Annotated in this window: 51 protein-coding genes (2 of these 51 running past the window's edge); 17 read left to right on the top strand and 34 right to left on the bottom strand. The window is 72.4% G+C overall.

Annotated features, from left to right (window positions below; all coding sequences use genetic code 11):
• The 3 genes from WAB15_RS24500 to WAB15_RS24490 all read left to right on the top strand — a co-directional run.
• Nucleotides 1–917, top strand: partial view of an ABC transporter ATP-binding protein gene (locus WAB15_RS24500; RefSeq protein WP_399148649.1) — the 3' portion only. It extends 220 nt beyond the left edge of the window; 917 of the gene's 1137 nt are visible here — the last part of the coding sequence; its start codon lies beyond the left edge, outside the window; it ends in the stop codon at nucleotides 915–917.
• Between the two features lie 371 nt (nucleotides 918–1288).
• The gene (locus WAB15_RS24495) at nucleotides 1289–1705 is read left to right on the top strand and encodes a hypothetical protein (RefSeq protein ID WP_407287552.1); all 417 of its coding nucleotides are present in this window, start codon (nucleotides 1289–1291) and stop codon (nucleotides 1703–1705) included.
• Between the two features lie 30 nt (nucleotides 1706–1735).
• Nucleotides 1736–2464, top strand: a complete 729-nt coding sequence (locus WAB15_RS24490; RefSeq protein ID WP_399148650.1) for an NDP-sugar synthase — start codon at nucleotides 1736–1738, stop codon at nucleotides 2462–2464.
• Between the two features lie 493 nt (nucleotides 2465–2957).
• Here the strand turns inward: WAB15_RS24490 and WAB15_RS24485 are convergent, their stop codons facing one another.
• From WAB15_RS24485 to WAB15_RS24455, 7 genes are all read right to left on the bottom strand, one after another.
• Nucleotides 2958–4592: a DoxX family membrane protein gene (locus WAB15_RS24485; protein ID WP_407287551.1), complete on the bottom strand. Its 1635-nt coding sequence runs from the start codon at nucleotides 4590–4592 to the stop codon at nucleotides 2958–2960.
• A gap of 193 nt (nucleotides 4593–4785) precedes the next feature.
• The gene (gene rlmB, locus WAB15_RS24480) at nucleotides 4786–5739 is read right to left on the bottom strand and encodes a 23S rRNA (guanosine(2251)-2'-O)-methyltransferase RlmB (protein ID WP_399148652.1); all 954 of its coding nucleotides are present in this window, start codon (nucleotides 5737–5739) and stop codon (nucleotides 4786–4788) included.
• A gap of 128 nt (nucleotides 5740–5867) precedes the next feature.
• A complete protein-coding gene (gene cysS, locus WAB15_RS24475; RefSeq protein ID WP_407287550.1) occupies nucleotides 5868–7262 on the bottom strand; it encodes a cysteine--tRNA ligase in 1395 nt (464 codons plus the stop codon).
• Between the two features lie 112 nt (nucleotides 7263–7374).
• Nucleotides 7375–7779 (bottom strand): PPOX class F420-dependent oxidoreductase, encoded by a 405-nt coding sequence (locus tag WAB15_RS24470; RefSeq protein WP_407287549.1) that lies wholly within the window; start codon nucleotides 7777–7779, stop codon nucleotides 7375–7377.
• A 165-nt stretch (nucleotides 7780–7944) separates the two neighbouring features.
• The gene (ispF, locus tag WAB15_RS24465) at nucleotides 7945–8454 is read right to left on the bottom strand and encodes a 2-C-methyl-D-erythritol 2,4-cyclodiphosphate synthase (RefSeq protein ID WP_399148655.1); all 510 of its coding nucleotides are present in this window, start codon (nucleotides 8452–8454) and stop codon (nucleotides 7945–7947) included.
• The gene (gene ispD / locus WAB15_RS24460; RefSeq protein WP_399148656.1) at nucleotides 8447–9193 is read right to left on the bottom strand and encodes a 2-C-methyl-D-erythritol 4-phosphate cytidylyltransferase; all 747 of its coding nucleotides are present in this window, start codon (nucleotides 9191–9193) and stop codon (nucleotides 8447–8449) included. Before ispD ends, ispF begins: the two co-directional genes overlap by 8 nt.
• Before the next feature lie 396 nt (nucleotides 9194–9589).
• Nucleotides 9590–10072, bottom strand: a complete 483-nt coding sequence (locus WAB15_RS24455; RefSeq protein ID WP_003953493.1) for a CarD family transcriptional regulator — start codon at nucleotides 10070–10072, stop codon at nucleotides 9590–9592.
• 816 nt (nucleotides 10073–10888) lie between these two features.
• On the opposite strand from WAB15_RS24455, the gene WAB15_RS24450 reads away from it, so the two are divergent.
• A complete protein-coding gene (locus WAB15_RS24450; protein ID WP_407287548.1) occupies nucleotides 10889–11545 on the top strand; it encodes a DUF461 domain-containing protein in 657 nt (218 codons plus the stop codon).
• 91 nt (nucleotides 11546–11636) lie between these two features.
• On the opposite strand, the gene WAB15_RS24445 is transcribed toward WAB15_RS24450, so the two are convergent.
• Both WAB15_RS24445 and WAB15_RS24440 read right to left on the bottom strand, forming a co-directional pair.
• Entirely contained in the window at nucleotides 11637–12317 is a 681-nt protein-coding gene (locus WAB15_RS24445; RefSeq protein WP_006603892.1) for a response regulator transcription factor, read from the bottom strand.
• The gene (locus WAB15_RS24440; protein WP_399148658.1) at nucleotides 12314–13582 is read right to left on the bottom strand and encodes a sensor histidine kinase; all 1269 of its coding nucleotides are present in this window, start codon (nucleotides 13580–13582) and stop codon (nucleotides 12314–12316) included. The genes WAB15_RS24445 and WAB15_RS24440 overlap by 4 nt, the downstream gene beginning before the upstream one ends.
• A gap of 516 nt (nucleotides 13583–14098) precedes the next feature.
• Here WAB15_RS24440 and phoU point away from each other — a divergent pair.
• Nucleotides 14099–14776, top strand: a complete 678-nt coding sequence (gene phoU, locus WAB15_RS24435; RefSeq protein WP_399148659.1) for a phosphate signaling complex protein PhoU — start codon at nucleotides 14099–14101, stop codon at nucleotides 14774–14776.
• Nucleotides 14777–15199: 423 nt separating this feature from the next.
• Here phoU and WAB15_RS24430 read toward each other — a convergent pair whose 3' ends face one another.
• The gene (locus tag WAB15_RS24430; RefSeq protein WP_399148660.1) at nucleotides 15200–15448 is read right to left on the bottom strand and encodes an SCO4226 family nickel-binding protein; all 249 of its coding nucleotides are present in this window, start codon (nucleotides 15446–15448) and stop codon (nucleotides 15200–15202) included.
• Between the two features lie 183 nt (nucleotides 15449–15631).
• On the opposite strand from WAB15_RS24430, the gene WAB15_RS24425 reads away from it, so the two are divergent.
• Together WAB15_RS24425 and WAB15_RS24420 are read left to right on the top strand one after the other, a co-directional pair.
• A complete protein-coding gene (locus WAB15_RS24425; RefSeq protein WP_407287547.1) occupies nucleotides 15632–16069 on the top strand; it encodes a hypothetical protein in 438 nt (145 codons plus the stop codon).
• A 347-nt stretch (nucleotides 16070–16416) separates the two neighbouring features.
• Nucleotides 16417–16785: a hypothetical protein gene (locus WAB15_RS24420; RefSeq protein WP_399148662.1), complete on the top strand. Its 369-nt coding sequence runs from the start codon at nucleotides 16417–16419 to the stop codon at nucleotides 16783–16785.
• 196 nt (nucleotides 16786–16981) lie between these two features.
• Here the strand turns inward: WAB15_RS24420 and WAB15_RS24415 are convergent, their stop codons facing one another.
• Nucleotides 16982–17743: a phosphoglyceromutase gene (locus tag WAB15_RS24415; protein WP_399148663.1), complete on the bottom strand. Its 762-nt coding sequence runs from the start codon at nucleotides 17741–17743 to the stop codon at nucleotides 16982–16984.
• Between the two features lie 215 nt (nucleotides 17744–17958).
• Here WAB15_RS24415 and WAB15_RS24410 point away from each other — a divergent pair, with 215 nt between their 5' ends.
• Nucleotides 17959–19266, top strand: a complete 1308-nt coding sequence (locus WAB15_RS24410) for an MDR family MFS transporter (protein ID WP_407287546.1) — start codon at nucleotides 17959–17961, stop codon at nucleotides 19264–19266.
• A 48-nt stretch (nucleotides 19267–19314) separates the two neighbouring features.
• On the opposite strand, the gene WAB15_RS24405 is transcribed toward WAB15_RS24410, so the two are convergent.
• The gene (locus WAB15_RS24405; protein WP_399148665.1) at nucleotides 19315–19728 is read right to left on the bottom strand and encodes a hypothetical protein; all 414 of its coding nucleotides are present in this window, start codon (nucleotides 19726–19728) and stop codon (nucleotides 19315–19317) included.
• Nucleotides 19729–20076: 348 nt separating this feature from the next.
• On the opposite strand from WAB15_RS24405, the gene WAB15_RS24400 reads away from it, so the two are divergent.
• Entirely contained in the window at nucleotides 20077–21294 is a 1218-nt protein-coding gene (locus WAB15_RS24400; RefSeq protein WP_407287545.1) for a helix-turn-helix domain-containing protein, read from the top strand.
• A 123-nt stretch (nucleotides 21295–21417) separates the two neighbouring features.
• A complete protein-coding gene (locus WAB15_RS24395; RefSeq protein WP_407287544.1) occupies nucleotides 21418–21702 on the top strand; it encodes a hypothetical protein in 285 nt (94 codons plus the stop codon).
• A gap of 111 nt (nucleotides 21703–21813) precedes the next feature.
• Here WAB15_RS24395 and WAB15_RS24390 read toward each other — a convergent pair whose 3' ends face one another.
• The 4 genes from WAB15_RS24390 to mshA form a co-directional block, all read right to left on the bottom strand.
• The gene (locus WAB15_RS24390; RefSeq protein WP_407287543.1) at nucleotides 21814–22758 is read right to left on the bottom strand and encodes a class I SAM-dependent methyltransferase; all 945 of its coding nucleotides are present in this window, start codon (nucleotides 22756–22758) and stop codon (nucleotides 21814–21816) included.
• Entirely contained in the window at nucleotides 22755–23729 is a 975-nt protein-coding gene (locus WAB15_RS24385) for an NAD(P)/FAD-dependent oxidoreductase (protein WP_407287542.1), read from the bottom strand. Before WAB15_RS24385 ends, WAB15_RS24390 begins: the two co-directional genes overlap by 4 nt.
• Before the next feature lie 91 nt (nucleotides 23730–23820).
• Nucleotides 23821–24438 carry a YbjN domain-containing protein gene (locus WAB15_RS24380; protein WP_407287541.1) on the bottom strand — a complete coding sequence of 206 codons (618 nt, stop codon included), beginning with the start codon at nucleotides 24436–24438 and terminating at the stop codon, nucleotides 23821–23823.
• Nucleotides 24431–25801 (bottom strand): D-inositol-3-phosphate glycosyltransferase, encoded by a 1371-nt coding sequence (gene mshA / locus WAB15_RS24375; RefSeq protein ID WP_407287540.1) that lies wholly within the window; start codon nucleotides 25799–25801, stop codon nucleotides 24431–24433. Before mshA ends, WAB15_RS24380 begins: the two co-directional genes overlap by 8 nt.
• A 169-nt stretch (nucleotides 25802–25970) precedes the next feature.
• Between mshA and WAB15_RS24370 the strand changes: the two genes are divergently transcribed.
• On the top strand, nucleotides 25971–26816 hold the full coding sequence (locus tag WAB15_RS24370) for a class I SAM-dependent methyltransferase (RefSeq protein WP_407287539.1): 846 nt from the start codon (nucleotides 25971–25973) through the stop codon (nucleotides 26814–26816).
• Between the two features lie 94 nt (nucleotides 26817–26910).
• On the opposite strand, the gene WAB15_RS24365 is transcribed toward WAB15_RS24370, so the two are convergent.
• The gene (locus WAB15_RS24365) at nucleotides 26911–27798 is read right to left on the bottom strand and encodes a helix-turn-helix domain-containing protein (protein WP_407287538.1); all 888 of its coding nucleotides are present in this window, start codon (nucleotides 27796–27798) and stop codon (nucleotides 26911–26913) included.
• A gap of 146 nt (nucleotides 27799–27944) precedes the next feature.
• On the opposite strand from WAB15_RS24365, the gene WAB15_RS24360 reads away from it, so the two are divergent.
• On the top strand, nucleotides 27945–28952 hold the full coding sequence (locus tag WAB15_RS24360; protein WP_407287537.1) for an aldo/keto reductase: 1008 nt from the start codon (nucleotides 27945–27947) through the stop codon (nucleotides 28950–28952).
• A 15-nt stretch (nucleotides 28953–28967) separates the two neighbouring features.
• On the opposite strand, the gene def is transcribed toward WAB15_RS24360, so the two are convergent.
• Nucleotides 28968–29660 (bottom strand): peptide deformylase, encoded by a 693-nt coding sequence (def, locus tag WAB15_RS24355; RefSeq protein WP_399148675.1) that lies wholly within the window; start codon nucleotides 29658–29660, stop codon nucleotides 28968–28970.
• A 104-nt stretch (nucleotides 29661–29764) separates the two neighbouring features.
• Between def and WAB15_RS24350 the strand changes: the two genes are divergently transcribed.
• Nucleotides 29765–30340: a winged helix-turn-helix domain-containing protein gene (locus WAB15_RS24350; protein ID WP_407287536.1), complete on the top strand. Its 576-nt coding sequence runs from the start codon at nucleotides 29765–29767 to the stop codon at nucleotides 30338–30340.
• Between the two features lie 51 nt (nucleotides 30341–30391).
• Here the strand turns inward: WAB15_RS24350 and WAB15_RS24345 are convergent, their stop codons facing one another.
• From WAB15_RS24345 to WAB15_RS24325, 5 genes are all read right to left on the bottom strand, one after another.
• The gene (locus WAB15_RS24345; RefSeq protein ID WP_399148677.1) at nucleotides 30392–30811 is read right to left on the bottom strand and encodes an NUDIX hydrolase; all 420 of its coding nucleotides are present in this window, start codon (nucleotides 30809–30811) and stop codon (nucleotides 30392–30394) included.
• A gap of 12 nt (nucleotides 30812–30823) precedes the next feature.
• Complete coding sequence (locus WAB15_RS24340) at nucleotides 30824–32068, bottom strand: CHAD domain-containing protein (protein ID WP_407287535.1); 1245 nt, start codon at nucleotides 32066–32068, stop codon at nucleotides 30824–30826.
• Nucleotides 32052–34325, bottom strand: coding sequence for an RNA degradosome polyphosphate kinase (locus WAB15_RS24335; RefSeq protein ID WP_399148679.1), 2274 nt, complete (start codon nucleotides 34323–34325; stop codon nucleotides 32052–32054). Before WAB15_RS24335 ends, WAB15_RS24340 begins: the two co-directional genes overlap by 17 nt.
• Before the next feature lie 317 nt (nucleotides 34326–34642).
• The gene (locus tag WAB15_RS24330; protein WP_407287534.1) at nucleotides 34643–35725 is read right to left on the bottom strand and encodes an ABC transporter permease; all 1083 of its coding nucleotides are present in this window, start codon (nucleotides 35723–35725) and stop codon (nucleotides 34643–34645) included.
• Nucleotides 35722–36819, bottom strand: a complete 1098-nt coding sequence (locus tag WAB15_RS24325) for an ATP-binding cassette domain-containing protein (RefSeq protein ID WP_407287533.1) — start codon at nucleotides 36817–36819, stop codon at nucleotides 35722–35724. The genes WAB15_RS24330 and WAB15_RS24325 overlap by 4 nt, the downstream gene beginning before the upstream one ends.
• A 104-nt stretch (nucleotides 36820–36923) precedes the next feature.
• Between WAB15_RS24325 and WAB15_RS24320 the strand changes: the two genes are divergently transcribed.
• A complete protein-coding gene (locus tag WAB15_RS24320) occupies nucleotides 36924–37523 on the top strand; it encodes a GNAT family N-acetyltransferase (protein ID WP_407287532.1) in 600 nt (199 codons plus the stop codon).
• A gap of 75 nt (nucleotides 37524–37598) precedes the next feature.
• Here WAB15_RS24320 and mshD read toward each other — a convergent pair whose 3' ends face one another.
• On the bottom strand, nucleotides 37599–38516 hold the full coding sequence (mshD, locus tag WAB15_RS24315) for a mycothiol synthase (protein ID WP_407289286.1): 918 nt from the start codon (nucleotides 38514–38516) through the stop codon (nucleotides 37599–37601).
• Nucleotides 38517–38691: 175 nt separating this feature from the next.
• Between mshD and WAB15_RS24310 the strand changes: the two genes are divergently transcribed.
• Both WAB15_RS24310 and WAB15_RS24305 read left to right on the top strand, forming a co-directional pair.
• Nucleotides 38692–40503 (top strand): bifunctional metallophosphatase/5'-nucleotidase, encoded by a 1812-nt coding sequence (locus WAB15_RS24310; protein WP_407287531.1) that lies wholly within the window; start codon nucleotides 38692–38694, stop codon nucleotides 40501–40503.
• Nucleotides 40504–40609: 106 nt separating this feature from the next.
• Nucleotides 40610–41077, top strand: coding sequence for a DUF3574 domain-containing protein (locus WAB15_RS24305; RefSeq protein WP_407289285.1), 468 nt, complete (start codon nucleotides 40610–40612; stop codon nucleotides 41075–41077).
• A gap of 28 nt (nucleotides 41078–41105) precedes the next feature.
• On the opposite strand, the gene WAB15_RS24300 is transcribed toward WAB15_RS24305, so the two are convergent.
• Nucleotides 41106–42032 (bottom strand): phosphotransferase family protein, encoded by a 927-nt coding sequence (locus tag WAB15_RS24300; protein ID WP_407287530.1) that lies wholly within the window; start codon nucleotides 42030–42032, stop codon nucleotides 41106–41108.
• 75 nt (nucleotides 42033–42107) lie between these two features.
• Nucleotides 42108–42965, bottom strand: a complete 858-nt coding sequence (locus WAB15_RS24295) for an SDR family oxidoreductase (protein ID WP_407287529.1) — start codon at nucleotides 42963–42965, stop codon at nucleotides 42108–42110.
• 200 nt (nucleotides 42966–43165) lie between these two features.
• Here WAB15_RS24295 and WAB15_RS24290 point away from each other — a divergent pair, with 200 nt between their 5' ends.
• Nucleotides 43166–44548 carry a DUF2993 domain-containing protein gene (locus WAB15_RS24290; RefSeq protein ID WP_399148687.1) on the top strand — a complete coding sequence of 461 codons (1383 nt, stop codon included), beginning with the start codon at nucleotides 43166–43168 and terminating at the stop codon, nucleotides 44546–44548.
• Nucleotides 44549–44581: 33 nt separating this feature from the next.
• On the opposite strand, the gene WAB15_RS24285 is transcribed toward WAB15_RS24290, so the two are convergent.
• From WAB15_RS24285 to WAB15_RS24250, 8 genes are all read right to left on the bottom strand, one after another.
• The gene (locus tag WAB15_RS24285) at nucleotides 44582–46048 is read right to left on the bottom strand and encodes an ATP-binding protein (protein ID WP_399148688.1); all 1467 of its coding nucleotides are present in this window, start codon (nucleotides 46046–46048) and stop codon (nucleotides 44582–44584) included.
• The gene (locus tag WAB15_RS24280; RefSeq protein WP_399148689.1) at nucleotides 46045–46782 is read right to left on the bottom strand and encodes a response regulator transcription factor; all 738 of its coding nucleotides are present in this window, start codon (nucleotides 46780–46782) and stop codon (nucleotides 46045–46047) included. Before WAB15_RS24280 ends, WAB15_RS24285 begins: the two co-directional genes overlap by 4 nt.
• A 129-nt stretch (nucleotides 46783–46911) precedes the next feature.
• Complete coding sequence (locus WAB15_RS24275) at nucleotides 46912–47940, bottom strand: S1C family serine protease (protein WP_407287528.1); 1029 nt, start codon at nucleotides 47938–47940, stop codon at nucleotides 46912–46914.
• A gap of 191 nt (nucleotides 47941–48131) precedes the next feature.
• Nucleotides 48132–49157: a LacI family DNA-binding transcriptional regulator gene (locus tag WAB15_RS24270; RefSeq protein ID WP_407287527.1), complete on the bottom strand. Its 1026-nt coding sequence runs from the start codon at nucleotides 49155–49157 to the stop codon at nucleotides 48132–48134.
• Between the two features lie 24 nt (nucleotides 49158–49181).
• On the bottom strand, nucleotides 49182–50039 hold the full coding sequence (locus tag WAB15_RS24265) for a response regulator transcription factor (RefSeq protein WP_399148692.1): 858 nt from the start codon (nucleotides 50037–50039) through the stop codon (nucleotides 49182–49184).
• Nucleotides 50040–50801: 762 nt separating this feature from the next.
• Complete coding sequence (locus tag WAB15_RS24260) at nucleotides 50802–53036, bottom strand: hypothetical protein (RefSeq protein WP_407287526.1); 2235 nt, start codon at nucleotides 53034–53036, stop codon at nucleotides 50802–50804.
• A gap of 44 nt (nucleotides 53037–53080) precedes the next feature.
• On the bottom strand, nucleotides 53081–53779 hold the full coding sequence (locus tag WAB15_RS24255; RefSeq protein ID WP_399148694.1) for a DUF3800 domain-containing protein: 699 nt from the start codon (nucleotides 53777–53779) through the stop codon (nucleotides 53081–53083).
• 371 nt (nucleotides 53780–54150) lie between these two features.
• Nucleotides 54151–55486: the 3' portion of an ABC transporter ATP-binding protein gene (locus WAB15_RS24250; protein WP_407289284.1), read on the bottom strand. It continues 566 nt past the right edge of the window; 1336 of the gene's 1902 nt are visible here — the last part of the coding sequence; its start codon lies beyond the right edge, outside the window; it ends in the stop codon at nucleotides 54151–54153.

The raw sequence follows: 55486 nt of genomic DNA, 5'->3' as shown, positions 1-55486 counted from the left end.
CCAAGGACCGGGACATCGCCATGGTGTTCCAGAACTACGCGCTCTACCCGCACATGACGGTCGCCGACAACATGGGCTTCGCGCTCAAGATCGCCGGCGTCCCGAAGGCCGAGATCCGGCAGAAGGTCGAGGACGCGGCCAAGATCCTGGACCTCACGGAGTACCTGGGGCGCAAGCCCAAGGCGCTGTCCGGCGGCCAGCGCCAGCGCGTCGCGATGGGCCGGGCGATCGTCCGTGAGCCGCAGGTGTTCCTGATGGACGAGCCGCTGTCCAACCTGGACGCGAAGCTGCGCGTGCAGACGCGTACGCAGATCGCCGGTCTGCAGCGCCGGCTCGGGATCACGACGGTGTACGTCACCCACGACCAGGTCGAGGCCATGACGATGGGCGACCGGGTCGCCGTCCTCAAGGACGGCCTGCTCCAGCAGGTCGACTCGCCGCGCAACATGTACGACCGCCCGGCGAACCTCTTCGTCGCGGGCTTCATCGGGTCTCCCGCCATGAACCTGGTCGAGGTGCCGATCACCGACGGCGGGGTGAAGTTCGGCAACAGCGTGGTGCCGGTCAACCGGGAGGCGCTGAGCGCGGCCGCCGACAAGGGGGACCGCACGGTGACGGTGGGCGTGCGTCCCGAGCACTTCGAGATCGTCGAGCAGAACGGCGCCGCGGCGAAGTCGCTGTCCAAGGAGTCCGCGGACGCGCCGGCCGGCCTGGCCGTCACGGTCAACGTCGTCGAGGAGCTGGGCGCCGACGGCTATGTGTACGGCACCGCGGAGGTCGGCGGTGAGATCAAGGACCTGGTCGTACGGGTCGACGGCCGCCAGGTCCCGGACAAGGGCAGCCGGCTGCACGTCGTGCCGCGGCCCGGTGAGACGCACGTGTTCTCGACGTCGTCGGGCGAGCGCCTCAGCGACTGACACGGGACGAGGACGGGCGCGCCGGGCCCCGTCGACGGCAACGGAGGCCGCATGGCCGACGTAACCGGCTTAACCGGCTTAAGAAGTCCGGTGTAACCGGCGCAGACGGCAGGCGCGTTGGAGCGGCGGTGGTTCGGGGTAGCCCCTGGATCGCCGCCGCTGACGCGTTTCCGGTGCGGCCGTGCAGGGCTCCATCCCGCAGGGGTCGTCCGGCAAGGATCGGGGAAGGATCCGACAGAGCCGTCCATCGGGACATAACGGGGCTTTTCGTACCAGTGCGTCAACATCACAACCGCACCGACGGGCCATTGCGTCCCCCGATACGGTGACCAAATGTCGCCAAATCATCACTCCTCGCTACCATCTCGACCGTGAACTCCGCAGCCCGCCGCATCGGCAGAACTCTCGCCCTCGTCCTTCCCGTCGTCCTCGTGCTGTCCGGGACCCTCGCGGTCACCCGCGTCCCCTGGGCGTCGACGGCCACCGACTCGCAGGTGCTGACCGCCTCCTCCGGGACGGCCTCCACCAAGGCCAGCCCCAGCGCCCCCGCGGACGTGCTCCGCAAGCGCCTGCTGGTCGAACTCCAGGAGAAGAACCCCGGCGTCGCCCTGACCCACCTCCAGGAGGCGACCACCAAGCGCCCCTCGCTGGCCAGGGCGTGCGCCTCCATCGCCCGCGACCTCGGCCGCGCCGCGGTGGCCAAGTACGGTGCCGCACACCGTGCCCAGGCCTTCTCCCGCCCGGTCTGCGACACCTCCTTCGCCACCGGCGTCGCCGCCGCCCAGTGACCACCACTCGCACCGCATAAGGTGCGAACCATGACAGGCGCCCAGCATCCTTACCCCACGCAGGCCGTGGTCCTGGCCGGTGGCCAGGGCTCACGTCTCCGCCCGTATACCGATGACCGCCCCAAGCCGATGGTCGAGATTCCCGGCACCGGAACCCCGATCATCGGCCATCAACTGAACTGGCTGGCCGAGGAAGGCGTCACGGACGCGGTCGTCTCCTGCGGCCACCTCGCCGAGGTGCTGCAGGACTGGCTGTCACAGGCCCAACTGCCGCTGCGCGTCACCACCGTTGTCGAGACCGAGCCGCTGGGCCGCGGCGGGGGCCTGAAGCACGCGGCCGCCTCGCTGCCCCGCCCGGACGAGCCCTGGTACGCCACCAACGGCGACATCTGGACCCGCTTCCCGCTCCGCGAGATGGCCGAGTTCCATGACGAACGCGATGCCGACGCCACCCTCGCGCTGGCCCGCCCCCGCATCCCCTGGGGCGTCGTCGAGACCGACGCGTTCGGGCACGTGCTGGACTTCATCGAGTCGCCGCCCTCGCCGTATCTGGTCAACGCCGGCGTCTACGTCTTCTCGGCCGCCTTCACGGACCTGCTCCCCGACCGCGGCGACCACGAGCGCACGACCTTCCCCCGCCTCGCCCGCGAACGCCGGCTGGCGGGTTTCCCGCTCCCCCAGGGCGCCTACTGGCGCGCCATCGACACGGCCAAGGACCTCACCGAGGCGGCCAAGGAGCTGGGCGCACAGGCGCGTTGAGGCCTCGCGGGTCGTCGTCCACGTCCGTCGGGTCGACACCTCTTGAGCCGCCGCCGTCCAGATCGTCGTACTGAGCCTCGTAAGGCGTCATCGGCGTCATCGGTGTCGTTGCCGAGTCCGTCCGGCGGCGGGGGCGGGTGCTGCGGCGGCGTCTGAGGGCCTGTACGCGCCTCAGCGACCCTGTCCTCGCCTTCCCCGGCCTTTCCACGGCCTCCATCGCCCCCGTACGCCATGGAGGCCGTCCCAGCGGCCGTACGCGCCCCCTCCGGCCGCAGACGCCGCTGCGCTCACGGCTGGGGGCGCAGGCGACCGGGCCGCGCGCACAAGGCGCCACCCGCAAGGCCCGCGCACCCGCCCACCCGCGCACAAGGACCCGCCCACCCCCCTTTGGGGGGTGGGCGGAGGGGAAAAAGCGGGAGGGAAAAAGCGAGAGGGAAGAGCGGAGCGGAAAAATCGGAGCGGCGGAACGGCCGAACGGCACCGCTCGCCCGCTTCACCCCAGCAGTCCCCCCAACGTGCTTCCCCGGCCCCCGGAGTCGCCGGAGTCACTGGAGCCGCCGTTGCCGGTGCCGGTCGTGCCGCCGCCGGTGCCGCCCGCGGTGCTCGGGGCCCGGGTCGGGGCGGGGGCCCGGGTCGGGACCGTCTGCCGCGGGGCGCTGGTGGTGGCGCCGGGCTGCTGGGAGAGGCCGCTGGTGCTGCCCGCGGAGCGTCCGGTGCCGGGCGCCGACGCGGAGGGCGCGCCGGGCCTGCGGGCCTTGTGCGAGGCGCCCGCGGAGGGGGTGCCGGGGCGCAGGGCGCCGCCGGGGTGGCGCTGGTCGGGGCGGGTGGCGCTCTTGCCGGGGCGGGGCAGCGGCGAGCCGGGCAGGTTGTTGATCGCGGGCTCGCCGGGCCGCGGCACGGTCGCGACCGTCGCGGACCGTACGGCGCCGCCGAGCAGCGAGCCGATCAGCAGGGTCAGTCCGGCCACCACCGTGGTCATCATCGCGCCGCGGCGCAGTACCCGGCGCCGCAGGTCGGCGACCTCGACACGGGGGCCGAGCCGCCGCCAGGCCTCGCCGGCCAGCCGGGCGTCCATGGAGTAGACGGGGGCGCCCGCGATGATCAGCGGGCTCCACGCGGCGAGGTAGATGATGTCGGGGGCGTCGTAGGCGGGGAGGGTGCGCCAGCTGACCGTCATCAGCAGCGCGGCGGAGAGCAGCGCGCCGATCGACGCGGCCACCCGCTGCCACAGTCCGCAGATGGTCAGGACGCCGACGACGACCTGGAGGAAGGCGACGGTCAGACCGGCGCCGACGGGGTGCGAGACGGCGAAGTCGCGCAGCGGTACGGCCAGCGCCCACGGGTCGAGCGACAGCAGCCACTTGACCATCGAGCCCCGCTCGCCGCCGTCGAAGTAGACGGGGTCGCAGAGCTTGCCCATGCCGGCGTAGACGGAGATCAGTCCGAGGAAGATCCGCAGCGGCAGCAGGACGACGCCGAGGTTCATCCGCCGGCCCGGGTAGTACGCGTGCCGCACGGTTTCGGTGCCGCGCCGCCTGCCCCCGGTGTCGTACGGTTCGCGGGCCTCGAAGCGGTCGTCGCCGTAGCGGTCGTCGCCGTAGCGGTCGTCGTCGTAGCCGTCGTGACCGCGGTCGCCGTAGGTGTCGCGAGGGGGGTAGTTGCCGTAGTTGTCGCCGTATGCGCTGCCTACGGGGCGTACGCCGCGCAGCAGGGCGGTGTCGGATTCGGCGGGGCCGCGCTGGCCGATCACGGTCTGGGCGGGGGGCGGGTCGTCGAGGCGGACCCGGGGCAGGACCTGGGTCGTGCCGACGTCCTCGCTCTGGCCGGCGTCGAGGCCGATGCCCGCGTTGCGCACCGCGTGCAGGAGTTGGGTGGTGGCGCCGGCCGCGCCACCCGGTTCGGTGCGGCCGCTCCACACCACCGGCGCGCGGCGTCTGCCGCCCGTGGCCGGGCCCCGGGTGGCGGGGATGCGCGCGGCGTCGGCCGTGACGTGGCCCGCCGTGGGCGCGCCGAGCTGTACGCGGAAGCTGGCGTGGTTGACGATGACCTGCGCGGGATCGCACGGCACCTTGACCGAGCTCAGGCCCGGCTCGTCATCGAAGCCCGGCGAGCGTCCCCCCGTAGGCATGCGGGGTGTTCTGGTGTCCACGCTCATCTAACCGAGTGACCCGCGTTTAAGACACTGCCTTGACCGGGCCGATCTGTCCGAGACCCGTCAAAAGATCACGGGATACGGGCAGTGCGTACGGAGGGTCAGGTTTTGCCCCGAGGTGCGGCGCGGGTGCGGCGCACCCGTACCGGCCGCCCCGGGGCACCGCCGCTCAGGCGCGCCGCCGCGCCGCCTCCCACAGCACGACACCGGCCGCGACACCGGCGTTCAGCGACTCCGCGCCGCCCGGCATCGGGATCCGTACGCGCAGATCGCAGGTCTCGCCGACCAGCCGCGACAGGCCCTTGCCCTCGCTGCCGACGACGATGACGACCGGGCCGTCCAGCGCCTCGACGTCCTGCAGCTCCAGCTCGCCGTCGGCGGCCAGGCCGACGACCGTCAGACCGGCCTTCTGGTACGACTCCAGGGCGCGGGTGAGGTTGGTGGCGCGGGCGACCGGCGTACGGGCCGCGGTGCCCGCCGAGGTCTTCCAGGCGCCGGCCGTCATTCCGGCGGCGCGGCGCTCGGGCACGACCACGCCGTGGCCGCCGAAGGCGGAGACGGAGCGGACGACGGCGCCCAGGTTGCGCGGGTCGGTGACCCCGTCCAGGGCGACGATCAGCGGGTCCTCGCCGGCGTCGAAGGCGGCGGCCGCCAGGTCCTCGGGGTGGGCGTACTCGTACGGGGGGATCTGCGCGACCAGGCCCTGGTGGTTGAGGCCGTTGGTCATGCGGTCCAGCTCGGGGCGGGGCGCCTCCATGAGGTTCAGCCCGCGCTCGGTGGCGAGCTGGATCGCCTCGCGCACCCGCTCGTCGCTGTCGATGAACTGCTGGACGTACAGGGTCGTGGCGGGCACGCCCTCGCGCAGCGCCTCGACGACCGGGTTGCGGCCGACGACCAGCTCCGCGGTGCCCTTGGCGCCACCGCGCCGCGGGGCCGGGCGGCGCGCCGCGGCCTGCTTCGCCTGGGCGTTGGCGACCCGGTTCTTGACGTGTCCCTTACGCGCGGAGGCGGGCGGGGTGGGGCCCTTGCCCTCCAGGCCCCGGCGCCGCTTGCCGCCGCTGCCGACCTGCGCGCCCTTCTTGTTGGACGTGCGGCGGTTCCTGCGCTGGCTGTTGCCGGCCATGGGTCACCTGTTTCTTCACTGCTCTCGACGTCTCGCGACGTGGAGTGGGTACGTACGTATGGAATGAGTGTCGCCCGCGGCCACCGGGAAGGGCGAATCCGGGTGGCCGCCCACGGGCGCGACGGGGGTCAGGACAGCGACCAGCGCGGGCCCGACGGGGTGTCCTCGATCGACAGTCCCGACTGCTGGAGCTGGTCGCGGATGGCGTCCGCGGTGGCGTAGTCCTTGCGGGAGCGGGCGGCCTGGCGCTGTTCGAGGACGAGGCGTACGAGGGAGTCCACGACGCCGTGCAGGTCCTCGCCGCGGTCCGTGCCGCCGCCGGCCCAGCGCTCGTCGAGCGGGTCCAGGCCCAGTACGCCGAGCATCGCCCGCAGCTCGGCCAGCCGGGCCACCGCGGACTCCTTGTCGTCGGCGGTCAGCGCGGCGTTGCCCTGCCGGACGGTGGTGTGCACGATCGCCAGGGCCTGCGGGACGCCCAGATCGTCGTCCATCGCCTCGGCGAAGGCGAGCGGCACCTCGGGCGCGGGCTCGACGACGCCGGCCTTCTCGACGACGCGCTGGACGAAGCCCTCGATCCGCGCGAACGCGGACTCGGCCTCGCGCAGCGCGTCCTCGCTGTACTCGATCATCGAGCGGTAGTGCGGGGTGCCCAGGTAGTAGCGCAGGACGATCGGGCGCCAGCGCCGGACCATCTCGGAGACGAGCACGGAGTTGCCCAGCGACTTGGACATCTTCTCGCCGCTCATGGTCACCCAGGCGTTGTGCGCCCAGTACGCGGCGAAGTCGTCGCCGAAGGCCTTGGCCTGGGCGATCTCGTTCTCGTGGTGCGGGAAGACCAGGTCGACGCCGCCGCCGTGGATGTCGAAGGCGGAGCCCAGGTACTTGTGGGCCATCGCCGAGCACTCCAGGTGCCAGCCGGGGCGGCCGCGGCCCCAGGGGGTCTCCCAGCTGGGCTCGCCCTCCTTGGCGGCCTTCCACATGGCGAAGTCGCGCGGGTCCCGCTTGCCGGTCTCGCCCTCGCCGGACGGCTGGCGCAGGTTGTCCAACTCCTGGTTGGACAGCTGGAGATAGCCGGGGAAGGACCGGACGTCGAAGTAGACGTTGCCGTCGGCGGCGTAGGCGTGGCCGCGCTCGATCAGGCCGCGCATCATCTCGATCATCTCGGGGATGTGGCCGGTGGCGCGCGGTTCGCAGGTCGGGCGCAGGCAGCCGAGGGAGTCGTACGCCGTGTTGAAGGCGACCTCGTTCTCGTAGCCGATCGACCACCAGGGGCGGCCCTGCTCCTCCGACTTCGCGATGATCTTGTCGTCGATATCGGTGACGTTGCGCACGAACGTCACGTCGTAGCCGCGGTACTCGAACCAGCGGCGCATGATGTCGAAGTTCAGTCCCGACCTGATATGCCCGATGTGCGGGGCGGCCTGCACGGTCGCACCACAGAGGTAGATCGAGACACAGCCCGGCGTGAGCGGGGTGAAGTCGCGAATCTGCCGGGCGCTGGTGTCGTACAGGCGAATCGTCACGGAACCAGGGTAGTCGGAACCGGGCAGTGCCCCGCGACGCATCGGCCACGGGGACGCGGATCCGCCAAAACCGTCCGATTTGCCGGATCCCACTGCCCGGATGGCGGTTCCGTCAGATACTGCCGACCACCTTGTGCGGGGTGATCCGGACGACCACCCGCGGGGCGTCGTCGGCCGCAGCCGGGTTGAAGTCCGCGTAGTCCTTGCCGGTGTACTTCCGGGACAGCTCGTCGATCAGCTCCGGGCCGCCCTCGGTGGTGAGGGTGGCGGTGCCGCGGATCTCCGCGTAGGTGTAGGGGGCGTCGAAGGGCTGGAAGACGACCGAGACGCGCGGGTCGCGGCGGATGTTGGCCTCCTTACGGCGGCCGGCCGTCGTCGAGATCAGCAGATCGTCGCCGTCCCGCTTCACCCACACCGGCGAGACCTGCGGACTGCCGTCGGGCTGGATCGTCGCCAGGGTCACGAACACGGGCGAGTCGAGGAGCATGCGGAGTTCGTCGGACAGGGTGGCGGTCACGAGGGGTCCTTCCTGCGGGCCGTCGGCGGGGGCACGAGTACCGCGATCCTCCCTCAACCAACACCCGTGCCACGCCCGGCATTCCCGCGCCATACGGGTGGGGAAACGCCGGGCGCCGTGCCCGCCGGTGCGGGCCGCGCGGCTCGGCGCCGGGGGCGTACGCGCTCAGGCCGTACGGAAGACGATCGCGGTGGCGACCGCCGCCAGCCCCTCGGCGCGGCCGGTCAGACCCAGCCCGTCCGAGGTCGTCCCGGAGACCGACACCGGTGCGCCGACGGCCGCCGACAGCGCCTTCTGCGCCTCGTCGCGCCGCTTGCCGACCTTCGGGCGTACGCCGATGACCTGCACCGCGACATTGCCGATCGCGTAGCCCTCGGCCCGGACGATCCGCGCGGCCTCGGCCAGCAGCGTCACCCCGGAGGCGCCGGACCACTCGGGGCGGTCGGTGCCGAAGTGCGCGCCCAGGTCGCCGACGCCGGCCGCCGAGAAGAGCGCGTCGCAGGCGGCGTGCGCGGCCACGTCGCCGTCGCTGTGGCCGGCCAGACCGTACTCCTCGCCCTCCCACAGCAGCCCGGCGCACCACAGCTCGCGGCCCCGCTCGAAGGCGTGCACGTCGGTGCCGATGCCGACGAGGGGGATGCCGGCGGGGGCCGGCTCGGAAATCGGCTCAGACATAGCCATCGGTGGCCCTCCTACGGGCGAGTACGGCCTCGGCCAGGACCAGGTCCAGCGGCCGGGTCACCTTGAACGCCTCCTCGTGGCCGGGGACGACCACGACGGGTGCACCGAGCCGCTCGACCAGCCCGGCGTCGTCGGTGGCGCCCTCGCCCTCGACGACGGTGTCGTGCGCCTTGAGCAGGGTCGCCGGGTCGAAGCCCTGCGGGGTCTGCACGGCGCGCAGCAGCGCCCGCTCCGGGGTGCCGACGACCGGCTCGGGGGTGCCCTGGGGCCGTGGGTCGATCTGCTTGACGGTGTCGGCGAGCGGCAGCGCGGGCACGACGGCCGGCGCACCGGCGCGGACCGCCGCGATCACCGCGTCGACGGTGTCGACCGGAACCAGCGGGCGGGCGGCGTCGTGCACCAGGACCACGTCGATGTCCTGCGGCAGCGCCGCCAGACCCAGCCGTACGGACTCCTGGCGGGTCCGGCCGCCGGGAACGACCACCAGGTCGGTGCGGTCGGCGAGCGGGTACTCGTGCAGCAGACGGTCGACCTCGGTGGCGCCGTCGGGCGGGGCGACCACGACGATCAGCGAGACGGCGCGGGAGGCGGCCATCGCGCGGACGGCGTGCACCAGCATGGGCGTGCCGCCCAGCGTCCGCAGCGCCTTGGGGGTGCCGGGACCGAGCCGGACGCCGCGGCCGGCGGCGGGGATCACCGCGGCGGTGCGGATCGGGCGGGAGGGATCTGACATCGATGGCTCCGGAGTCCGGGGCGAGCCCGGAATTGGCGCAGACAGGTTTGTTTCCTCGGGCGAGGTGGGTATGGCCTGGGCGTGCCCCTTGCTCGCAGAGCGTGGGGAGTGCCGGGTGCGACGCCTTGACCGGACCCTTCCGTGACATCGGTCGGGGCAGGTGCCCGGGACGCCACAGTGGCTCGGCCCCCAGCGGGTCGTCGGTCTCGCCGACCCCGGCCGATCGCCGCCTCAGAGGCAGATATGCCGCAGCGCCCGGCAACAGACCGCTCCCCATGGGAAACGGTCGTCACTCGGGCACCGCGGCATCGCTACGTCATCACTGCGTGTCGTCACTGGTGGGTGTCGTCGCTGCGTATGTCGTCATTCATTGCGTCGGACGAGCGCCTTACGGCCTCAGGACGCGAGAACCTCGTCGAGCAGGGCCTCGGCCTTGTCCTCGTTGGTGTTCTCGGCGAGGGCGAGTTCGCTCACCAGAATCTGGCGGGCCTTTGCGAGCATCCTCTTCTCACCGGCGGAGAGGCCGCGCTCGCGCTCACGCCGCCACAGGTCGCGCACTACTTCGGCGACCTTGATCACATCGCCGGAAGCGAGCTTCTCGAGATTTGCCTTGTAGCGACGGGACCAGTTCGTCGGCTCTTCGGCATACGGTGCGCGAAGCACCTCGAAGACCCGGTCCAGCCCGTCCTGGCCAACCACGTCGCGTACGCCGACGAACTCCGCATTGTCCGCTGGCACACGAACAGTCAAGTCGCCCTGGGCGACCTTCAGCACCAAGTAGGTCTTGTCCACGCCTTTGATCTGGCGAGTTTCGATGGCCTCGATCAGCGCGGCCCCGTGATGGGGATAGACCACGGTGTCGCCAACCTTGAACGTCATGTGACAGGTACCCCTTCCGTGGCTATCCATGCTAACACGGGAACGGGCCGTTCTGAATGGCGTTTTCGCAGGTCAGGGCATATCTCGGGGCTTGACAACAGAGACCGGAACGTGCTGCGAGGGGCCCTTCGACGCAGGTATTCGCAGGTCGGAGGTGCTTCGCGGGCAAGCGGAAACGCGCTCGCCACGCACCGGGAACACCAAGATCGACGGGCTGAACGTCCCGTTTTGCACGGATCCACATGAGCGAGTTCCGCTACTCCGTTCGGCCGCCCAGGTACCCCAAGGGGTCGATTCTCGAATTGATCACCTTCCGACCGGTGAAGAGTGTGATCAATTCCGCGAGGCCTTCACATTCCCTTCGAATACTTCTTTTCACCTGGGAAACCGGCCGGGGAAACGTGCGCGTGCCCACTCGAACGGCCGCCCGCCGAATATCTCCTCCCTGTTCCCCCGTCCATACTCCGGCGGAGTTCCCCCGGCGCCGTTCCCCGGATGATCTCCGGGAGCGTTCCCGGCGAACTCGGAAGATCTTGAACCGCGGCCGGCTTTCCGTCCGGCTATCGCGCGGCGGGGCCCGGGGCCGCGGGCCGGCGGACCGTGCGCGGACGGCGGCGAGGGGCCCGTGATCGCGCTGGGGGCGGGTCGGGTGCGGCGGCGCGAGGACGGCTCGGTAACCTAGCGGCGCTGACACACCCTTAGGGCGGCTTTACGTACGCGTCGTACCCGACGCCTACGCGGCGCCGCCCCAGCCGTCCATCCGCGACCGGGCACGAACGTTCGGCCGCCGTAGCTCGTCAAGGAGATGCCGCCGCCGTGAGCCGCAGCCTTCGACGCGGCGTCCTCGCCGCCACCGTCCTTTCGCTCTCGATCGCCACGCTGTCCGCGTGCGGGGCCGGGAACGACGCCCAGACGCTGCAGGTCAAGCCGGACAACGCCGCGACCTCCGCCGGCGACATCAAGATCCAGAACGCCTCCGTCATCACCCAGCCCGAGCTGGACGCCAAGGGCCCGGCCGTGGTGACCGCGACGCTGTTCAACAACGGCTCCAAGGACCAGAAGCTGACCGGGATCGCCGTCGACGGCACCGGCCAGTCGGCCAAGCTGACGCCGGCCGGCGGCGGCTCGGGCTCGATCACCGTGCCGGCCGGCGGCTCGGTCGTGATCGGCGGGGCGGACAACGCCTCGGCCGTCCTGGCGAGCGGCCGGGAGGCCGTCCAGGACGGAAACGTCCAGAACCTGACGTTCGACTTCAGCTCCACCGGCAAGGTGAAGATCACCGCCTTCGTCGTCCCGGCGAAGAGCTACTTCGAGGGCTACGGGCCGTCCCAGGTGCCGCAGCCGTCGGGCTCGGCCACCCCGGGCGGCAAGCCCTCGCAGTCGGGCAAGCCGTCCGAGTCCGGCACGCCCACCTCCACGGCCTCGCCGACCGGCACCACCAAGCCCGCGGGCTCGTCGCACAGCGGTCACTGACCCGCTCGTCATACGTCAGGGGCGCCCGTCCGATCCGGAGGGGCGCCCCTGGCGTATGCGGCCGGTCGGCCGGCGACCTTCGGCCTACGGCCTACGGCTCGAACTTGTAGCCCAGGCCGCGGACCGTGACGAGGTAGCGCGGCGCGCCCGGGTCGGGCTCGATCTTGGCGCGCAGCCGCTTGACGTGCACGTCCAGGGTCTTGGTGTCACCGACGTAGTCGGCGCCCCAGACCCGGTCGATGAGCTGCATGCGGGTCAGCACCCGGCCCGCGTTGCGCAGCAGCATCTCCAGGAGGTCGAACTCCTTCAGGGGCAGGTCGACCTTGCCGCCGGAGACCGTGACGACATGGCGGTCCACGTCCATCCGGACCGGGCCGGCCTCCAGGGCCTGCGGGGTGACCTCCTCCGGCTCGCCGCGGCGGCGGAGCACCGCGCGGATGCGGGCCACCAGCTCACGGGAGGAGAAGGGCTTGGTGACGTAGTCGTCGGCTCCTATTTCCAGGCCGACGACCTTGTCGATCTCGCTGTCCTTGGCGGTCACCATGATGACCGGGACGTTGGAGCGGCCGCGCAGCTGGCGGCAGACCTCGGTGCCGGGCAGGCCCGGCAGCATCAGGTCCAGCAGCACGAGGTCGGCGCCGTTGCGCTCGAACTCGTCGAGTCCGTCAGGGCCCGTTGCCGCGATGGCGACCTCGAAACCCTCCTTGCGAAGCATGTACGACAGTGCGTCGCTGAACGATTCCTCGTCCTCGACGACGAGCACTCGGGTCACGGAAGGACCTCCGGGGCTGGGTGAGCAGGGAGCGGATCGTTGAAGGTCTCGTACGGGCGGTCCTCGTCGTCGAGGCCCTCCGCGGAGAGGTCGGCGGGCCGTTCGCGGTCGCGGACGGCTCCGGCTTCCGGGAGACGCAGGGTGAAGGTGGAGCCCTGTCCCTCAGCGCTCCAGACCGTGACCTCCCCGCCGTGCGAGGCGGCCACATGCTTGACGATGGCGAGGCCGAGGCCGGTCCCGCCGGTGGCGCGCGAGCGCGCCGGGTCCACGCGGTAGAACCGCTCGAAGACGCGGTCCCGGTCCTTTTCCGATATCCCGATGCCCTGGTCGGTCACCGCGATCTCGATCAGGTCCCCACCGGGCGCGGAGACCCGGCGCCCGGCGATCCCGACGCGGGTGCGCGCCGGGGAGTAGTTGACGGCGTTCTCGACGAGGTTGCCCAGGGCCGCCGCGAGCTGGCCGCGATTTCCCCAGACGTGCAGCTCGGCGGTGCCGCCGACGGCCATGGTGATCTGCTTCGCGCCGGCCTGCTGGCGGCAGCGGTCGATCGCCTCGGCGACCAGCTCGTCGACCCGGACCGGCTCGGCGTCCTCCAGCGGGTCGTCGTTCTGGACCCGGGAGAGGTCGATGAGCTCCTGGACGAGGTTGGTCAGGCGGGTGGCCTCGTTCTGCATCCGGCCGGCGAAGCGGGTGACGGCCTCGGGGTCGTCGCTGGCGTCCATCACAGCCTCGGAGAGCAGCGACAGCGCGCCGGCGGGGGTCTTGAGCTCATGGCTGACGTTGGCGACGAAGTCACGGCGGACGGCCTCTATGCGGCGGGCCTCCGTCAGGTCCTCGACGAGCAGCAGGACGAGCCGGGAGCCGAGCGGGGCGACTCTGGCCGAGACCGCGAGGGCCTCGCCGCGGCCGGTGCCGCGGCGCGGCAGATCCAGCTCGACCTGGCGTATCTCGCCGTCCCTGCGGGTGTCGCGGGCCATCTGGAGCATCGGCTCGACGGCGAGCTTGCCGCCGCGGACCAGGCCGAGGGCGTACGCGGCCGAGCTGGCCTTGACGACGGCGTCGGCCTCGTCGAGGACCACTGCCGAGGAGCGCAGCACCGACAGCACGGTGTCGACGCCGGGCGGCAGCACGGCGTCGGTGTGCAGGGAGGTACGGGTGGGTTTGGCCTGGTCGCGCTCGCTCCAGCGGAACGCCAGCATGGCGAAGACGCCGGTGCACAGTCCGGCGATCGCTGCCACTGCGGCGACGGCCGCATCCACGTTCATGAGTCCAGAGTATGTGCCGGGTCGGACACCGCCCCAGCCTCGCGAGCCGCTGCACGAACAGCCGTCGCCCAGAGTTCACCGTGGCGTTCGTACGGGTTCACTCCGGAGGCCGGTACGGGGCGGCCGGCGGGCCGGCGGACGCCCCTGGGGTACCGGCGCGAGCGCCCCGTCGCGTCGGCGCGCGGTCGGGTGAACAGCACCGGCGGCCTCGGGGCAGTGGCGGCGTCGCCCAGAGTTCACCTTCACGTCGGCACCGGTTCACCCCGGGTGGCACCGCAGGTCGCGATCCGGCCGCAGGGTGAGGGTGCGGGTGACGGATCGACTCAAAGCGGCCGTGGGGCCAGGGCTCCACCGGAGCACCGGCACTGCGGAGCACCGGCTCCGTGGAGCACCGCCCTTTTTCGGACACGGGCCGCACGGGAACGGACCGTGAGACCGTGGGCGCAGGTCAACCCTGCACCCCGTCCCACCCCCCACACACGCCACACCACCACTCGACGCGAGAGAAGGTCACAGATGCGGGACGCGTACCACGAGGAGCTGGATTCGATCGGCGAGGGCCTGGTCGAGATGGCCCGGCTCGTCGGCTCCGCGATCGGGCGCGCCACCACGGCGATACTCGACGCGGACCTCAAGCTGGCCGAGCACGTCATCGCCGCCGACGAGAAGGTCGACGACCTGCAGCGCGATCTGGAGGCCCGGGCGATCGCCCTGCTGGCGCGGCAGCAGCCGGTCGCCACGGACCTGCGGATCGTCGTCACCTCGCTGCGGATGAGCGCCGACCTGGAGCGCTCCGGCGACCTGGCCCAGCACGTGGCCAAGCTGGCCCGGCTGCGCTTCCCGGAGACGGCCGTACCGCGCGATCTGCACGCCACCATCCTGGAGATGGGGCAGCTGGCGCAGCGGCTGATGGCGAAGGCCGCCGAGGTCATCATCACCAAGGACGTCGATCTCGCGCTCCAGCTGGAGCAGGACGACGACGCGATGGACATGCTGCACCGCACGCTCTTCCAGCACCTGATGGACGACCGCTGGAAGCACGGCATCGAGACGGCCGTGGACGTGACCCTGCTGGGCCGCTACTACGAGCGCTTCGCCGACCACGCGGTCTCCGTGGCCAAGCGGGTCGTCTACCTCGTGACCGGTGAGCACGCCGACGAGATCGCCCCGCCGGCGTCGGTGGACGGCGCGTAGCCGGGAGGGCGTCGTCCAAGGGGGCGGGCCGGCGGCGTGCGTCCGCCCCCTGAGCGACCGAGCGCCATTGACGTGTGCCTCCACGCGCCGTTGACGCGCCGTGCCGGCCGGGCTTGCAATGGGCGACGGTGCCCCACCGGGCACCAGACGACCCCTAGGAGGCAATGCATGGCATCCATTGCGCACTCCCACACCCCCGTCGAGCACCCGCAACCCGCCCAGATGTCCTGCTCGTGCGGCCCCGGGTGCAGTTGCGGCTGCCAGTCGGGCGGACCGTGCCAGTGCGGCGGGGGCTGCTAGCGGCACCGACCGCCCACGGCACAGTGCCATCGCGGCCCCGGTCGGCTGATCAGCCGGTCGGGGCCGCTGCCGTGTCCGAGGACCGGGGCCCCTATTTGGGGCGGCCCCTGCCGCACCGCCGGGTCACAGGCTGAGTGTCAGCGGATGGATCTCGTCCGCTTTGTGGCCGGCGCGCTCGTGTATGCGCTGCACCGCGCCCGCCGAGGGCGCGTCCGACAGGCAGAAGACGTCGCCGGACTCGGTGTCGGCCCAGGCGCGCTCGAAGGTCACGCCCTCCTCGCTCTGTATGGCGAGGTCGGCCTGGTGTGCCTCGTTGAACTTCTCGGGCGTGAGGCCCGTCATGCCGTGATGGACGTCCATGAACTTGGGCATCTGAGTCATCCTTCCGCTCGCAGACGGTGCCGGGCAGGGCTCCCGTCCCCTCCCGCAGCCCCCGCGCCCGGTTCCCCCACAGTTCCTGCACTTCCATGCTGCCTCCGTACGTCCAGGTTCTCGCCCCAATGGCCCGCCTTCCCCCCGTTGCGCCGCCGTGCCGCGCCCGGCGAGATGGGACTCATGCAGCCGAATTCCCCTCCTTCGGACAGCCCGCCCGTACCGCCCGCCGAACGCTCGCACTGGGTGGTCTTCGCCGGCATCCTGCTGATGCTCAGCGGCCTGTTCGACATCCTCAACGGCTTCGTGGCACTGCTGGACCACGGCTACTACGCGACGACCGCCAACCACGGGAACCGCCTGCTGGTCTTCAACTTCGCCGCCTGGGGGTGGGTGTGGATCATCGTCGGGATCGCGCAGATCCTGGCCAGTCTGGGCGTGCTGCCGGGCGTACGGGCCGCGCGGATCACCGGCATCGTGCCGGCCTCCGCCTGCCTGGTCGGCCAGCTGACGTTCCTGTCGACGTTCCCGTACTGGCCGATCTTCGTCATGGTGATGTCGCTGCTGGTCGTCTACGGGCTGGTCGTCGAGCCCCGGCACGTACGGGGAGCGCGGGTCTGAGGCCCGGCCCGCGCGAAGCCCGTCGCGCGGCCGCCACCACAGCGACAAGCCCCCGCCTGCGGGAAATCCGCGGGCAGGGGGCTTGATCCGGCCGCACAGGGAGTTCGGGCACCGCCGGCGGTCGCTATCACTCGGCCTCCGCCCCAGGGCAAGAAGAAGCAATCCACGCCTGAGGGCCCGCCACCTGCACTTTCCACCTGGTGGCGGGCCCTTCTCGCTGCCCGTGGGCCGTCAGCGGCCGGCCGGCTCCGGCCTGACGCGGTCCGCAGCCCGTCTCCCTACTCCATGCGGATGATCATGCTGGTAGCGTCGCGATCTTGTACGACTCACCTGAAGAAAGAGGAAACATGCGTTACGCCCGGACGCTGGGGGCCGTTGCCTTCGCCGCGGCAGCCACCGTGCTCGCGACCTCGCCCGCGCACGCGGCCTCGTACACCGCGCACCCCCACTACATGAACAAGGGGAGCGCTGTGTTCAACAGCTCCACCAACACGCTCAAGGTGTGCGACAACGCCGCTGACGGCCTCAGCGTCATGGTGACGATCGAGGACGACGGCAACTTCTTCGGCTACGACATGACCAAGGGCAACGGCCAGTGCCAGACGTACAAGCCCAAGCTCCACAACGGACAGCGGTTCACGCTCCAGGCCTTCAACGGCAAGAAGGGTAAGGCCGTTTCGGGCTCCCACGGGTCTCTGGTCTACGGGATCGTGTAACAGACCGTACGGACCGTACATGCGCCGCCCGGCGGGGTCCTAAGTCAGTTGGTTGGGGTACCCGCACGCACTGACCAAGGGCAGAAAAGGGCTCAGGCCAGAAGATCACCCGCGCTGACGGCCCACAGACGGCCCGAGAACGGCGACGGCCCCTCATCTGCGGCACATACGCAGGTGAGGGGCGTGATCGCGATTCTTACTTCTTCTTGCCCTGGTTCTTCACGGCCTCGATGGCGGCCTTGGCGGCCTCCGGGTCGAGGTAGGTGCCGCCGGGGGTGACCGGGCGGAAGTCGGCGTCGAGCTCGTAGGAGAGCGGGATGCCGGTGGGGATGTTCAGGCCGGCGATGTCCGCGTCGGAGATGCCGTCGAGGTGCTTGACCAGGGCGCGCAGGCTGTTGCCGTGGGCGGCGACCAGCACCGTGTGGCCCGCGAGGAGGTCCGGGACGATGCCGTCGTACCAGTAGGGCAGCATCCGCGTGACGACGTCCTTGAGGCACTCCGTGCGCGGGCGCAGCTCGCTGGGGATGCCGGCGTAGCGCGGGTCGTCGCTCTGGGAGAACTCGGAGCCGTCCTCAAGGGCGGGCGGCGGGGTGTCGTACGAGCGGCGCCAGAGCATGAACTGCTCCTCGCCGAACTCGGCCAGCGTCTGCGCCTTGTCCTTGCCCTGCAGCGCGCCGTAGTGGCGCTCGTTCAGCCGCCAGGTGCGGTGGACCGGGATCCAGTGCCGGTCGGCGGACTCCAGGGCCAGCTGCGCGGTGCGGATGGCGCGCTTCTGGAGGGAGGTGTGCACTACGTCGGGGAGCAGGCCGGCGTCCTTGAGCAGCTCTCCGCCGCGGACCGCCTCCTTCTCGCCCTTCTCGTTGAGGTTGACGTCCACCCAGCCGGTGAACAGGTTCTTCGCGTTCCACTCGCTCTCGCCGTGACGGAGGAGGATCAGCTTGTACGGTGCGTCGGCCATGCCGTCGAGCGTAATCCAATTCCGGATATGGCCTTGCGCGGGTCCACGACCTGGGCTTCCCGGCGAGGTTTGACGGTTCCCGTCAATTGAGTGGCGACGGGAGCCGACCCGTATGTAGGTTGCGAACGTCGCCTGCGCCACTTACCCACATCCACCGGACAGGCCTCGCACGCGCCCGCGCACCACCGTGCGCCGCACCATCAGGGGGAACTGTCATGTCCGCATCCATCAGCAGACTGAGGCGCGCCGCCGTGGAGAGCGTCTCGGGTCTCCCCCGCCAGTTCTGGTGGCTGTGGACCAGCACCCTGATCAACCGTCTGGGCGCGTTCGTCGCGACGTTCCTGGCGCTCTATCTGACCGTCGAGCGCGGCTACTCCGCCTCCTACGCCGGCCTGGTCGGCGCGCTCTACGGCCTGGGCGGCGTGGTCTCGTCCATCGGCGCCGGCGTGCTGACCGACCGCCTCGGCCGCCGCCCCACCATGCTGATCGCCCAGCTGTCCACGGCGGCATCGGTGGCGCTGCTCGGCTTCATGGAGGACCCCGTCGCCATCGCGGCGGTGGCGGCCGTGGTCGGCATGGCGACCAACGCCTCCCGCCCCGCCGTCCAGGCGATGATGGCCGACATCGTCGCCCCCGAGGACCGCGTCCGCGCCTTCTCCCTCAACTACTGGGCGATCAACCTCGGCTTCGCGATCTCCTCCACCGCCGCCGGACTCATCGCCGAACACGGCTACCTGGCCCTCTTCCTGGGCGAGTCCGGCCTCGTACTCGCCTGCGCCGTCGTCGTCTTCGTCAAGCTGCCGGAATCCCGCCCCGCCACGACCGCGCCGGCCGACCCCCAGGACACCGCCACCTCCTCCCCCGCCCCCGTCTCCATGCTGACCGTGCTGCGCGACGGCCGCTTCATGACCGTCGTCGGCCTCAACCTGCTGCTGGCGATGCTCTTCCAGCAGGCGTACGTCTCCATGCCGGTGTCGATGGGTCAGAACGGCTTCTCCAGCGCCGACTTCGGCACGGTCATCGCGGTCAACGGCGTCCTGATCGTGCTGCTGCAGATCCCCGTGACCCGCTTCATCGAGCACCGCAGCCCCGCGATGCTGCTCATCGGCTCGGCACTGCTGACCGGCTACGGCTTCGGACTGACCGCGCTGGCGGGCTCCGTCGCCATGTACGCGCTCGCCGTGGCCGTCTGGACCCTCGGCGAGATCATCAACTCCCCCACCCAGATGGGCCTGGTGGTACGCCTCTCCCCCCTCCACGGCCGCGGCCGCTACCAGGGCATGTACGCCCTGTCGTGGTCCATCGCCTCCCTGACGGCCCCTCTGCTCGGCGGCACGGTCATCGACCACTACGGCGCGGATGTCCTATGGGCGGGCTGCGCGGCCGTCGGCACGGTGGCGGCACTCGGCTACGGACTGCTGCTGCGGAGCCTGCCGCCCGCGGCGGAGCCGGTCGCGAGGTCGCCGCGCGGGGCGGGCGCGGAAGGGGCGGTTGCCCCGGCAGCGGGCGAGACGGTGGCGTGACAGGCGGTGCGAGGGCGCGGGCGAGCAGCCGTCCGTCCTCGCGCCGCGTCAGGCGATCTCGCCGTCGAGAGCTCCGGTGATCTTGCGGGCCATGTCGGCCATGGCGGGACCGGGCTCGCCCTTGTGGGCCCGGGTGGCCGCCTCGATGGCGACGGTGACGGTGCTGCGGAAGTTGTCGGCCTCCGCCGGGTCCTGCTTCTTGAGCAGGTCTATCGCCGCCGTCAGGGCCGGCAGCACGTGGTCGGCGATCTCGGCCACGGACTTGCCGTTCAGCTTCTCGATCTTCGACTTCTCGGCGAGCACGTAGCCGACCGAACCGGTCGCGGAGGCCAGGGCGATGGAGCCGTGGGTGGCGACCTTGTGGGGCGAGCCGGCGGCGTCGGCGGCGGCCAGCAACGAGACGGCGCCGTACGCGGCGGTCCGGAGGGTGTTCTTGTCCTGGACGGTCAGGGTGACGGACATGGTGGCGTGCTCCTTTGATTCTGCTTCGATTCCTGGTCTTCGCGGCGGTGGTTGACCACCCCCGCTTGCGTGACACCATCATGGCACACACATGGCGCCATAACGAGCCATTCATGGCGCCAGGTACGGTGTCACTGGCGCCACTCCCTGGCTATACCTCATAAATCTGCAGGTCAGAGGCCATGCCCCTCTGGTGCCAACGAGGCCAAATTCTCTGTGGACCCCATGGGGGGGTGGGATCGCGGAGCGGCGTGCGACGTATGCGGAGCAGGCGGTTGCCCGGCGGCGGGCGAGACGGTGGTGTGGCGGGCGTAGCGTGGTCGATACGTCCTTCTCGCGGGGGTGGCCATGGAGTGGAACCACGAGGAACCCGGCATCGGTGAGCGCATCGCCCGGCTGCGCGCACGCCGGAAGCTGACGCAGGAAGGCCTCGCCGAGCGGGCGGGCCTGTGTGTCGACATCGTCCGCAAGCTCGAACAAGGCGTGCGCCGGACGGCTCGGCTGACCACGCTCAACGCGCTGGCCAGGGCTCTGGACGTGGAGACGTCCGTGCTCGTCGGGCAGCCCAACACCTTCGAAGTACGCAGCGAGGGCGAGCAGCCGTCCGTCCTCGCACTGCGTCGGGCGATCTCGCCGGTGTCCGATCTGCTCGGTGACGATCCGGACCCCGAGGATCCGCCGGGTATCGCGGCGTTACAGGCGTCCCTGCGGTCGACCGAACGCATCCGGCGCGAGGGGCGGATGGCGGAGATCGGTGCGCTGCTACCGCAGTTGATCAGGGATGCGAAGGCCGTGGCCCGCGCCTCCTCCGGGAGCGAGGCGGCCGCGGCCCACTCGGTCCTGGCCGAGGCCTACCAGGTCGCGGCGACGACGCTGACGGCCCTGGGCAAGGAGGACGCCGCGTTCACCGCCCTCGAACGTGCCAGGGACGCGGCGGCGAGGGGGGACGACCCCCATCTGGAGACCGTCGGCTTCTCCAGTCTCGCCTGGGTGCTCACCAAGCAGGGGAGACTGGCCGACGCCGAACGTGTCGCGCTCCGTACCGCCGACCGGATCGAGCCCGGATTCCGGTCCGCGCCGGTCGAACTCGCGCTGTGGGGAATCCTGTTGTTGCGCGCGGCGACGGCCGCGGTCCGGCTGGACCGGAAGGACACCGTACGGGAGCTGCTGGCGATGGCCGGCGCGGCAGCCGCCCGCATCGGCACCGACCGCCTCGACTACGCGACGCCGTTCGGTCCGACGAACGTGGGCGTGGCGAAGGTCAACTTCCTGGTGGAGATGGCGGCGGGCGCCGAGGCCCTGCGCGCCGCGCGTACCGTCCCCGAACTGCACACCCTTCCGCCGACCTGGCGCGCGCGGTTCCACGTGGACCGCGCCCTGGCCTTCGCCGACCTCCACAAGGACGACGGCGCGGTACAGGCGCTGCTCACCGCCGAGCGCACCGCACCGGAGTGGATGCGCTACCACTCCACGAGCCGCCGCCTCGTGGCCGACCTCCGCAACCGTGAACGTCGGCGCACGTCCCCCCTGACGGAACTGGTCGACCGGCTGGACCTCGACGGGTAGGACACGGCGTCCCAGCCGCCGGGGAAAGTGGCACAGAGCGTCACTGTCGGACGCGCCAAGCCCTGCCTAGCGTTGCCGGCGCCGTCGAAGGCGACGGCCCACGCGAGCAGAAGGCAGAGAGCCATGACGACGCCCCCCACCCCCCGGCTGCTCCCCTCCACCGATCCGGACGGCAAGCCCAGCTACTTACTCACGGACCGGAACGACAGCTACGTCGCCCAGTACGCCGACAGCGTCGAGGCGTTGCAGCTCGGCATGTGCGTCGGGCTGTTGGCGCACGCGCGGGCGATGATCGGCGATCCGGCGGTGGACGCACGGCAGTTGCAGTTTCTGGCGGAGCAGCTGTGTGCGGCGCTGATGGACGCGGTGCGGATCGCGGAGCTGCGCGGGCGGTGCGGGGCGGGCTGACCGGGTCGCCGGGTCGGTCCGGTCGGCTCAGTTGGCCCGGCTGGCCTGGTCGGCCCGGTCGGCCGGTCGGCCTGGTCGGTGCCGGTCGGCCCGCCCCCGTACGCGCCGTGCTCAGGCCCCCGGCGCCGTGCCGAAGTGGACGGTCTTCGCGGTCAGGAGGAACAGGTCCGTGCGGTGGTCGACGCTCGCCGGGTCGGACGGGTCGAGGAGGCGGTCGAGGGTCGACAGGTCCTCGGTGTCCAGGAGGTCGGCGAGCACCTGGCGGCACCGCTCCAGGGACCCTCGTACGAACCGCCGTGGCCCCTCGGCCAGCGGTGCGGGGTGGTCGATGAGGAAGGTGCGGCTGCGGGCGTCGGTGAGTCCGGCGGCTCGCAGCATGCCGGGCCAGTCCTCGACCACCGCCACCGAACCGGGCAGCTCGGCCCGCATCCGGCCGAAGCGTTCCGCCATCGCGACATCGAGCCGTTCCTGCAGCCCGCAGCGTCCGAAGCCGAGGTCGCGGGGGAGCCAGCGGGGTGGCAGGCCGCCCTCGACGACGGCCAGTACACCGCCGGGTTCGAGCAGTCCGGCCAGCTGGTTCAGTACGCCCTGCTGGTCTCCTACGTGGTGGACGGCCTGCCCGGACCACACCAGGTCCGCCGGGCCCAGGTCGGCGAGCCCCGCGGGGAACTCGGCCACCTGGGTCCGCAGCCGGACGCCGAGCCGCTCGGCGCGCTGTTCGGCGCGGGCCAGCAGCTCCGGAGCGCCGTCCACCGCCGTGACCTCGGCGTCGGGGAAGACCGCCGCCAGTCGGCAGGCCGCGACGCCCGGGCCGCTGCCGATGTCCAGGATCCGGCGCGGAGTCGGCTGCGCCAGTTCGGCGAGGGCCTGCCGGACGTAGGGGCTGTGGGTCTCGCCTTCGAGCTCCAGCAGGTCGGCCATCGCGGCCCAGTCGAAGTCGTCATTGTCGTGGGTGTGGTGGCTGCTGTGGCTGCCGTGGCCGGCGTGGCTTGTGTGGCCGTGGTCGTCGTGGCTCGGGTGGCCGTGGTCGCCGTGGCCGTGGTCGTCGTGGGTCATCGCACCTGCTCCAGTCGCTCGTGATCCGCCAGTTCGTGTTCGGCCAGGTCTTCCTCGATGAGGTCCATGTTCACCGCGAGTGCCGCCTTGGCGCCGCCGGCGGCCGCGGTGACCACATGGGCGCCGAGGTCGACCGCGTTGCCGGCCGCCCAGACGCCGGGCACGCTGGTCAGCCCGCTGGGGTCGGTACGGACCCGGCCGTCCTCGTCGCGTGCGCAGCCCAGGCCGGTGAGCAGCTCGTCGCGGGGTACCGGCCGGGTGGGCACGAAGAGCGCGGACCTCGCCACGACGGTGCCCTCCGCCAGCCGTACGCCGCGCAGTGCGTCGTCTTCAACGACCAGGCCGCCGACCGCGCCGTCCACGATCCGTATGCCGCGGGCGGTCAGCCGGGCGCGGTCGGTGTCGGCGAGGGCCTCGGCGAAGCAGACCACGTCGTCCGACAACTGCCGCACCAGCAGCGCCTGATGCACCGCCGCCGCCTCCCGGCCGGCCACCGCGAGCACACCCAGCGGCTGATCGCAGACCTCCCAGCCGTGGCAGTACGGGCAGTGCAGCACCTCGCGCGCCCAGCGCTCGCGCAGGCCCGGGATGTCGGGGAGCTCGTCGCGCAGGCCGGTCGCCACGATCACCCGGCGGGCGAGCACCGTGCGGTCGGCCAGTTCGGCCTCGAAGGCGAGGCGGCCGGGGCTGCCTTGGCGGTCGGGGCGGCCGTGGGTCCTGCGCAGGGCGCGCACCTCGCCCGCCACGACCCGTCCGCCGTACCGCTCGACCTCCGCCCGGCCGGCGGCCAGCAGTTCCGCCGGCGGTGTGCCGTCCCGGGAGACGAATCCGTGCACCTCCCGGGCGGGCGCGTTCCGTGGGTCGCCGGAGTCGATCACCAGCACACGGCGGCGGGTCCGGGACAGCATCAGCGCGGCGTTCAGCCCGCCGGCGCCGCCCCCGACGATCAGTACATCCAGTACGTCTTCCATGGTGGAGCACCTCCTGGCGCCGACCATGCGCCCGGCGGTGCTCGGCGGGCAAACCTTGTTGCCGTTTCTGCAACAGGGCCGCCCGGGAGGCTCAGGCCTCGGTGGCCTCGGTGGCCTCAGAAGCCTCGGTGGTGTTCTCGCGCGTCAGATGCGCGAACGCCTCCAGGTTGCGGGTGGACTCGCCGCGGGCGACCCGCCAGGCGTACTCCTTGCGGATGGCGGTGGCGAAGCCCATCTCCAGGAGGGTGTTGAAGCTGCCGTCGGCGTTCTCCAGGACCGTGCCGAGGATGCGGTCGAGTTCGTCGGGGGTGACGGCGGCGAGCGGGAGCTTGCCCACCAGGTAGATGTCGCCGAGCCGGTCGATCGCGTAACTCACGCCGTAGAGGCGGGTGTTGCGTTCGAGCAGCCAGCGGTGCACGGCCTCGTGGTTCTCGTCGGGGTGGCGGACGACGAAGGCGTTGATGGACAGCGAGTGCCGGCCGACGATGAGGGAACAGGTCGTGGAGAGCTTGCGGGTGCCGGGGAGCTTGACGACGTAGCTGCCGTCGGAGGGGGATTCCCATTCGAGGCCGGCGTCCGCGAGAGCCGCCTCGATCACTTGTCGTGCCTGTTGCGCCTGTTGCACCGATCCCACCTGCCGCACCCGTCCCGTCTGTTGCGCATGTCGCACCGATCCCACGTCCCGCGCCTGCCGTGCGCGGTCAGCCATGCGCCGATCGTAGGTGACGCCGCCTCTCCTGCATCGCCGCGGTGTAGACCTCGCCGGTCGCCGCGGCGGCGGTGTCCCAGCCGAAGGACTGGGCGTGCCGGGCGGCGTCGGTGCCCATGCGGGTGGCCAGGGCGGGGTCGTCGACGAAACGGCGCAGGGCGCGGGCGTAGTCGGCGGGGTCGTGGCCGGCGACGAGGAAGCCGCTGACGCCGTCGCGTACGGCCACCGGGAGGCCGCCGACCGCGGCCGCGACGACGGGGGTGCCGCAGGCCTGGGCCTCGATCGCGACCAGTCCGAAGGACTCGCTGTAGGAGGGCATGACCAGGACGGATGCGGCGCGGTACCAGTCGGCGAGCTGCTCCTGGCCGACCGGGGGACGGAACTGCACCAGATCCGCGATGCCCAGCCGGGCGGCCAGCTTCTGCAGGCCCTCGGGCTTGGCCAGGCCGCTGCCGCTGGGCCCGCCGACGACGGGCACGACCAGGCGGGAGCGCAGCGAGGGGTCCTCGGCCAGCAGCGCGGCGGTCGCGCGCAGCAGGATGTCGGGGGCCTTCAGCGGCTGTATTCGCCCGGCGAACAGCGGGATGACCGCGTCCTGGGGCAGGCCCAGGCGGGCGCGGGCGGCGGCCCTGCTGCCGGCGACCTGGCCGCCGTCGGGCCGGAAGCGGTCGAGATTGACGCCGGGGTGGACGACGGCGACCTTGCCGCGCTCGGCGTCGTAGTGCCGCACCAGCTCGTCCGCCTCCTCGGCGGTGTTGGCTATCAGGCGGTCCGCGGCCCGGACGATCTGTGTCTCGCCGATCACCCGGGCGGCCGGCTCGGGGGTGTCGCCGACGGCCAGCGCGGCGTTCTTGACCTTGGCCATGGTGTGCATGGCGTGCACCAGCGGGACGCCCCAGCGCTCGGCGGCCAGCCAGCCGACGTGGCCGGAGAGCCAGTAGTGCGAGTGGACCAGGTCGTAGTGGCCGGGGCGCTGGCCGGCCCAGGCCTGCATCACGCCGTGGGTGAAGGCGCACAGCTGGGCGGGCAGGTCCTCCTTGGCCAGGCCCTCGTACGGGCCGGCGTCCACATGCCGTACGAGGACGCCGGGGGCGAGCTCGACGGTGGGCGGGAGGGTGCCGGTGGTGGCGCGGGTGAAGATCTCCACCTCGATGTTGATCGAGGCGAGCTTCCTGGCCAGCTCGACGATGTAGACGTTCATGCCGCCGGCGTCGCCGGTGCCGGGCTGGTGCAGCGGCGAGGTGTGGACGCTGAGCATGGCCACGCGGCGGGGCCGGCGGGGCCCGCCGGGCAGACGCAGTCGTCCCTGGCCCGGGAACGGGCCGTGCGGTCGGCTGCGGAGCCGGGACACGTATTGGCTCACGTCGGGCTACCTCCTAGGCAGGGGCGGGTGGCACGCCTCCGCCCCGGTGCAACAACGGACCCCGGCCATCCCTTCCCGTCCGGCGCCCGGTCTGCGTACTTTGCCAAAGCGTGACCATAGAACGTGGCCGAATTCAGCGGTTCGCCGGGCACCCCATACTCTCGAAGCCATGGCCCGCCGCCCCTCGCCGCCCTCCTTCTCCGCCGCCGCGGCGGCGCCCGCCCCTGCGCGGCCCGTCGGAAACGTCACCCGTGGGACCACCAACCCCAACCGGCTGCGCCGCATGGACCGCTGGATAGCCGCCGAGCACGGCGCCGAGCTGCGCCGCAGCGCCGACCCGGTCGCGGTCGACCTCGGCTACGGCGCCGCGCCCTGGACCGCGGTGGAGCTGCTGGGCCGGCTGCGCACGGTCCGGCCGGACGCCCGGGTCGTCGGCGTCGAGATCGAACCGGCGCGGGTCGAGGCCGCCCGGCCGTACGAGCGGCCGGGGCTGGACTTCGTCCACGGCGGCTTCGAGGTGCCGCTGCCGGGCGCCCGGGGGCGGGCGCCGGTGCTGATCCGGGCGGCGAACGTGCTGCGGCAGTACGACGAGGACGAGGTGGCCGCGGTCTGGCGGCGGCTGTGCGCCCGACTGGCGCCCGGCGGGCTGCTGGTGGAGGGCACCTGCGATGAGATCGGGCGGCGGCACGTGTGGGTGGCGCTGGGTCCCGAGGGGCCCCGCACGGTCACCTTCGCCACCCGGCTCGGCTCCCTTGACACCCCCTCCGACCTGGCAGAACGCCTCCCCAAGGCGCTGATCCACCGGAATGTGCCGGGCGAGCCGGTGCACGCCTTCCTGCGGGACTTCGACCGCGCCTGGGCGAGCGCCGCCCCGCTGGGCGCCCTGGGCGCGCGCCAGCGGTGGCTCTCCGCCGTGGCGGCCCTGGCGGCGGACTGGCCGCTGGCCGGCGACCCGCGGCGGCGGCGCCAGGGCGAGGTCACGGTGCGCTGGGAGGCGCTGGCTCCGCGCGGGTAGCGGAGGCGGAAGCCGAACCGCCGCTCAGGCCGCCCCGGTCCTCCCGGGCCTCCGACCGAGGCTCACGCCTCCCCGGTCCCGCCCCGGCCCCGGCTCAGGCCGCCCCCGCCGAGGCCGCTTCGACCCGTGCCGGAGTCGCGGCCGGCCGCGCTCCCAGTTCCCGCAGCCGCCGCTCGGTCTGCGACCCCCGCGCGGCCGTGTACGTCACCAGCGACTGGTCCTCGTCGGTGCTCAGCCGGAAGCTCTCGAAGGTCACGTCGAGCTCGCCGACCTCCGGGTGCAGGATGCGCTTGGTGCCGCGCAGGCACTCGCGCACCGACTGCGACTCCCAGATCCGCCGGAACTCCGCGCTGTGCGCCAGCAGCTCGTTGACGACCTCGCAGATCCGCACGTCGTCGGGGTGCCGGCCGCTGTCGGCGCGCAGGTTGCCGACCACCTCGACGGCCTTGGCCTCCCAGTCCGGATGCAGGGCGCGCGCCTCGGGGTGGAGGAAGACCAGCAGGGCGCTGTTGCGGCGGTCCGGCGCGAGCTCCTCCAGGTCGAAGGCGACCCGGCCGCCGAGGGTGTTGAAGGCGAGGATGTCCAGGCCGCGGCCGATCACCATGGCCGGGACGGTGGTGTCCATGGCGTCCAGGAGCTGGCGGACCTCGGGCCGTACGGTCTGGCCGACGGGGCCCGCGCAGCAGTCCGCCGTGCGCCGGCGGGGCGCCGCGACATTGCGCAGATACGTCACCTCGCCGCCGGACAGCCGCAGCGCCCGCGCGATGGCGTCCAGGACGGAGTCGGAGATGGCCTGCGCACGGCCCTGCTCGATCCGGGTGTAGTAGTCGACGCTGATGCCGGCGAGCTGGGCGACCTCCTCGCGCCGCAGTCCGCGCACCCGCCGGCGGCCGACCCCGCCGGGCAGGCCGAGGTCGGCCGGGTCGAGCGCGGCGCGGCGCGCCTTGAGGAAGGAGCTGATCTCGATTTCCGCGTGCAGCATCCGTCCAGTATGCGACGCACCGCCGGCCGGGTGGTTCCGCCGGACCCAGGCTGCGACGGGCCTGGTCCGCTCCCCCTAAGCGCACCAAGGTGGTCGGCACACCCCTTCGGAGGGACGTATCCCGGGGGACGGACAAGGAGTGAGTCATGCAGCGCAGGATCCTCGGCGGCACCGGCGTCTCGGTCAGCGAGTACGCACTGGGCACGATGATGCTCGGCGCCTGGGGCAACACCGACCACGACGAGTGCGTGCGCCTGGTGCACCGGGCGCTGGACGCCGGCATCAACTTCGTCGACACCGCGGACGTCTACGCCGCCGGCGAGTCCGAGGAGATCGTCGGCAAGGCGCTCAAGGGCCGTCGCGACGATGTCGTGCTGGCCACGAAGTTCTTCAACTCGATGGGCCCGGACGCCAACCACGGCGGCAATTCCCGCCGTTGGATCGTCCGCGCGGTGGAGGACAGCCTGCGCCGGCTGGGCACCGACCACATCGACCTCTACCAGGTGCACCGCCCCGACCCCACCACCGACATCGACGAGACCCTCTCGGCCCTGTCGGACCTGGTGCGCGCCGGCAAGGTCCGGGCGATCGGCACCTCGACCTTCCCCGCCGAGCAGATCGTGGAGGCCCATTGGGCCGCCGAGCGCCGCGGCCATGTCCGCCCGCGTACCGAGCAGCCGCCGTACTCGATGCTGGCGCGCGGTGCGGAGAACGCGGTGCTGCCGACCGCGCAGCGCTACGGCATGGGCGTGCTGACCTGGGGCCCGCTCAGCGCCGGCTGGCTCTCCGGCCGTGCTCTGTCGGCCAGTTCGCGGGCCGGTCTGGAATCGGGGAAGTTCGACCTCTCGGTCCCGGAGAACGCCCGCAAGGCGGAGGCGGTCGCCGCCCTGTCCGAGGTCGCCGCGGACGCGGGCCTGTCGCTGCCGCACCTGGCGACCGCGTTCGTCCGCAGCCACCCGGCGGTGACGTCCGTCATCATCGGCCCGCGCACCCTCGACCAGCTCGACAGCCTGCTGGAGGGCTCCCAGGTCACCCTGGACGCGGAGGTCCTGGACCGGATCGACGCCATCGTGCCGCCCGGCACCGACCTCAACCGGGCGGACAGCTACTACCTGCCGCCGGCCATCGAGGACGCGTCGCTGCGGCGGCGGTAGGCGAACCGCCGCGTCTCACCGCCCCAGACCGGCGGCCTTCTCGGCACGTCGCGCGAAGACCTCCTCCCGGCGGTCCTCCATCTGCCGCAGCGCGTCCTTGCGGTCGGCCTTGGAGAGCCGGTCGAGGTAGGTGTGACCGACGAGGTGATCGCTCTCATGCTGGAGGCATCGGGCGAAGTAGCCCGTCCCCTCGACGACGAGCGGGTTGCCGTCCTTGTCGAACCCGCGGACGACGGCACGATCGGTACGGGGGACCGACATGGTGGCGCCGGGCACGGACAGGCAGCCCTCGGAGTCGTCGACGAGTCGGCGGCCACCCGCCTCGGGCAGTTCCAGGACCGGGTTGACGAGGTGGCCGACGTGCCGCACCCCCTCGTCGTCCGGGCAGTCGTAGACGAACAGCCGCAGGTCGACGCCCACTTGGTTGGCCGCCAGGCCGGCGCCGGTGGCCACGTACATCGTCACGAACATGTCGTCGATCAGCGCCGACAGCTCCGGCGTCCCGAACTCGGTCACCTCCCGGCACGGGCGGCCGAGGACCTCCTCGCCGACCACCGTGACCCGGCGCACCGCACCCCGTTCCGCCTCCGGTGGCAGCGCCGGATACGAGTCGACGGGACGGCCCTGCAGTCGGACTCGCCGGTCCACGGGACGGGACCGCTCACGACGAAGAGGTAAAGGCACAGCTGTCTCCCCTGTTTCACGCATGCCGCAGAGGCCACGGCGGTCGCCGCGACCCGATTCGCTTCCGTCAGGACAAGATCCAGGACCAGTACTTGCCAGGAACTTTGCAAAGTAGCACTCTTTGCAAAGTGACTGAAGACGACCTCACCACTCCGGACGGCCCGACCGGCGGCACGGGCGCGGGACTGCGCGAGCACGAGGTCCGCGCGGCCCTGCTGGACCTGCTCGCCGAAGTCGGCACCGTCACGGCGACCGAAGCCGCCTCCCGGCTGGGCTACAGCTCCGGCCTCTGCTCCTTCCACCTGCGCCAACTCGCCCGCCACGGCTACCTCGAAGAGGCCCCGCGCAGCGGTGGCCGCGCCCGCCCCTGGCGCCTGAAGCAGCACACCCCCGCCGGCGGTCCCACGGAGGATCAGTTCGGCGACCTGGCCCGCGGACTGGAGGACGAGAGCTGGCGGCGCTGGCTGGCCCGGCGCGACCAGGCACCGCCCGAGTGGCGCCACGACGAGGCCTTCAGCGCCGTCGCCTACCTGACCCCCGACGAGATGAGCCGCGTCGCGGAGACGATCCGCCGGGCACTCGCCCCCTACCGCGACCGCGAACAACGCCCCCTGGCCCGCCCCGACAACGCCCGCCCGGTGGCCCTCATCACCCGGCTGTTCCCGCTGCTTCCGCACACGGAGGGCGAGGGAGAGGGGGGCTGAGGGGGGCGCCGGGTGCTGCGTCCCCCCTGGGGAAGCGCAGCGCCCGCGAACTCAGGCCAGATGCAAAGACGCCAACAGCGCGTCCACCAGGGGGCGGTCGCGTTCGTGGGTCAGGCGGGTGCGGGCCTCGGCGGGTGGGAGCCAGACCAGGAGGTCGACCTCGGGGTTCGGGGTGAAGGCGCCGGCGACGGCCTCGGCGGCCCAGTAGCGGACCTGCTTGGGGCGGCCGCCGGCGAGGTAGACGGCGGTCGGCAGCGGGGAGCCGAGGCGGCAGTCCATGCCCGTCTCCTCCGCCACCTCGCGCACCGCGCCGGCCAGGGGGTTCTCGCCGCGCTTGAGCTTGCCCTTGGGGTGGGACCAGTCGTCGTACTTGGGGCGGTGGACGAGGCCGATCTCCAGCCCGTCCTCGGACGCCGCGCGGCGCCACAGCACACAGCCGGCGGCCCGTACCGGCTTCTGAGGGGCGGTCACCGGCACACCCCCTCAGCCCCTGGGCGCCCTGGACAGCCACACCCGGCCGAAGGCGAACCGGGCCGCCTCCACCTGATGGCGCTGATCGGCGTGCAGCACCCCCAGGGCGTAGGCCGTGGCGGGGGCGATGCGGGGGGTGCGGGCCGCGGCGGCGGCAGCGGCGGCGGCCTCCGCGGCGTCGCGGTGGCGCTCCAGTGCCCGGGCAGCCTCCAGGAGCCGGGAGTCGGCGCGCTCCGGCGCGATCACCTCCTGGGCGTAGCGGCTCAGCCGCACCAGGAGCCGGACCTGGTGCCAGGGCGCGTCCTGGCGGTGGTCGGCGGTCAGCGCCTCGGCGTTGTACGGGTACCCCGCACGCGACAGCGGCAGCGCCGCGACCGCCTCCGTCAGCCGCCGGTGCGCCTGCTCGGCGAGCGGCGGCAGCACCTCGGCGGCCGGCAGCTCCGCGGTCGTACGGGCCGGCGGCGCCTCGGAGGCGAGCACCGCGACGGAGTCGGCGACGGCGTGGAAGCGGGAGGAGCCCAGCGCCTGCAGCGCGGCGGAGTGGGCGCGGGTGCGGGCGAGGGTGAGCTGGCGGTCCAGCAGCGCCCCGGCCCGCGCGGCACCGGCCGACAGCGCGGCGTCGGGATCCGTCTCGGAGGAGGGGGCGGCGGCCGACGGCTCCGGGGAGGTGCCGGAGGGTACGGGGCGTTGTCCCGCGGCCGTCCGGTCGGTGCGCTTGCCTCGTTCGCCCCGGCCGCCCCGTTCGCCGCGTGCGGGCCGCTCGGGCCGTTCCCCCCGGCCCGTCAGCCGCTGCAGCGCCGCCATCAGCCGCTCGCGGCGGGCCTCGCAGACCTGCTCGCGGGCGAGGGCTCCGGACAACCAGCCCAGTTCGGCGGTGAGTTGGTCGGCCCAGGCCTCCTCCGTCAGCGGGCGGAAGGTGTGCAGGGTGGCGCTGATCCGGCGGGCGGCACGGCGCAGCTGGCGGGCGGCCTCGCCGGCGCCTTCGGCGTCCGGGCCGCTCTCGCGGTGCAGCCGCAGACTGCGCAGGAACTCCGCGGACTGCTGGTGCAGATAGCCGGCGAGCACCTCCTCGGCGGTCCCGGCCGGGCCGGCGCCCACAACGGAGTCGGCGCCTGGGGCGGCATCGGTTGCCTCGGCGTCGGCGCCGTACGGCCCGTCCACCACCGCGGCACGGGCTCCGGGCGCCCCGCCGGGCTCGTATCCGACACCGAGGAGACCGGCCGGCCCCCCGATCGGCTGGTCATGTCGCTGGGCCACGCCGGCGCCTCCGGGCGTCAATGAGCATTTCCTGTACGTTGCGCAGCGGCGCGCCGTCCGCGTCCACCGCGCGCCGGTTCCAGTCGCCGTCCGGGCCCAGGTGCCAGGAGGACGTGGAGTCCGCCGTCCCGGTCTCCAGCAGCCGGTTGAGCGAGGCGCGGTGGGCCGGGTCGGCCACCCGCACCAGCGCCTCGATCCGCCGGTCCAGATTCCGGTGCATCATGTCGGCGCTGCCCAGCCACACCTCGGGTTCGCCGCCGTTGCCGAAGACGAAGACCCGGGAGTGCTCCAGGAAGCGGCCGAGGATGCTGCGGACGCGGATGTTCTCGCTCAGGCCGGTGACTCCCGGGCGCAGCGCGCAGATGCCGCGCACCCAGATGTCGACCGGTACACCCGCCTGCGAGGCGCGGTAGAGGGCGTCGATGACGGCCTCGTCGACCATCGAGTTGACCTTGATGCGGACGTAGGCGGGGCGGCCCGCGCGGTGGTGCGCGGCCTCCTTGTTGATGCGCTGGATCAGGCCGTCCCGCAGGGACTTGGGGGCGACCAGGAGCCGGCGGTAGGTCTCGCGGCGGGAGTAGCCGGAGAGCCGGTTGAAGAGGTCGGAGAGGTCCGCGCCGACCTGCGGGTCGGCGGTCAGCAGGCCGAGGTCCTCGTACAGCCGGGCGGTCTTGGGGTGGTAGTTGCCGGTTCCCACGTGGGAGTAGCGGCGCAGCATCTCGCCTTCCTGGCGGACGACCAGGGAGAGCTTGCAGTGGGTCTTGAGGCCCACCAGGCCGTAGACGACGTGGCAGCCGGCCTCCTCCAGCTTCCGCGCCCACTTGATGTTGGCCTGCTCGTCGAACCGGGCCTTGATCTCGACCAGGACGAGGACCTGCTTGCCGGACTCGGCGGCGTCTATCAGGGCGTCGACGATCGGCGAGTCCCCGGAGGTGCGGTAGAGCGTCTGCTTGATCGCCAGGACGTCGGGGTCGGAGGCGGCCTGCTCCAGGAAGGACTGCACGGAGGTGGAGAAGGAGTCGTAGGGGTGGTGCAGCAGGACGTCGCGCACGCGCAGGGCCGCGAAGATGTCGGGGGCGGAGGCGGACTCCACCTCGGCGAGGTCGCGGTGGGTGCCGGCGACGAACTTGGGGTACTTCAGCTCGGGCCGGTCCAGCGCTCCTATGCCGAACAGGCCGGTCAGGTCCAGCGGGCCGGGAAGCGGGTAGACCTCGGCGTCGGAGATCTTCAGCTCCTGGACCAGCAGGTCGAGTACGGCCGGGTCGATGGACTCCTCGACCTCCAGGCGGACCGGCGGTCCGAAGCGCCGCCGCATCAGCTCCTTCTCCAGCGCCTGGAGGAGGTTCTCCGCGTCGTCCTCCTCCACCTCCAGGTCCTCGTTGCGGGTGACCCGGAACATGTGGTGCGCGCGCACCTCCATGCCCGGGAACAGCTCCTCCAGGTGGGCGGCGATGACGTCCTCGATGGGGACGTAGCGCTGCGGGGAGGCCTCCAGGAAGCGGGAGAGCAGCGGCGGCACCTTGACCCGCGCGAAGTGGTCGTGGCCGCTGACGGGGTTGCGGACGACGACGGCGAGGTTCAGCGAGAGGCCGGAGATGTAGGGGAAGGGGTGTGCGGGGTCCACCGCCAGCGGGGTGAGCACCGGGAAGATCTGCTGGCGGAAGAGGGTGAACAGGCGGGCCTGCTCCTTCTCGGTCAGCTCCGGCCAGCGGATCAGATGGATGCCCTGTTCGGCGAGCTCGGGGGCGATGTCCTGCTGATAGCAGGCGGCGTGCCGGGCCATGAGCTCGCGCGAGCGCGTCCAGATCTGCTCCAGCACCTCGCGGGGCTGCAGGCCCGACGCGGAGCGGGTGGCCACGCCCGTGGCTATCCGCCGCTTGAGGCCGGCGACCCGGACCATGAAGAACTCGTCGAGGTTGCTGGCGAAAATCGCCAGGAAGTTAGCCCGTTCGAGGAGGGGGGTGGCCGGATCCTCGGCCAGTTCGAGCACCCGCTCGTTGAAGCCCAGCCAGCTGCGCTCGCGGTCCAGGAAGCGGCCGCCGGGCAGCTCCTCGCCGTCCGCGCCCACCACGCCCTGGTCCTCGTACGCGTCCGGATCGGCGTCCAGGTCCGGCTCCAGGCCCGGCACCGTCCCGCGGACCGCGTTCGGGCGGTGCGCGGCGATGGAGCCCACGGAAGGCTGGGCCGACGGGGCCGGGGGCTTCGTGGTCGGCATCTCGGGCTGGACCTGGGCCTGAGCGCTGGGCTGCTGGTTCATGGCCTTATTCTTCCGCTTCCCCGGGGTTCCAGGCGCGTCAGGAGGAGGCGGCGCGAGACGGAGCCTCGGGTTGGGGACGTTCGGCACAGCGGGCTGCATTCAGTGATGCTCGCAAGCAACATTGAATCACTGGTAACGCGGATATGGCGGACAGGCAATCGGGGTGCCACGGGCGGGGGCGGACGCGGGCCCGGGTGCCGCCTCCCGGTGCCTTCCGGGTGTCCCTCGGGGCCGCCAAGATAGCGGCCGTGACGGCGGGGCGGGAGGGCGCCCGGCCGCCGCCTCGGCCGCCGGGGCGGGAGGAGCCCGGCGGTGTCTCAGCCGTGCCGGCGGCGCATCACCCGGAAGGCGACCGCGGTCAGGGCCGCCGCCACCGCCAGGACGAGCCCGGCCTCGATCCACGCCAGCGGCCAGTGGTGCGCCACCGGGTGCTGGTCCAGGAACCGGCCGGTGACCTCGTGCTCGCGCAGGCAGGCGGCGTAGTCGCCGTCGGGCCGGCAGCCCATGTCCTCCGCGCTCAGCCGGGCGCCGGAGCGGGTGGTGTGGCCCTCCCCCAGGACCCAGCTGTCGTCCGGCGCCCGAGTCGCCGCGTCGCGCCCGAACTCGGTCGTGGTGACCGGCATCAGATACGGCCTGAGCAGGTGGAACGCGGACTGCAGCACGATCATGGCGGCCAGTGTGAGGGCCATCGACGCGACCGTACGGCGCAGCAGCAGACCGGTCAGCGTCCCCACCGCCAGGCCCAGCAGGGCGTAGGCGACGGGTATCGGGCCGAGCGAGCCGAAGCCGAGAGTGGAGTACCAGTAGGAGCCGGAGACCTCGTCGCCGCCGACCTGCCAGAGCCAGGCGAAGACCGCCGAGAGCCCCGAGGTCGCGGCGAGCACGACCAGCGCCGGCAGCGCGAGCTTCGCCGCGAGCCAGCGCAGCGGGCCGACCGACTGGGTCAGTACGAGCTGGTGGGTGCCGGCCTCCAGCTCGCGGGCGATCAGCGGCGCGCCGAGGAACACGCCGATCAGCGCGGGCAGCAGCACCAGCCCCAGCTCGGCGAGCTGGAGGGACGAGTGGTAGGCCGCGCGGAAGGCGCCGACCGCCTCCTGGGTGCCCTCGCAGCGCGGGACCAGGGAGATCAGCGAGCAGCCCGCGAGGTGGTGGGCGTCGATGAACCCGGCCATCCGGCCGCGCAGCACCGCGCCCCAGACCGCGGCGGCGGCCGATCCGGCGAGCAGTACGCCCAGGACCAGGCGGTGCTGCCGCCAGACCAGCCAGGCCAGGCCGCGCGGCGAAAGGCGGCGGCCCGCCGTCCGGCGGCCGGCCGGGTCGCCCGGCCCGTCGCCGTGGCCCGTGCCGCCCGCATCGGGCCCGCTCCCGTTCGCCGTGAGGTGTGCCGTGGTGCCGGTCATGCCGCCGCTCCCTTGCCGCTGTGTTGGTCGTGGCCGATGCGTGGTGCGCCGCCCGGCGGGCCGGGCCGGCCGGGTGCCGCGTTGCGCGGCATACCGGGGATGCCGGGCCGGTGCCCGCGGGTGCCGCCGAGGAGGCGGCGCGGGCGCGGGGCGGCCGGCTCCCCGCCCGGCGCGTTCGGCGCGGGCACGTCGGGGGCCCGCAGATAGGCGAGCAGAAGCTCCTCGACGGACGGCTCCGCCACCTCCCAGGGCCCGGGGGCGATCGCCCCCTCGGGCCGTATGAGCGCGGTGAAGTGACGCCCGGTCAGCTGCGCGTCGACGACCGGGTGGGCGGCGATCCGGGGCGGCAGCCCCTCGCCCCGGCGCTCCCCCATCACCAGGGCGTGCGCCCCGACGGCGTCCTCGGCCGCGCCCGCGAGCCGGATCCGGCCGCCGGCCAGCACCAACAGGTGGTCGCAGAGCCCGTCCAGTTCGGCGAGCGGCGGCGAGGTCAGCACGACGGTCGTGCCGTACTCGGCGGCCTGGGCCAGCAGCAGCGCGGCGACCTGGTGCCGGACGAGCGGGTCGGCGTGCGCCGGCAGGTCGTCGAGCAGCAGGAGTTCGGGCTGCCGGGCGAGGGCCAGGGTGAGCGCGAGGTGGGCGCCCCGTCCGGCGCACAGGGCGCCGACGCGGGCGTTCAGGGGAAGCCGGCCGGCGCGCACGATCTGCTCGGCGCGCCGCTCGCTCCAGTGCCCGGGGGCCAGCTCGCGGCCCAGCCGCAGCGTCTCGGCGACCGTCAACCGGGGGGAGAGCGGCCCGCCTTGGGCCACCCACGCGACCTTGGCGCGGCCGGCCGGGCCGGACCCGTTCGCGCCGCCGATCCGCACCGTGCCCTCGGTGGGGCGCACCAGCCCGGACGCGAGCGAGAGCAGGGTGGTCTTGCCGGCGCCGGCCGGCCCGACCAGTGCGCAGATACGGCCGGCCGGCAGCCGGAAGGTGCAGTCGCGCAGTGCCCAGCGGCGGCGGTGGCGCTTGCCGAGGCCGATCGCCTCGACGGCGGTGCGGTCCGCGGCGCGGCCGGTCGCCTCGTAGCCGCCCACCGGGCGTATCGCCATCCCCCGAGCCCCCTGCCCCATCCCCGCCCCATTCCACTAATGAAGTAGTGGAAGCGTGCGGGAAGTGGGCTGCACCTGTCAACCTCGAGTCCTACGCTGGCCGCGTGCCCATACCTTCCGAACCCCCCGCGCCGCCGCTGCCGTACACCCCCGACTACCCGATCCGCACCGCACGACTGGATCTGCGCCCCGTCACCGCCGACGACTTCGCCGCGATCCACACCTACCAACGGCGCCCCGAGGTCTGCCGGTACCTGTACTGGGGCCCCCTCGACGAGGCCGGGTCCCGTGACTCCGTCGCCGCCAAGACCACCCGCACCACGCTGCGCGACTCCGGCGACGTCCTCCAGCTCGCCGTCGTCGTCCGCGAGACGGGCACGCTGGTCGGCGACGTCACCTTCGTCTACACCAGCCGCGAGCACCGCCAGGGCGGCATCGGCTATGTCTTCAACCCCGAGCACTCCGGGCGGGGTTACGCCACCGAGGCCAGCCGCGCGCTGCTGGAGCTGGGCTTCGAGGAGCTGGGACTGCACCGCGTCCAGGCCGAGTTGGACGGCCGCAACACCGCCTCGGCCCGGCTCCTGGAACGGCTGGGGATGCGCCGCGAGGGCCATCTGCGGGAGAACGAGTTCCTGGACGGCGAATGGACCGACGAGGTGGTCTACGCGATGCTGGCGCGCGAGTGGCGGGCCCAGCGGGGTTGAGGGCGTCGAACGACGAGCGGGGCGGGCCCTTGGTGGCCCGCCCCGCCGTCTCTCACCTCTGCGCGTCCGCGCCCGTCACGTCTCCGAGCGGTACATCAGATCCGTCTCGTGCGTGACGAACCCCATCCGCTCGTACACCGTCACCGCCGCCACGTTGTCCGCGTCGACGTACAGCATCGCCGTCGGCAGCCCCTGCCCCGCCAGATGCCGCAGTCCGATCGAGGTCAGCGCCTTGCCCAGGCCGCCGCCCTGGGCTCCGGGCCGCACCCCGAGCACATAGACCTCGCCCAGGCCCTCGTCGGCGTGCACCTTGGTCCAGTGGAAGCCGACCAGCCGGCCGCCCTGCTCCGCCAGGAAGAAGCCCTTCGGGTCGAACCACGCCTCGCCCTTGCGGTCCTCCAGGTCGCGCTGGGTCAGCGAGCCCTGCTCCGGGTGGTGGGCGAACGCCTCCGCGTTCACCTCCAGCCAGGCCGCGTCGTCCGTGCCCGGCTGGAACGTCCGTACCGACACGCCCTCGGGGAGCACCGGCTCGGCCAGCTCCAGATCCGCCAGCGGGCGCCGCATCTGTCGCAGCTCCCGGAACATCGTCAGCCCCAGGGTCTGGGCCAGGTGCCGGGCGGCCGGATGCCCGCCGTGGGCCCAGACCCGCAGCCGGCGCCCGGACTGCTCCAGCAGCTCGCCGCCCAGCGCCCGGCCGTGCCCGCGACCGCGGAACCCGGGGTGCACCACCAACTCGGCGGCCGGCGCCTCCACCGGGTCGGTGTCCTCCAGCTGCCCGTACGCGACCAGCTCCTCGTCCTCTTCCCCGCGCGCGTACACCAGCACATGCCGCACGCCCTCGCGCGGCCCGCCCCGCAGCTGGAGCCGTCCCTGCTCGGACACGGCCGGCTGCCCGTCCGTGCGCGCGGCCCGCTCGATCAGCTCCAGGACGGCCGCGGCCCCTTCCGGCCCGAGCTCGTCGACCACCTGGATCCGGCGGCCGGTGCGTCCCATCTCCTGTGCAGCGTCAGTCATGTCTGAAGCGTACGACTCGACCGGAGCCGCGCAGGGGTGCCACCCACGCTCCCGCCGTTCCCCGGCAACCAGCCCGTAACCCCGCACCCCCTGTTGCGCTACGCGCGTCAACCGTATGCTGCCGTCCGCTCAGGTACATCCAGGAGGGGAACCCATGCCAGCGACACCGCAACGGCGCCGCACCGTACGAAGATTGACGATCGGCGCCGCCGCCCTGGCCGCCGCGGCGGGCCTCGCCGCCACCGCCCTACCGGCCGGCGCCGACACCGGCCCGGCGGAGCGCTCCGGCCGGACCGTCGACGTACAGCTGCTCTCCTTCAACGACTTCCACGGCAACCTCGAACCGCCGCAGGGCTCCTCCGGCACGGTCGAGGAGCTCCAGCCGGACGGCACCAAGAAGGCCGTCCCGGCCGGCGGCGTCGAGTACCTGGCCCAGTCCCTGCGGACGGCCCGCAAGGGCCACCCCTACTCGGTCACCGCGGCCGCCGGTGACATGGTCGGCGCCAGCCCGCTGCTGTCCGGGCTGTTCCACGACGAGCCGACCATCGAGGCCATGGACAAGCTGGGCCTGGACGTCACCTCCGTCGGCAACCACGAATTCGACGAGGGCCGCGCGGAGTTGACCCGCCTGCAGAAGGGCGGCTGCCACCCGAAGGACGGCTGCTACGAGGACGGCAGGAAGTTCCAGGGCGCCGGCTTCCCGTACCTGACCGCCAACGTCACGGACGAGAAGACCGGCAAGCCGCTGCTCAAGCCGTACACCGTCTGGCAGCACAAGGGCGTCAAGATCGGCTTCATCGGCGTGACGCTGGAGGGCACCCCCGACATCGTCAACGCCGACGGCATCAAGGGCCTGAAGTTCCACGACGAGGTCGCCACGATCAACAAGTACGCCAAGGTGCTGAACAAGCAGGGCGTGAAGGCGATCGTGGCCCTCATCCACGAGGGCGGCATGCCCGCCTCCACCTCCTACAACTACAAGTGCGACAGCCCCGGCCCCGGCGACGGCATCTCCGGCCCGATCACCGAGATCGCCAAGCACGTCACCCCCCGGGTCGACGCCCTGGTCACCGGCCACACCCACCAGGCCTACGCCTGCACCATCCCCGACCCCTCCGGCCGGCCGCGCACCGTCACCTCCGCCGCGTCCTACGGCAAGCTCTACACCGACACCACGCTGACCTACGACCGCCGCACCGGCGACATCGTGCGCACCAGCGTCAAGGCCCCCGGCGCGGTCAACCACGTCGTCGACCGCACCCAGCCCAAGGCCGCGGACATGACGTCGCTGATCGCCCGTTGGAACAAGCTGGCCGCCCCGGTCGCCGACCGCCCGGTGGGGCACATCTCCGCCGACATCGCCGGCCGCGGCGCGAACGCCCCCGAGTCCCCGCTCGGCGACGTCATCGCCGACGCCCAGCTCGAAGCCACCAAGGCGGCCGACAAGGGCGGCGCCCAGCTCGCCCTGATGAACCCCGGCGGCGTCCGCTCCGACCTCGCCTTCCCGGCGTCCGGCTCGGAGGGCGACGGCGTGGTCACCTACGGCGAGGCGTTCACCGTCCAGCCCTTCACCAACATGACGAACGTCGTCGACCTCACCGGCGCCCAGCTGCTGACCGCCCTCCAGCAGCAGGTCAGCGGCCCCAACGAGGCCTCCCCCAAGATCCTCCAGGTCTCCGACGGCCTCACCTACACCCTCGACATGACCAAGAAGGGCGCCGACCGCGTCGTCAAGGACTCGATCAAGCTGAACGGGGCGGCCCTGGACCCCGCCAAGACCTACCGCGTCGCCATGAACGAGTTCCTGGCCGGCGGCGGCGACGGCTTCCCCGCCTTCAAGGACGGCCGGAACAAGTACGTCGGCCCCTCCGACCTCGACGCCTTCACCGGCTACCTGACCGCCCACTCCTCGGCGGAGCGGCCCCTCACCCCGCCCAAGGCGGACCGGATCACCGTGCTGAAGTAGCCGCGGGCGGCCCGCAGTAGCTCCGGGGGCTTCCTCTCGTTATCCGGCCGAGCACCCCGCTCGACCGGTCCCTCGAGAGGAAGCCCCCTTGCGTTCCCTGCGCACGATGTCCCAGCACGCCCGTGGGCGGTTGGCCGTACTGGCCGTGTCCACCGTCCTGCTCGGCGCCGCGTCCTCCGCCGCGGCTCCCGCCGTGGCTCCGGGGCGCGCGCCCGTCTCGCAGCCGCCGCTGCCGGCCCACGGCAGCCCCTATATCGAGACCAGCCTGTTCTTCGGCACCGCCCGCCCCGACGGCGGTCCCGCGGTCACCGACCGGCAGTTCCGTGCCTTCGTCGACGGGTTCGTCACCCCGCGCTTCCCCGACGGCCTGACCGTCCAGGCGGGCCGGGGCCAGTACCGCGACGCGCACGGCACCATCGAACGCGAGCGCTCCTACGAGCTCACCCTCTTCTACCCCACCTCGCAGGCCCGCCGGCACGACCCCGCGATCGAAGGCATCCGCCGCGCCTACGCCCAGCGCTTCGGCCAGGAGTCGGTGGCCCGCGTCGACGACCGGGCGCTGGTGGACTTCTGAGCCCCGCGCCCGCCCGGCTCGCTTGCGTTCACCGCGTCCCGAACCACCGCTCCGCCAGCGACTCCAGGGTCGCCTCGGGCGGGGCGGGCAGTTGGCGCAGGTACCAGGGGAGATTGCTGTGCACGTGCAGCAGCGTGTAGGCCAGCAGCTCGCGGGGCGCGAAGTGTGCGCCGTAGGCGGCGAAAACGCGGGACAGCAGGCGGGGATCGGCGCAGGAGACGAAGAGGCCCACGGCGACGAAGTCGTACGCGCGGTGCCCGATCATGGCGGGCTCGAAGTCGAGGAGTCCGGTCAGCCGCCAGTCGTCGGCCTCCTCGACCGTCAGATGCCGGCGCATGAACTCGGTGTGCAGGAGGGCCGCGGGCGGCTGCGCGGGCAGCGCCACGGAGTCGAGGAAGTCGGGGATCTGCTCCAGCCAGGGCTCCGGGAGCCCGCGGGAGCGCTGCTGTTCGACGGCCGCGGCGCGTCTGCGGCCGAGGAAGACGCCCCAGTCGCCCGGGCCCAGGACGTCGGTGAGCGGTGCGGGGTCCAGGGCGTGCAGCGCGGCGAGGGTCTCGCCGGACTCGGTGGCGATGCGGTCCTGTTCGGCGCGGGGGATGCGGGGCCAGGCGACGGCCAGGTCGGTGCCGCGCAGCCGGGACATCAGCACATAGCGCCATCCGTTGACGTACTCGCCGGAGTCGTGGACGTAGGGCGTGGGAACGGGGAGCCGCCCCTGGAGGTGGGACAGGACCCGGGCCTCGGTGACCGCGTCGTCGGCGCCGGCGGCGGGGAAGAGCTTGAGCACATAGCGGTCCCCGACGGCGTACACCGGCTGCGAGCCGACGGCAAAGCGGTCCAGGGGCGCGTCCGGCAGCCCCAGCCGCTTGCAGAGCTCGGCGGCCCCCGGCCGCATCACCGCTTCATCGGGGACGACCGCGTCCCACTCGTCGTCCGTGTCCACGCGAGGCAGCATGCGCGGACGGTAAGGCGGCAAGAGCCCGCAGAGCAAAGGGTTTTCGCCCGGCGAGAGGCCCTGGCCGCCGGCCGCTCAGGAGAAGTCGGCGGCGTGCTCCCTCGCCCACTGGGCGAAGGTGCGGGCCGGGTGGCCCGTGACGCGTTCGACGGCGTCGGAGAGGGCGAAGGGCGGGGCGTCGACGGTCCCGCCGAACATCCGGACCAGTTCCCGGGCGGCCTCCTTGGGCAGGTGCGGGCCGGACATCGCCTCGACCGCCTCGTCCTCCGAGATCCGCTCGACGCGGGTCTCGCGCCCGATGGCCCGGCCGATCTCGGCGACCTGCTCGGCGACGGTCATCGGCTCGGGGCCGGTGACCAGGTAGGCCCGGCCCAGATGGGCGCCGGTGCGGTCCAGGAGGGCGACGGCGGCGACATCGGCGAGGTCGGCCTCGTGGACGGGGACGCCCCGGGCGCCCGGGTGCGCATCGCGCACCACACCGGACTCACGGATCGACGGGGCCCAGGCGAGGGTGTTGGTGGCGTAGTTGGCGCCGCGGACGAAGGTCCACTCCAGGCCGGAGTCGCGCACCGCGCGCTCCAGGGCTGCGTGCATACGGGAGATGAAGTTGGTCTCGTCGGCGGGGGTGTCGGTCACCCCCATGGAGGAGTTGAGGACGATCCGGCGGACGCCGGCCTTGGCGGCGGCGTCGATCAGTCGGGCCGCCGCCCCGTCACCACCGGCCGCGAGGTTGAGGAAGAGCGCGTCGGCGCCGGCGAGGAGCGGTGCGAGGTCGTCGGCGCCGTTGAGGTCGGCGCGGACCACCTCCGCCTCGGCCGGCAGCGCGGCGCGCGCCGGGTCGCGGGTCAGCGCGCGTACCGCGGCGCCTTCCGCGAGGAGCCGGTCGACGAGGCGGCGGCCGATATTGCCGGTCGCTCCGGTTACCACGATCATGGGGACCACCTTCGGAGAAAGGGGAATGCGGCCTTCCGAGAGGGCCGGTTCCGCGGTCGGGCAAGAGGAGTGACGGTAGTTCAGGTCCGCTCGACGGGCGCGGCAATTTTCTACCAAGGCGGAGTGGACAACCCTCACTTATCCGACTTACCCACAGTTTGAGTTGCGTTCAAGGCCCGTACTCATGGTGGGATGTTCGGATGCGAACCCCCATACGCATACCTTCACCCTCGCCGGCATCCGCTGATCGGCCCCCGTCCGATTCCCCGGTGCCGGGTGCCGCAAACGACCTCACCGGCGACACCAGAAAGCTTGAACCGGTCAATCCGTATGCGGATCTGGCGGCCCTCGCCGACCCCGAGCCGGACCCGGCGGCCGAACTCGACGAGGAATTCGGCACGTTCGACGGCCCCGGATCCGTCCGCCGCCGCACCTACCTCAACGAGCGCGACGACAGCGACGACCCGCTGGGCCTGGGGCTGCGCGCGGACGACGAGGACGAGGCCTGGACGCGGCCCAACCACCGCCGCACCAAGCGCGGCATCAGCCGCTTCGCCGCCGTCCCGATCACCGTGAAACTGCTGGTGGCGGTGCTGGTGTGCACCGCGTTCCTCAGCCTCTTCGACCGGTTCGCCGTCCTGTACGCACAGGACAAGGCCGCGGAGAAGCTGAAGGACGCGATGCATCTGAACGCCACCCCGGAAGTCGACATCCGGGGATTCCCGTTCCTCACCCAGGTCCTGGGCAAGAGCGTCGACCAGGTGCACGTCACCATTCCCGATGTCGCCGCCGACCGGGTATCGCTGGCGAAATTCGAGGCGACCGCGAACGACGTACGCCTCGACGGCGATCTGCCCACCTCCATCAAGGGCGCCACGATCGGCTCCATGCGCGGCACCGTGCTGCTCGCCTTTGACGACATGAATCGCGAACTGGGCGCCTCGCAGGTGAAATTCAGTGAGCTGGGCCACAATTCCATCCGCGCGGACGGGCAACTGCCGATCGCCGGCCACGCATTGCGCGTACAGGCCGAGGCGCGCATTCAGCGGGCCGGCGACCGCGGTATCTCCACCGAGATCAGCCGGATGCGCCTGGACATCGGCGATGTCGCCGTCTACCGCCCCGGCACCGGCAAGGAGGAGGGCCTGCGGCTGACCCGCAAGGCCGCCGCCGACCTCAGCCGGCAGGCCGCCAAGGTCAAGTCGATGCTGTCCGTCCCGGCGATCGCGGACCGGATCGGCATCCCCCGGCCGTACATCGAAGAGGCACTGCGCAACGAGGAGAAGCTGCACGAGCTGACCGGGTCGCCGCGCTTCGTCGAGCAGCTGATGAAGGTCAACCTCGTCGACGTGGTGATCGACCACCCCTGGCTGCTGGAGAAGGTCGGCATCGACCCCAACATCCTCGGCGCCCTCAGCGGGCTGACCAAGCCGCAGCTCGCCGACCGGCTGTCGCTGTCCTTCCGGCTTCCCAAGACGCCCGGCGACGTCCGGCTGCGCAATATCTCCGTCGAGCAGGACGGCATCCGGGCCGAGCTGTCGGGGTCGAACCTCCCGTTCGGGGACGCGGCGAAGAAGAAGTAGCGACGAGGGCGGGGGCGGCCGCCGCCCGGGGCCTCAGCTTCCCGGGCCCGGCGGCACCGGCGGTTCGTCGGGCAGCCGCGGCGGGGGCGTCGGCGCGCCCGGCAGGGTCAGCACCGCCTCGGTGCCGCCGAGGTCGGCGGAGCGCAGCCGTACCGCGCCGCCCGCCTGCTCCGCCGTCCGCGCCACGATCGAGAGCCCCAGACCGCTGCCGGGCAGGCTGCGCGCGGACGGCGAGCGCCAGAACCGCTCGAAGACATGCGGCAGCTCGTCCTGCGGAATGCCCGGCCCGTGGTCGCGTACCGTCAGCTCGCCGCCGGCCAGGGAGACCTCGACGCCGCCGCCGGCCGGGCTGAACTTGACCGCGTTGTCCAGCAGGTTGACCACCGCCCGCTCCAGACCGGCCGGCTCGGCCCGTACGTACCAGGGCGCGATGTCGGCGGTGATGGTCAGCGACGGGCCGCGCAGCCGGGCCCGGCCCAGCGCCGAGTCGACGATGTCGTGCAGCGCCACGACCTCGACGGCGCTCTGCCCGGGCTCGGGGTGCCGCGACAGCTCCTGCAGATCGCCGATCAGCGCCGCCAGCTCCCCCATCTGCGCCTTCACCGAGGACAGCAGCGCCGCCTTGTCGGCCGCCGGGATCTCGCGGCCGGACTGCTCGCTGCGCACCAGCAGATCGATGTTCGTCCGCAGCGAGGTCAGCGGCGTCCGCAGCTCGTGGCCCGCGTCCGCGATCAGCTGCTGCTGCAGATCGCGGGAGGCGGCCAGCGCCGCGGTCATGGAGTTGAAGGAGCGGGACAGGCGGGCGATCTCGTCCTCGCCGTCCGCCGGGATGCGGATGGTCAGGTCCTCGGTGCGGGCGACGTGTTCGACGGCCTCGGTGAGGCGGTCGACGGGCTTGAGGCCGGAGCGCGCGATGACCAGCCCGGCCGTGCCCGCGCCGACCACGCCCAGTCCCGCGACGGCGGCCAGCAGCAGCGCCAGGGTGTTCAGCGCGCTGTCGATCTCCCCCAGCGGACGCGAGATGGACACCGCGAACTGCCCGCCCTGGACGTCCATGTGCTTGGTCAGCACCCGCACGTCCGCGCCGCCGGTGGTGACCGCGTCGTGCAGGGTGTCCCGCACCACGCCCTGCGCCACCGCGAGGTCGGTGCGCTGCACCCGCACCGGCTGGGAGTTGGGCCCCACACAGCGCGAGCCGTCGACCTGGACGATCTGGACGTTGTAGTACGACGGCGGGGCGTTGGTGTTCTCGGTGGGGTCGGTGGGCTGGCAGTTGGCGTAGGTGACCTGCAGATAGTCCGCCGGGACGCTGACGTTCTGCAGCGAGTTGTCCACCTCGTCGCGCAGCTGGGCGCGGGTGAGCAGCCAGCAGGCGAGCGCGGAGACCGCCACCGCCACCGCCACCGCGGCGGCCGTGAGCAGGGTCAGCCGCGAGCGCAGCGGCAGCCGCCCGAAGCGCGCGCCGAGCCGGCCGCCCGCGCCCGTGCGCCCGCGGTTCATTCCGCCCCGCCGTCCGTGCGCAGGACGTACCCGACCCCCCGCACCGTGTGCACCAGCCGCGGCTCGCCGCCCGCCTCGGTCTTGCGGCGCAGGTACATCACATACACGTCGAGGGAGTTGGAGGTGGGTTCGAAGTCGAAGCCCCAGACGGCCTTGAGGATCTGCTCACGGGTCAGGACCTGCCGCGGGTGCGCCAGGAACATCTCCAGCAGGGTGAACTCGGTGCGGGTCAGCTCGACCGGCCGGCCGCCCCGGGTCACCTCGCGGGTCGACAGGTCCATCCGCAGATCGGCGAAGCCGAGCGTCTCGCCCTCCTCGGGCTGCGCGCCGGCCGCCGCCGCGTAGGAGCTGCGGCGCAGCAGCGCGCGGATCCTGGCGAGCAGTTCGTCCAGCTCGAAGGGCTTGACGAGGTAGTCGTCGGCGCCGGCGTCCAGCCCCGTGACGCGGTCGCCGACCGTGTCGCGGGCGGTCAGCATCAGGATCGGTACGGTCACCCCGCTCGCCCGCAGCCGGCGGGCCGCGGTCAGCCCGTCCATCCGCGGCATCAGGACGTCCAGCACGATCAGCTCGGGGTCGTAGGAGGCGACCTTCTCGACCGCGTCCAGTCCGTCGACCGCCTGCTCGGTGCCGTACCCCTCGAAGGCGAGCGAGCGCTGCAGCGCCTCGCGGACCGCTGGCTCGTCGTCGACGATCAGGATGCGGGCGGGCTGATCACCGTGCTCGGCGGGGCTCATGTGGATGGGTTCCTCGGGTGGGACGACGGGACGAAGGGGACGGCCCTCAGCCTCGCACGGCGGCGGCGGTCCGGGGGCGGGGACGCGGAACGTCCCGAGCCGGGGCGGTCGCGGGTGACGGGCGGGCCGTCAGACGCCGCTGTTGTCGCCCCCGCTCCCGCCGCCGCGCAGCGCGTCGAGGTCGGCCTTGACGGTGTTGATCGGGATGGCGAAGCCGAGGCCGACGCTGCCCGCCGTGCTGCTGGTCGCCGAGCTCGGCGAGTAGATCGCGGAGTTGATGCCGACGATCTGCCCCTGCATGTTGATCAGGGCGCCACCGGAGTTGCCCGGGTTGAGCGAGGCATCGGTCTGTATGGCCTTGTAGGAGGTCTTCGACGAGCCGGTGTCGCCGTTGTACTGGTTGCCGCCGAACTCGAACGGCCAGCCGCCACCGCCGTCGGGGTTGCTCTGCCGCTGCCGGCCGTCCTCCTTGGGGACGGTGACGTCCCGGTTGAGGGCGGAGACGATGCCGCTGGTCACGGAGCCGGTGAGGCCCTCGGGGGAGCCGATGGCGACCACCTGGTCGCCGACCGCGAGCTTGTCGGAGTCGCCGAGCGTCGCCGCGGTCAGGCCCTTCGCCCCGCGGACCTTGATCAGCGCCAGGTCCTTGCCGGGGTCGGTGCCCACGACCTCGGCCCGCTTCCGGCTGCCGTCGTCGAAGGTGACGACCACCTCGTCCGCGCCCGCGACCACGTGGTTGTTGGTGACGATCTCGCCGCCACCGGTGAGGACGACGCCGGAGCCGGTGGACTGCCCGCTCGCGGTCCGCGCCTTGATCTCCACTATCGCCGGGCTGACCGCCTTGGCCACGCCCGAGACCCCGCTGCCGTTGCTCTTGCCCGCGTTGACCAGCGGGGTCGAGGCGCCCTCGGCGCTCTGCCGGGCGGTCACACCGGCGATCAGCGCCGCGCTGCCGCCCCCGACGAGACCGGAGACGAGTGCCACCGCCGCGATCAGCGCGACCGGCCGGCGGGCCCGGCGCCGCGGGGCTGCGGGAGCGTACGGCGGAGGCGGCGGAAAGGCCGGCCCGCCCTCGTACTGCTCGCGGTGCTCGGCGCCGTACGCGTACGGCCGGTCCTGTGGCATCTCGTCGCCGCTTCGGCGGTAGCTCTCGGTCATGTGATCACTGTGCTCCCGGTCCATGAGAACCGTCTGAGAACGCCCTGAGAGACCCGACAGAAGGAGGTATGCCCGGTATAAGGGCCCAGGATGGAGGGGAACGGCGCCCGGCGGAGGGACGCCCGGTCACTACGGCGTGTCCCCCGGAGCCCTCCGGTGGATCGAGGTCGGCCGGTGCCGCTACCGGAGTACTAGCCGCCGCAGCCGCACGAGCGCCGCACGACCAGCCGCGACGGGAACTGCCGCAGCCGCTCCCGGCGGGAGCCGACCACCCGCAGCCCGTCGTCCAGCACCAGATCGACCGCCGCCCGCGCCATCGCCTGGCGGTCCGAGGCGACGGTGGTCAGCGGCGGATCCGTCAGCCCGGCCTCCTTGACGTCGTCGAAGCCGGCGACCGCCAGTTCCCCGGGCACATCGATCCGCAGCTCGCGGGCGGCCCGCAGCACACCGATCGCCTGGTCGTCGGTCGCGCACATGATCGCCGGCGGCCGATCCGGCCCGGCCAGCAGCTTCAGCGCGACCTGGTAGGCGTCATAGCGGTTGTACGGCGCCTGGAAGTAGCGGCCGTCCGAGGTCTTGCCCGACTCCAGCATGGCCCGCCGCCAGCCCTCGACGTGGTCGGTGACCGGGTCGCCGGACTTCGGGGTCTCCTCCGTGCCGCCGAGGAAGGCGACGTAGGGGTGGCCGTGCTCCAGCAGATGCCGGGTCGCCAGCTGCGCGCCCCAGATGTCGTCGGTCATCACCGCGACGTCGTCGATGGCGTCCGGCCGGCGGTGCAGCAGCACCACCCGGGCGTCCCAGGCGTCGATCTCGGCGGCGGCGTGCTCGCTGGGGCCCTGGCTGATCAGGATCAGCCCCGACACCCGCATCCCGAGGAAGGCGCGCAGATAGTGCACCTCGCGCTCGTCGAGGTAGTTGGCGTTGCCGACCAGCACCATCTTTCCGCGCTCGGCGGCGGCCTGCTCGACCGCGTGCGCCATCTCCGCGAAGAACGGCTGCCGGGTGTCCGGCACGATCAGGCCTATGAGGTCGGTACGGCGGGACGCCATCGCCTGCGCGACACGGTCCGGCCGGTAGCCGAGCTCCTTGATGGCGGCGAGCACCCGCTCGCGCGTGGCCGGGGCGACCGGCCGTGGTCCGTTGTTGATGACGTAACTGACAACGGCGGTGGACGTACCCGCCAGTCTTGCCACATCATCCCGCGTCACCTTGGCCACGCGCGGCAGTCTACGCGGGTGGTCCTACCGGCGGGCAGGCCGTACGCCGGTGGATTCCGCACCGGTCGCGACCGCCCTCGGGGAAACGCCACCACCGCCGGCGCCCCGGCCGTCCGCGGGCTCGCTCCGGACGGGCCTGGCGGCCGCCTGCTCGGCGTCCTCCTTGTCCTTGGCCTCCGCCTTGGCCTTGGCCTCCGCCGGGCGCTCCGCCTTCTCCGGCGTCACGAAGCGGTAGCCGACGTTGCGGACCGTGCCGATCAGCGACTCGTGCTCGGGGCCGAGCTTGGCGCGCAGCCGCCGGACGTGCACGTCCACGGTCCGCGTACCGCCGAAGTAGTCGTAGCCCCAGACCTCCTGCAGGAGCTGGGCGCGGGTGAAGACCCGGCCCGGGTGCTGCGCCAGGTACTTCAGCAGCTCGAACTCCTTGAAGGTCAGGTCCAGGACCCGGCCCTTGAGCTTGGCGCTGTAGGTTGCCTCGTCCACCGAGAGATCGCCGTTGCGGATCTCCATCGGGCTGTCGTCGGTGGTGATCTGCTGGCGGCCCATCGCCAGTCGCAGCCGCGCCTCCACCTCGGCGGGGCCGGCGGTGTCCAGCAGGACGTCGTCGATGCCCCAGTCGGCGGTGACGGCGGCCAGCCCGCCTTCCGTGACGACCAGCACCAGCGGACAGCCGGGCCCGGTGGACCGCAGCAGCTGGCACAGGGACCGTACGTGCGGAAGGTCCCGGCGGCCGTCGATCAGTATGACGTCGGCCCCGGGGGTGTCGATGAGGGCCGGGCCCTCGGCGGGGGCCACCCGCACACTGTGCAGCAACAGGCCGAGCGCCGGGAGCACCTCCGTCGACGGCTGGAGTGCGTTGGTCAGCAGCAGGAGCGAACTCACCTCCGACCACCTACCCGGTTCCCGGAGCATTTCGCCCTGTCCTGCTCACGGTCCTGCCTGCTTCGCTCGCCCATGACGTCTGGTTCCTCCTCGGTCCCTGCGACGGGGGCACCTCCCGGCCCTGGCCGGGGGAGTCTGCGGCACTGCTTCGTACGGTCCTGACAGCCGCGCGGCTCGCGGCTGAAAGCACAAAAGGACCCGGGGGCTACGCTGCCCGGATCCTTCTTGCCCAGCAGAATAGCCCACCGGGCTCCCGAGTCCGAGGCCGATTTTGCACGTTCTTGTGTTCTCTCGATCACTTCGAGTGGTCGGCGCGTGTCCCCAGTTGACGGAAAAGGGAGCCGGCCCGAGGCCGCCCGCACCCCCGAAAAGCCCGTCCTGAAGCGGATCCGGCGCCCCCGGACCACGGCGTGGCCACCACCGTCGCGCGGCGCCTCGCCGGCGGGCCCGATCTCCCCGCAGCACTTTCCACTGCCGCCGTGTTTTCCCAGCATGCGGACATGATCGCAGTCTGGCGCAGAGGTTCCGCCGCGGTGAACGGCACCGGACGACCGGTGACCGCGGGTCCCGGGCCGGGCCTCCGAGCCCCTCCCCGGGCCACCGCCCGCTCGCCACCGATCGCCGGCCGATCCCACCGCCGACCACCCGGCGGCCGCCCCGCCCTGCGGACGGGCGGGCGGCGCTTTGCGGCCAGGGGGAGCACAGGGAGCGCACGGATGCGCACTCCGTGCGCGCCCCGGGCACGGGTGCGCACGGCACCTGTCAGGCGTCGCCGTCGGGCTCCGCCTCCTCGTCCTCCTCCATCGGCGGGCGGAAGTCCTCCAGCTTCTTCAGTACATGGATGGCGCTCTCCCGCAGCCCGGCCCATTCGTCACGGTCGGTGAACAGCGGCTGCGACCGGCCCTGATCCAGCTCAGCCAGCTTGGCCAGCGCCCCCTGCGCCTGGTCCAGCGACCGGCCCAGCGACTGACGCTGATCGGCGATCCGCTGCCCCACCGGGCGCTCGTCCGCCTCCTCCTGCGCGGGCCCCGCCCCCGGCTCCGACTCCGGCTCGCCCTGCTCGCCCGGCTGCCGCGGCGACGGCCAGAGCACCGGCGCCGCCGGCTGCGCGTCCTTGACGGCCTTCTGCGCCCGTGCCTCGTCCGACGCGTAGACCACGTCCCAGGTCAGCAGCGGCACCTCGGTCCCCTCGACCCGGCGGATCCGGTCCGGTGCCTCCAGGTCCACCGCGACGTGCTGGTAGCCCGCGCTCGCGTCGTCCTCGCCCGGCAGCCCGAACTCCTGCCGGGAGCCGGCGTTGCGGGGCAGCCGGTCGGCCTGGAACCGCTGGGCCGCCAGCGCCAGGGTCCACAGCCCGAGTGCGTTGCCCTCCCGGGCCAGGCCGGCGACCACGATGTTGGCGTCGGCGCGGAAGGGCACCTTGCCGGGCTCGCGCCGGGTGCTCAGGGCGGAACCGACGTTGCTGGTGATCAGCTTGTCCGCGATCAGCGCCGTGCCGCCGGCCAGGGCGAGGGTGCAGCGGGCGTCGTCGTCGCCGTTCAGCGCGGGCTCGACCAGGCTGGTGAAGTCGTCGGCCGGCACCGGGATCCAGCCCTCGCAGAGCACGTCCTTGGACAGCACTCCGCCGTTGCCCCACGCCTTGAGCGCCTGCTTGACGACCGACTTCTTCTGCCCCCGCCAGGGCTTGTCCACCACGGGGCCGAGCAGCCCCGCGTACCCCTTGATGGTCATCCGCCGCTCGTTCTTGATCTCCTTGGCGCGGCCGCGCAGCTCGTCGAAGAGCCGGGGCCGGGTCAGGACGTGCAGCAGATAGACGGCTCGCCACAGCGACGATCCCGGGATCCGGGCGTCCTGGAAGATGTCCGGGGTGTCGGACTCCCCGCGGCGGCCCACGGCGAGCGCGTAGACCTCGCCGAGCAGCTCCTCCATGCCCCACTCGCGGGCCCGGGTCTGGACGACGAGCTTGAGCGCCCGGGTGGCCACCTCCAGGTTCTGGGCCGCCGCGTCCCACGGTTTGAACTCGACGTGCACCGAGGCGAGGATCGAGCGCAGGGCGTCGTCGAAGACGTCGGCGGCGGGCAGCAGACCCGTGTGGTGGGCCTCGGCCCCCACCGCGATATGCGCCGGCACCGCATACGTCTGGGCGATCTGGATCGCCCGCAGCGAGGGCACCTCCCCGGCCGACTCGCGGCCGAACTCCTCCCGCAGCGCGCCGCGCCGCTGCTCCCGGCTCAGCGCCCAGCGCTGCGAGCGCGACTTCGGCGGCTCGTTGGGCGGCTGCTCCCGCTCGGCCGTCAGGGTCTCCACCGCCAGCTCGGCGGCGCGCGCCTGGGTGGCCCCCGGCCCGGCGAGGATCTTCCAGGCGCTGGCGAGCCGGGTGATGCCGTCCCGTGCGACCAGGGCGTGCACCGGCTCCTCCCCCTCGGCCTCGAACTCGAAGACGGCGGGGTGCACGATCAGGGCCCGGGTCACCCGCCGGGCCAGGATCGACTCCTCGTAGGAGTTGAGCGTCAGGGTGCCCTCGACGGTCTGCCAGATGTGCTTGCGCAGATGGGCGCGGTCACGGTAGCGGTAGCGCAGGATCGCCTGCGGCCGCCCGTCCTCGGCCATGCCGAGGACCTGGGGGTCGTCCTCGTCCAGGGCGTTCTGACCGGTGCGCGGCTGGATGCCGGGGAACAGCTCGGTCAGCCACACCCGGGTGTGCACCGAGCGCAGCGTGGCCCCGTCCACATGCTCCTCCAGCAGCAGACTGCCGCCCGCGTCCTCCGACCGGCGCAGCTGCATCGCGACGAGCTCGGGGTTGATCGAGGCGCGGGAGACCGCGTGCCAGGCGTCCTCGGGGAGCGAGGCCAGCCCGCTGGCGGTCCCGGCCCTGACCACCTTCGCCCGGTCGTCGACCTTCGACGCGTCGGGCAGCTCCCGCGCGACGTCGGACACCACGACCTGTTCCTTGCCCCATTCCACGGTGATCGGCTGCGCTGCCGCGGACTTCGACATGAACCCTCCGTCGTTTGCAGGTGGTTGAAGACTTCAGCCATCGGTCACAGCGCGCACGGCCCGTCCGCCCATGGCAGGGCGGCACCGAACCAGTCCCACATGAACTCGCGCTCCGGGCGCTTGGCCACGCTCTGGTACGCGGCGTAGGCGAGCAGGTCGGCGGCCTGCAGGAAGTAGTTGATGCGGGCGGACGCGAAGAGCGGGACGCCCTTGATGCGCCGGTCGCGCTCCGGCAGGTCGTGGTAGGCGTCGATCAGGGAGACCTCGGTCCCGTCGCCGTCCACCATCACCACCCCGTACTCGTCCGACGCGGCGAGTTCGGCGTTGATCCGCGCGAGCCAGGCGCGTTGGAGGGCGGGGCGGTCGCGGCCGTAGTCGTCGGTCTCCCGGTAGACGGCGGTCACCCGCGCCCGGGGGATGCCGGCGACGGCCTCCAGGCCGCGGCGGATCACCCCCCGGCAGTGGGCGAGGTGCGCGTCCCGTGCCCCGCCGAGCAGGCCCGGTCGGTAGACGTGGCGCCCGCGGCCCGCGGCGAGGTCCTGCGCGTGCAGGGAGGCGTCGATCGGGATGCCCGGATCCGGGTCGTCCTCCAGCGCGGAACGGAAGCGCAGCAGGTCTTTCTTGGCGGCTTCCAGGTCGTCGAGATGGACGGACAACGAGGCGAAGGCCGCGATCGTGCGGGAGTCACCGGCATCGTCGGCGAAGATGATCCGCAGCGGCGCGGCGGATTCCTGGGTGGCCATGACAGCCGTCTCCGTACTGGGCCGCATTGAGGACCGCGCGCGCACGCCATCGTCCGCACCCTCTCGGCGTGGAAGCGTTCCCTCTCACCACGCACACGCTCGTGCCCGGCGGTCCAGCGGGTGCGTGCTCTGCGGCGGATCAGGCCTCATGGGAGGCACCACTCACCCCAAGCAGCAGCCGTCGCCCGCCAGTTCCTCTCGGGCGTCGGCATCCAGGATCATTCCCGAACCCCATGCGTCACAGCGTCGCCGTGCGTCACGTGTTCGTCACACCATAGCGGTGCGCCCGTATGACCTACACACAAATCCGCAACTTCCAGGGGGAGTTGGGTTTACCCGCAGGTCACGGGCGCACCGCGGCCGGGACGGCCTCACCCCGTCTCGGCCACCGCCTCGGCGAACTGCGCCGCGTACAGCCGCGCGTAGGCGCCGTTGGCCGCCAGCAGCGCCTCGTGCGAGCCCTGCTCGACGATGCTGCCCTGCTCCATGACCAGGATCGTGTCGGCGTCGCGGATGGTGGACAGGCGGTGGGCGATGACGAAGCTGGTGCGGCCGGTGCGGAGCTGGGCCATGGCGTGCTGGATGAGGACCTCGGTGCGGGTGTCGACCGAGCTGGTGGCCTCGTCCAGGACGAGGATCTCGGGTTCGGCGAGGAAGGCGCGGGCGATGGTGATCAGCTGCTTCTCGCCCACCGAGACGTTGCCGCCCTCCTCGTCGATGACGGTGTCGTAGCCGTCGGGGAGGGTGCGCACGAAGCGGTCCACGTGGGTGGCCCTCGCGGCGGCGACGATCTTGTCCATGGAGGTGCCGGCGGGGGCGCCGTAGGCGATGTTCTCCGCGATCGTGCCGCCGAAGAGCCAGGTGTCCTGCAGGACCATGCCGATGTGGCCGCGCAGGTCCTCGCGGGACATCGCCGCGATGTCGACCCCGTCGAGGGTGATCCGGCCGCCGCGGACCTCGTAGAACCGCATCAGGAGGTTGACCAGGGTGGTCTTGCCGGCGCCGGTCGGGCCGACGATGGCGACCGTCTGGCCGGGGTGGACGGACAGCGAGAGGTTCTCGATCAGCGGCTTGTCCGCGGTGTACGAGAAGGACACGTCCTCGAACTCGACGCGGCCCGCCACGTGTTCGGGCCGGTCGGGCAGCGCCGCGTCCGGCTCCTGCTCCTTGGCGTCCAGCAGCTCGAAGACCCGCTCGGCGGAGGCGACGCCGGACTGGACGAGGTTGGCCATCGAGGCGACCTGGGTCAGCGGCTGGCTGAACTGGCGGGAGTACTGGATGAAGGCCTGGACGTCGCCGATGGACAGGGATCCGGACGCCACCCGCAGACCGCCGACCACGGCCACCAGGACGTAGTTGAGGTTGCCGATGAACATCATCGCGGGCTGAATGACACCGGAGATGAACTGGGCCTTGAAGCCGGCGGAGTAGAGCGCCTCGTTCTGCTCGCGGAAGATCTCGGCGGACTCCTTCTGGCGGCCGAAGACCTTCACCAGGCTGTGGCCGGTGTACATCTCCTCGACGTGCGCGTTGAGCTTGCCGGTGGTCTTCCACTGCTGGACGAACTGCGGCTGGGCGCGCTTGCCGACCTTGGTGGCGACGACGACCGAGACCGGGACCGTGATCAGGGCGACCAGGGCCAGCAGCCAGGAGATCCAGAACATCATGGCGAGCACACCGAGGATGGTCAGCAGCGAGGCCACGATC

Origin of the sequence: Streptomyces sirii (genome assembly GCF_045690365.1) — a bacterium.
GTDB classification, from domain to species: domain Bacteria; phylum Actinomycetota; class Actinomycetes; order Streptomycetales; family Streptomycetaceae; genus Streptomyces; species Streptomyces sirii.
Note: the sequence above shows the minus strand (reverse complement) of the source record. Positions and strands in the feature narration are given on the sequence as shown.

Excerpts from the sequence above, each read along its gene's own strand:
- WAB15_RS24490 (WP_399148650.1), top strand. The coding sequence starts at position 1,736 with ATGACAGGCGCCCAGCATCCTTACCCCACGCAGGCCGTGGTCCTGGCC.
- WAB15_RS24485 (WP_407287551.1), bottom strand. The coding sequence starts at position 4,592 with ATGCCTACGGGGGGACGCTCGCCGGGCTTCGATGACGAGCCGGGCCTG.
- rlmB (WP_399148652.1), bottom strand. The coding sequence starts at position 5,739 with ATGGCCGGCAACAGCCAGCGCAGGAACCGCCGCACGTCCAACAAGAAG.
- ispF (WP_399148655.1), bottom strand. The coding sequence starts at position 8,454 with ATGTCTGAGCCGATTTCCGAGCCGGCCCCCGCCGGCATCCCCCTCGTC.
- ispD (WP_399148656.1), bottom strand. The coding sequence starts at position 9,193 with ATGTCAGATCCCTCCCGCCCGATCCGCACCGCCGCGGTGATCCCCGCC.
- WAB15_RS24455 (WP_003953493.1), bottom strand. The coding sequence starts at position 10,072 with ATGACGTTCAAGGTTGGCGACACCGTGGTCTATCCCCATCACGGGGCC.
- WAB15_RS24440 (WP_399148658.1), bottom strand. The coding sequence starts at position 13,582 with ATGAACGTGGATGCGGCCGTCGCCGCAGTGGCAGCGATCGCCGGACTG.
- phoU (WP_399148659.1), top strand. The coding sequence starts at position 14,099 with ATGCGGGACGCGTACCACGAGGAGCTGGATTCGATCGGCGAGGGCCTG.
- WAB15_RS24430 (WP_399148660.1), bottom strand. The coding sequence starts at position 15,448 with ATGCCCAAGTTCATGGACGTCCATCACGGCATGACGGGCCTCACGCCC.
- WAB15_RS24425 (WP_407287547.1), top strand. The coding sequence starts at position 15,632 with ATGCAGCCGAATTCCCCTCCTTCGGACAGCCCGCCCGTACCGCCCGCC.
- WAB15_RS24420 (WP_399148662.1), top strand. The coding sequence starts at position 16,417 with ATGCGTTACGCCCGGACGCTGGGGGCCGTTGCCTTCGCCGCGGCAGCC.
- WAB15_RS24415 (WP_399148663.1), bottom strand. The coding sequence starts at position 17,743 with ATGGCCGACGCACCGTACAAGCTGATCCTCCTCCGTCACGGCGAGAGC.
- WAB15_RS24410 (WP_407287546.1), top strand. The coding sequence starts at position 17,959 with ATGTCCGCATCCATCAGCAGACTGAGGCGCGCCGCCGTGGAGAGCGTC.
- WAB15_RS24405 (WP_399148665.1), bottom strand. The coding sequence starts at position 19,728 with ATGTCCGTCACCCTGACCGTCCAGGACAAGAACACCCTCCGGACCGCC.
- WAB15_RS24400 (WP_407287545.1), top strand. The coding sequence starts at position 20,077 with ATGGAGTGGAACCACGAGGAACCCGGCATCGGTGAGCGCATCGCCCGG.
- WAB15_RS24395 (WP_407287544.1), top strand. The coding sequence starts at position 21,418 with ATGACGACGCCCCCCACCCCCCGGCTGCTCCCCTCCACCGATCCGGAC.
- WAB15_RS24390 (WP_407287543.1), bottom strand. The coding sequence starts at position 22,758 with ATGACCCACGACGACCACGGCCACGGCGACCACGGCCACCCGAGCCAC.
- WAB15_RS24385 (WP_407287542.1), bottom strand. The coding sequence starts at position 23,729 with ATGGAAGACGTACTGGATGTACTGATCGTCGGGGGCGGCGCCGGCGGG.
- WAB15_RS24380 (WP_407287541.1), bottom strand. The coding sequence starts at position 24,438 with ATGGCTGACCGCGCACGGCAGGCGCGGGACGTGGGATCGGTGCGACAT.
- WAB15_RS24370 (WP_407287539.1), top strand. The coding sequence starts at position 25,971 with ATGGCCCGCCGCCCCTCGCCGCCCTCCTTCTCCGCCGCCGCGGCGGCG.
- WAB15_RS24365 (WP_407287538.1), bottom strand. The coding sequence starts at position 27,798 with ATGCTGCACGCGGAAATCGAGATCAGCTCCTTCCTCAAGGCGCGCCGC.
- WAB15_RS24360 (WP_407287537.1), top strand. The coding sequence starts at position 27,945 with ATGCAGCGCAGGATCCTCGGCGGCACCGGCGTCTCGGTCAGCGAGTAC.
- def (WP_399148675.1), bottom strand. The coding sequence starts at position 29,660 with ATGCGTGAAACAGGGGAGACAGCTGTGCCTTTACCTCTTCGTCGTGAG.
- WAB15_RS24335 (WP_399148679.1), bottom strand. The coding sequence starts at position 34,325 with ATGAACCAGCAGCCCAGCGCTCAGGCCCAGGTCCAGCCCGAGATGCCG.
- WAB15_RS24330 (WP_407287534.1), bottom strand. The coding sequence starts at position 35,725 with ATGACCGGCACCACGGCACACCTCACGGCGAACGGGAGCGGGCCCGAT.
- WAB15_RS24325 (WP_407287533.1), bottom strand. The coding sequence starts at position 36,819 with ATGGCGATACGCCCGGTGGGCGGCTACGAGGCGACCGGCCGCGCCGCG.
- mshD (WP_407289286.1), bottom strand. The coding sequence starts at position 38,516 with ATGGGACGCACCGGCCGCCGGATCCAGGTGGTCGACGAGCTCGGGCCG.
- WAB15_RS24310 (WP_407287531.1), top strand. The coding sequence starts at position 38,692 with ATGCCAGCGACACCGCAACGGCGCCGCACCGTACGAAGATTGACGATC.
- WAB15_RS24305 (WP_407289285.1), top strand. The coding sequence starts at position 40,610 with ATGTCCCAGCACGCCCGTGGGCGGTTGGCCGTACTGGCCGTGTCCACC.
- WAB15_RS24300 (WP_407287530.1), bottom strand. The coding sequence starts at position 42,032 with ATGCTGCCTCGCGTGGACACGGACGACGAGTGGGACGCGGTCGTCCCC.
- WAB15_RS24295 (WP_407287529.1), bottom strand. The coding sequence starts at position 42,965 with ATGATCGTGGTAACCGGAGCGACCGGCAATATCGGCCGCCGCCTCGTC.
- WAB15_RS24290 (WP_399148687.1), top strand. The coding sequence starts at position 43,166 with ATGCGAACCCCCATACGCATACCTTCACCCTCGCCGGCATCCGCTGAT.
- WAB15_RS24285 (WP_399148688.1), bottom strand. The coding sequence starts at position 46,048 with ATGAACCGCGGGCGCACGGGCGCGGGCGGCCGGCTCGGCGCGCGCTTC.
- WAB15_RS24280 (WP_399148689.1), bottom strand. The coding sequence starts at position 46,782 with ATGAGCCCCGCCGAGCACGGTGATCAGCCCGCCCGCATCCTGATCGTC.
- WAB15_RS24275 (WP_407287528.1), bottom strand. The coding sequence starts at position 47,940 with ATGACCGAGAGCTACCGCCGAAGCGGCGACGAGATGCCACAGGACCGG.
- WAB15_RS24260 (WP_407287526.1), bottom strand. The coding sequence starts at position 53,036 with ATGTCGAAGTCCGCGGCAGCGCAGCCGATCACCGTGGAATGGGGCAAG.
- WAB15_RS24255 (WP_399148694.1), bottom strand. The coding sequence starts at position 53,779 with ATGGCCACCCAGGAATCCGCCGCGCCGCTGCGGATCATCTTCGCCGAC.